At 73.9% G+C, this 50,089-nt stretch carries 45 protein-coding genes and 1 pseudogene; 23 read left to right on the top strand and 23 right to left on the bottom strand.

Translation table 11 applies throughout. From position 1 onward, the window contains the following. Nucleotides 1-351 precede the first annotated feature (351 nt). The gene (gene leuS / locus ACFOW4_RS16480) at nt 352-3,192 is read right to left on the bottom strand and encodes a leucine--tRNA ligase (RefSeq protein WP_377528575.1); all 2,841 of its coding nucleotides are present in this window, start codon (nt 3,190-3,192) and stop codon (nt 352-354) included. Between the two features lie 391 nt (nt 3,193-3,583). Between leuS and ACFOW4_RS16475 the strand changes: the two genes are divergently transcribed. The 3 genes from ACFOW4_RS16475 to ACFOW4_RS16465 are packed head-to-tail and all read left to right on the top strand — an operon-like array spanning nt 3,584 to nt 8,430. Further along, a complete protein-coding gene (locus tag ACFOW4_RS16475; RefSeq protein ID WP_377528573.1) occupies nt 3,584-4,636 on the top strand; it encodes an AAA family ATPase in 1,053 nt (350 codons plus the stop codon). A 1-nt stretch (nt 4,637) separates the two neighbouring features. After that, entirely contained in the window at nt 4,638-5,936 is a 1,299-nt protein-coding gene (locus tag ACFOW4_RS16470) for a DUF58 domain-containing protein (RefSeq protein WP_377528571.1), read from the top strand. Between the two features lie 16 nt (nt 5,937-5,952). Beyond that, complete coding sequence (locus ACFOW4_RS16465) at nt 5,953-8,430, top strand: DUF3488 and DUF4129 domain-containing transglutaminase family protein (protein ID WP_377528570.1); 2,478 nt, start codon at nt 5,953-5,955, stop codon at nt 8,428-8,430. A gap of 467 nt (nt 8,431-8,897) precedes the next feature. Here the strand turns inward: ACFOW4_RS16465 and ACFOW4_RS16460 are convergent, their stop codons facing one another. From ACFOW4_RS16460 to ACFOW4_RS16425, 8 genes are all read right to left on the bottom strand, one after another. Continuing rightward, nucleotides 8,898-9,293 carry a DUF3040 domain-containing protein gene (locus tag ACFOW4_RS16460; protein WP_377528568.1) on the bottom strand — a complete coding sequence of 132 codons (396 nt, stop codon included), beginning with the start codon at nt 9,291-9,293 and terminating at the stop codon, nt 8,898-8,900. A 116-nt stretch (nt 9,294-9,409) separates the two neighbouring features. Then, nucleotides 9,410-10,669: a DNA polymerase IV gene (locus tag ACFOW4_RS16455; protein WP_377528566.1), complete on the bottom strand. Its 1,260-nt coding sequence runs from the start codon at nt 10,667-10,669 to the stop codon at nt 9,410-9,412. Between the two features lie 184 nt (nt 10,670-10,853). After that, nucleotides 10,854-12,026, bottom strand: a complete 1,173-nt coding sequence (locus ACFOW4_RS16450) for an alkaline phosphatase family protein (RefSeq protein WP_377528564.1) — start codon at nt 12,024-12,026, stop codon at nt 10,854-10,856. Beyond that, nucleotides 12,023-12,772 carry a methyltransferase domain-containing protein gene (locus ACFOW4_RS16445; protein WP_377528562.1) on the bottom strand — a complete coding sequence of 250 codons (750 nt, stop codon included), beginning with the start codon at nt 12,770-12,772 and terminating at the stop codon, nt 12,023-12,025. Before ACFOW4_RS16445 ends, ACFOW4_RS16450 begins: the two co-directional genes overlap by 4 nt. Before the next feature lie 27 nt (nt 12,773-12,799). Further along, on the bottom strand, nt 12,800-13,729 hold the full coding sequence (locus ACFOW4_RS16440) for a carbohydrate ABC transporter permease (RefSeq protein WP_377528560.1): 930 nt from the start codon (nt 13,727-13,729) through the stop codon (nt 12,800-12,802). Continuing rightward, nucleotides 13,726-13,902: a hypothetical protein gene (locus ACFOW4_RS16435; RefSeq protein ID WP_377528558.1), complete on the bottom strand. Its 177-nt coding sequence runs from the start codon at nt 13,900-13,902 to the stop codon at nt 13,726-13,728. Before ACFOW4_RS16435 ends, ACFOW4_RS16440 begins: the two co-directional genes overlap by 4 nt. Further along, nucleotides 13,899-14,846: a carbohydrate ABC transporter permease gene (locus ACFOW4_RS16430; RefSeq protein WP_377528556.1), complete on the bottom strand. Its 948-nt coding sequence runs from the start codon at nt 14,844-14,846 to the stop codon at nt 13,899-13,901. The genes ACFOW4_RS16435 and ACFOW4_RS16430 overlap by 4 nt, the downstream gene beginning before the upstream one ends. Nucleotides 14,847-14,852: 6 nt before the next feature. Then, complete coding sequence (locus ACFOW4_RS16425) at nt 14,853-16,202, bottom strand: extracellular solute-binding protein (RefSeq protein WP_377528554.1); 1,350 nt, start codon at nt 16,200-16,202, stop codon at nt 14,853-14,855. A gap of 187 nt (nt 16,203-16,389) precedes the next feature. On the opposite strand from ACFOW4_RS16425, the gene ACFOW4_RS16420 reads away from it, so the two are divergent. Beyond that, nucleotides 16,390-17,109 (top strand): sulfite exporter TauE/SafE family protein, encoded by a 720-nt coding sequence (locus tag ACFOW4_RS16420; protein ID WP_377528552.1) that lies wholly within the window; start codon nt 16,390-16,392, stop codon nt 17,107-17,109. A 19-nt stretch (nt 17,110-17,128) separates the two neighbouring features. Here the strand turns inward: ACFOW4_RS16420 and ACFOW4_RS16415 are convergent, their stop codons facing one another. The 5 genes from ACFOW4_RS16415 to ACFOW4_RS16395 form a co-directional block, all read right to left on the bottom strand. After that, nucleotides 17,129-20,512, bottom strand: a complete 3,384-nt coding sequence (locus ACFOW4_RS16415) for an error-prone DNA polymerase (RefSeq protein WP_377528550.1) — start codon at nt 20,510-20,512, stop codon at nt 17,129-17,131. 228 nt (nt 20,513-20,740) lie between these two features. After that, a complete protein-coding gene (locus ACFOW4_RS16410; RefSeq protein WP_377528548.1) occupies nt 20,741-22,303 on the bottom strand; it encodes a DNA polymerase Y family protein in 1,563 nt (520 codons plus the stop codon). Next, a complete protein-coding gene (locus ACFOW4_RS16405; protein ID WP_377528546.1) occupies nt 22,300-23,085 on the bottom strand; it encodes a hypothetical protein in 786 nt (261 codons plus the stop codon). The genes ACFOW4_RS16410 and ACFOW4_RS16405 overlap by 4 nt, the downstream gene beginning before the upstream one ends. A 98-nt stretch (nt 23,086-23,183) precedes the next feature. Then, complete coding sequence (locus tag ACFOW4_RS16400; RefSeq protein ID WP_377528544.1) at nt 23,184-23,633, bottom strand: SAV_6107 family HEPN domain-containing protein; 450 nt, start codon at nt 23,631-23,633, stop codon at nt 23,184-23,186. A 396-nt stretch (nt 23,634-24,029) separates the two neighbouring features. Then, nucleotides 24,030-25,229, bottom strand: a complete 1,200-nt coding sequence (locus tag ACFOW4_RS16395; RefSeq protein WP_377528542.1) for an FAD-dependent monooxygenase — start codon at nt 25,227-25,229, stop codon at nt 24,030-24,032. A 92-nt stretch (nt 25,230-25,321) separates the two neighbouring features. Here ACFOW4_RS16395 and ACFOW4_RS16390 point away from each other — a divergent pair, with 92 nt between their 5' ends. The 7 genes from ACFOW4_RS16390 to ACFOW4_RS16360 all read left to right on the top strand — a co-directional run bounded on the left by ACFOW4_RS16390 (nt 25,322) and on the right by ACFOW4_RS16360 (nt 31,400). Continuing rightward, nucleotides 25,322-26,056: a TetR/AcrR family transcriptional regulator gene (locus tag ACFOW4_RS16390; RefSeq protein WP_377528540.1), complete on the top strand. Its 735-nt coding sequence runs from the start codon at nt 25,322-25,324 to the stop codon at nt 26,054-26,056. Between the two features lie 84 nt (nt 26,057-26,140). Then, entirely contained in the window at nt 26,141-26,629 is a 489-nt protein-coding gene (locus ACFOW4_RS16385; RefSeq protein WP_377528538.1) for a YbaK/EbsC family protein, read from the top strand. Continuing rightward, nucleotides 26,626-27,357, top strand: a complete 732-nt coding sequence (locus tag ACFOW4_RS16380) for a monooxygenase (protein WP_377528536.1) — start codon at nt 26,626-26,628, stop codon at nt 27,355-27,357. The genes ACFOW4_RS16385 and ACFOW4_RS16380 overlap by 4 nt, the downstream gene beginning before the upstream one ends. Then, a complete protein-coding gene (locus ACFOW4_RS16375) occupies nt 27,354-27,905 on the top strand; it encodes a GNAT family N-acetyltransferase (RefSeq protein ID WP_377528534.1) in 552 nt (183 codons plus the stop codon). The genes ACFOW4_RS16380 and ACFOW4_RS16375 overlap by 4 nt, the downstream gene beginning before the upstream one ends. Further along, nucleotides 27,902-28,780, top strand: a complete 879-nt coding sequence (locus ACFOW4_RS16370; protein ID WP_377528532.1) for a carotenoid biosynthesis protein — start codon at nt 27,902-27,904, stop codon at nt 28,778-28,780. The genes ACFOW4_RS16375 and ACFOW4_RS16370 overlap by 4 nt, the downstream gene beginning before the upstream one ends. Next, a complete protein-coding gene (locus ACFOW4_RS16365) occupies nt 28,777-29,904 on the top strand; it encodes a glycosyltransferase (RefSeq protein ID WP_377528530.1) in 1,128 nt (375 codons plus the stop codon). The genes ACFOW4_RS16370 and ACFOW4_RS16365 overlap by 4 nt, the downstream gene beginning before the upstream one ends. An 11-nt stretch (nt 29,905-29,915) precedes the next feature. Then, the gene (locus ACFOW4_RS16360) at nt 29,916-31,400 is read left to right on the top strand and encodes a phytoene desaturase family protein (protein WP_377528528.1); all 1,485 of its coding nucleotides are present in this window, start codon (nt 29,916-29,918) and stop codon (nt 31,398-31,400) included. Between the two features lie 104 nt (nt 31,401-31,504). Here the strand turns inward: ACFOW4_RS16360 and ACFOW4_RS16355 are convergent, their stop codons facing one another. Continuing rightward, on the bottom strand, nt 31,505-32,194 hold the full coding sequence (locus ACFOW4_RS16355) for a CDP-alcohol phosphatidyltransferase family protein (protein WP_377528526.1): 690 nt from the start codon (nt 32,192-32,194) through the stop codon (nt 31,505-31,507). Nucleotides 32,195-32,238: 44 nt separating this feature from the next. Further along, a complete protein-coding gene (metF, locus tag ACFOW4_RS16350) occupies nt 32,239-33,156 on the bottom strand; it encodes a methylenetetrahydrofolate reductase [NAD(P)H] (RefSeq protein WP_377528524.1) in 918 nt (305 codons plus the stop codon). Nucleotides 33,157-33,380: 224 nt separating this feature from the next. On the opposite strand from metF, the gene ACFOW4_RS16345 reads away from it, so the two are divergent. Both ACFOW4_RS16345 and ACFOW4_RS16340 read left to right on the top strand, forming a co-directional pair. Continuing rightward, the gene (locus ACFOW4_RS16345) at nt 33,381-33,782 is read left to right on the top strand and encodes a multiprotein-bridging factor 1 family protein (RefSeq protein WP_377528522.1); all 402 of its coding nucleotides are present in this window, start codon (nt 33,381-33,383) and stop codon (nt 33,780-33,782) included. 9 nt (nt 33,783-33,791) lie between these two features. Next, nucleotides 33,792-34,874 (top strand): polyprenyl synthetase family protein, encoded by a 1,083-nt coding sequence (locus ACFOW4_RS16340; protein ID WP_377528520.1) that lies wholly within the window; start codon nt 33,792-33,794, stop codon nt 34,872-34,874. A 127-nt stretch (nt 34,875-35,001) separates the two neighbouring features. Here the strand turns inward: ACFOW4_RS16340 and ACFOW4_RS16335 are convergent, their stop codons facing one another. Continuing rightward, the gene (locus tag ACFOW4_RS16335; RefSeq protein WP_377528518.1) at nt 35,002-35,394 is read right to left on the bottom strand and encodes an Rv2175c family DNA-binding protein; all 393 of its coding nucleotides are present in this window, start codon (nt 35,392-35,394) and stop codon (nt 35,002-35,004) included. A 266-nt stretch (nt 35,395-35,660) separates the two neighbouring features. Here ACFOW4_RS16335 and pknB point away from each other — a divergent pair, with 266 nt between their 5' ends. Together pknB and ACFOW4_RS16325 are read left to right on the top strand one after the other, a co-directional pair. Beyond that, a complete protein-coding gene (gene pknB, locus ACFOW4_RS16330; RefSeq protein WP_377528516.1) occupies nt 35,661-37,640 on the top strand; it encodes a Stk1 family PASTA domain-containing Ser/Thr kinase in 1,980 nt (659 codons plus the stop codon). 1 nt (nt 37,641) lies between these two features. Beyond that, nucleotides 37,642-38,508 carry a deoxyribonuclease IV gene (locus tag ACFOW4_RS16325; protein ID WP_377528514.1) on the top strand — a complete coding sequence of 289 codons (867 nt, stop codon included), beginning with the start codon at nt 37,642-37,644 and terminating at the stop codon, nt 38,506-38,508. A gap of 53 nt (nt 38,509-38,561) precedes the next feature. Here the strand turns inward: ACFOW4_RS16325 and ACFOW4_RS16320 are convergent, their stop codons facing one another. From ACFOW4_RS16320 to ACFOW4_RS16305, 4 genes and pseudogenes are all read right to left on the bottom strand, one after another. Continuing rightward, nucleotides 38,562-39,593: a threonine aldolase family protein gene (locus ACFOW4_RS16320; protein ID WP_377528512.1), complete on the bottom strand. Its 1,032-nt coding sequence runs from the start codon at nt 39,591-39,593 to the stop codon at nt 38,562-38,564. 38 nt (nt 39,594-39,631) lie between these two features. Then, nucleotides 39,632-41,038, bottom strand: coding sequence for a class II 3-deoxy-7-phosphoheptulonate synthase (locus ACFOW4_RS16315; protein ID WP_377528510.1), 1,407 nt, complete (start codon nt 41,036-41,038; stop codon nt 39,632-39,634). Nucleotides 41,039-41,155: 117 nt separating this feature from the next. Continuing rightward, the gene (locus ACFOW4_RS16310; RefSeq protein ID WP_377528508.1) at nt 41,156-41,683 is read right to left on the bottom strand and encodes a hypothetical protein; all 528 of its coding nucleotides are present in this window, start codon (nt 41,681-41,683) and stop codon (nt 41,156-41,158) included. A 182-nt stretch (nt 41,684-41,865) separates the two neighbouring features. Then, nucleotides 41,866-43,485: pseudogene (locus ACFOW4_RS16305) on the bottom strand (glycosyl hydrolase family 18 protein). A 155-nt stretch (nt 43,486-43,640) separates the two neighbouring features. Between ACFOW4_RS16305 and ACFOW4_RS16300 the strand changes: the two are divergent. Beyond that, nucleotides 43,641-44,135: a glutathione peroxidase gene (locus ACFOW4_RS16300; protein WP_377528506.1), complete on the top strand. Its 495-nt coding sequence runs from the start codon at nt 43,641-43,643 to the stop codon at nt 44,133-44,135. 104 nt (nt 44,136-44,239) lie between these two features. Then, nucleotides 44,240-44,641: a hypothetical protein gene (locus tag ACFOW4_RS16295; protein WP_377528504.1), complete on the top strand. Its 402-nt coding sequence runs from the start codon at nt 44,240-44,242 to the stop codon at nt 44,639-44,641. A 17-nt stretch (nt 44,642-44,658) separates the two neighbouring features. On the opposite strand, the gene ACFOW4_RS16290 is transcribed toward ACFOW4_RS16295, so the two are convergent. After that, nucleotides 44,659-45,504 (bottom strand): GNAT family N-acetyltransferase, encoded by an 846-nt coding sequence (locus ACFOW4_RS16290; protein WP_377528502.1) that lies wholly within the window; start codon nt 45,502-45,504, stop codon nt 44,659-44,661. Between the two features lie 97 nt (nt 45,505-45,601). Here ACFOW4_RS16290 and ACFOW4_RS16285 point away from each other — a divergent pair, with 97 nt between their 5' ends. Together ACFOW4_RS16285 and ACFOW4_RS16280 are read left to right on the top strand one after the other, a co-directional pair. Then, a complete protein-coding gene (locus tag ACFOW4_RS16285) occupies nt 45,602-46,276 on the top strand; it encodes an NADPH-dependent F420 reductase (protein ID WP_377528500.1) in 675 nt (224 codons plus the stop codon). Between the two features lie 86 nt (nt 46,277-46,362). After that, nucleotides 46,363-46,797: a hypothetical protein gene (locus tag ACFOW4_RS16280; RefSeq protein WP_377528498.1), complete on the top strand. Its 435-nt coding sequence runs from the start codon at nt 46,363-46,365 to the stop codon at nt 46,795-46,797. A gap of 23 nt (nt 46,798-46,820) precedes the next feature. On the opposite strand, the gene ACFOW4_RS16275 is transcribed toward ACFOW4_RS16280, so the two are convergent. Continuing rightward, nucleotides 46,821-47,069, bottom strand: coding sequence for a hypothetical protein (locus tag ACFOW4_RS16275; RefSeq protein WP_377528496.1), 249 nt, complete (start codon nt 47,067-47,069; stop codon nt 46,821-46,823). Between the two features lie 22 nt (nt 47,070-47,091). On the opposite strand from ACFOW4_RS16275, the gene ACFOW4_RS16270 reads away from it, so the two are divergent. From ACFOW4_RS16270 to ACFOW4_RS16255, 4 genes are all read left to right on the top strand, one after another. Next, nucleotides 47,092-47,478, top strand: a complete 387-nt coding sequence (locus ACFOW4_RS16270; protein WP_377528494.1) for a VOC family protein — start codon at nt 47,092-47,094, stop codon at nt 47,476-47,478. A gap of 161 nt (nt 47,479-47,639) precedes the next feature. After that, nucleotides 47,640-48,224: a class I SAM-dependent methyltransferase gene (locus ACFOW4_RS16265; protein ID WP_377528492.1), complete on the top strand. Its 585-nt coding sequence runs from the start codon at nt 47,640-47,642 to the stop codon at nt 48,222-48,224. 108 nt (nt 48,225-48,332) lie between these two features. Then, the gene (locus ACFOW4_RS16260) at nt 48,333-49,205 is read left to right on the top strand and encodes a DUF4397 domain-containing protein (protein WP_377528490.1); all 873 of its coding nucleotides are present in this window, start codon (nt 48,333-48,335) and stop codon (nt 49,203-49,205) included. Further along, nucleotides 49,175-49,903, top strand: a complete 729-nt coding sequence (locus tag ACFOW4_RS16255) for a class F sortase (protein WP_377528488.1) — start codon at nt 49,175-49,177, stop codon at nt 49,901-49,903. Before ACFOW4_RS16260 ends, ACFOW4_RS16255 begins: the two co-directional genes overlap by 31 nt. The last annotated feature ends 186 nt before the right edge of the window (nt 49,904-50,089 follow it).

Raw genomic sequence — 50,089 nt, 5'->3', positions numbered from 1 at the left:
CCCAACTCCCCGGAAGATGACCACCAGAGACCCACACATACGACACAAGACCCATAAATATGCCTCTGAGTCATAAGGCTCGTTCCAGGCTCCGCCGCCACAGGCGTCAAGGTGCGTAGCGCCCAGAAGGGCTACCCGGACCGCGCGATGCTGCCCAGACGCCCCTGTCCGGGATGCCTGCCCGCGAGGCCAGCACCGCGAAGCCGCACCGCGAGGCCCTCACCGCTAGGCCCGCACCGCGAGCCCGCACCGCGAAGCCGCACCGCGAGCCCGCACCGCGCGGCCCGCACCCCGAAGCCGCACCGCGAAGCCCAGCACCGCGATGCCCGGACCGCGCGGCGCGGGCGGGCGTCAGACGACGACCGAGACCATCCGGCCCTTCACCACGATGACCTTGCGCGGCTCTTTGCCGGCCAGTGACGCGGCCACCGCTTCCAGGGCGGCGGTCCGCACCGACTCCTCGTCGGCGCCCGCGGCGACCTCGATGCGGCCGCGGACCTTGCCGTTGATCTGCACCGGGTAGGTCACCGTGTCGGCCACCAGCAGCGCCGGGTCGGCGGTCGGGAAGTCCGCGTACGTCAGCGAGGAATCGTGTCCCAGCCGCCGCCACAGCTCCTCGGCCAGGTGCGGGGCGAACGGCGCCACCATCAGCACCAGCGGCTCGGCCACCTCGCGGGGCGTCGCCGACAGCCCGGTCAGCCCGTTGGTCAGCTGGATCAGCTTGGCGATCGCGGTGTTGAACCGGATCCCATCCATGTCGCCGCGGACCCCGTCGATGACCTTGTGCAGCAGCCGAAGGGTCGCCTCGTCGGCCGGGTCCTCGGTGATCCGCAGCGCCCCGGTCTGCTCGTCGACGACCGCCCGCCAGACCCGCTGCAGGAACCGGTACGACCCGACCACCGCGCGGGTCTCCCAGGGGCGGGACACCTCCAGCGGGCCCATCGACATCTCGTACACCCGGAAGGTGTCGGCGCCGTACGCGGCGCACATGTCGTCGGGGGTCACCACGTTCTTCAGCGACTTGCCCATCTTGCCGTACTCGCGGTTGACCGTCTCGTCGCCCAGGTAGTAGCCGCCGTCGCGCTCGATGACCTCCTCGGCCTGCACGTAGCTACCCCGGGCGTCGGTGTACGCGTACGCCTGGATCATGCCCTGGTTGAACAGCTTGCGGAACGGCTCGAACGACGAGACGTGCCCCAGGTCGTACAGCACCTTGTGCCAGAAGCGCGCGTACAGCAGGTGCAGCACGGCGTGCTCGGCGCCGCCCACGTACAGGTCGGTGCCGCCGGGGTCGCCCTCGCCGCGCGGGCCCATCCAGTACCGCTCGTTCTCCGCGTCGACGAACCGCTCGGAGTTGGTCGGGTCCAGGTAGCGCAGCTCGTACCAGCAGGAGCCGGCCCACTGCGGCATCACGTTGGTCTCGCGGGTGTAGCGCTTCGGCCCGTCACCCAGGTCCAGCTCCACCTCCACCCAGTCGCGCCGCCGTGACAGCGGGGTTTCCGGGTTGCTGTCGGCGTCGTCGGCCGCGAACGTCTTCGGCGAGAAGTCGTCCACCTCGGGCAGCTCGACCGGCAGCATCTCCTCCGGCAGCGCGATGGCCGCGCCGGTCTCGTCGTAGACGATCGGGAACGGCTCACCCCAGTAGCGCTGGCGGGAGAACAGCCAGTCGCGCAGCCGGTAGGTCACCGCGCCGGCGCCGTGCCCGTTCGCCTCCAGCCACTCGATGATCCGCGCCTTGGCGTCGGCCACCCCCAGGCCGTTCAGGTCCAGGCCGCGCTCGGGCGCGGCGCTGTTGATGGCCGGGCCGTCCCCGGTGTACGCCTTGCCGGCGAAGCCCTCGCTGGGCTGCACGGTCCGCACGATGGGCAGCTCGAAGACCTCGGCGAACGCGTAGTCCCGCTCGTCCTGGGCGGGCACCGCCATGATCGCGCCGGTGCCGTAGCCGGCCAGCACGTAGTCCGCGATGAAGATCGGGATCTGCGCGTCGGTGACCGGGTTGGTGGCGTACGCGCCGATGAAGACGCCGGTCTTCTCCCTGGTGTCGGCCTGCCGCTCGACGTCGGTCTTGGCCGCCGCGGCCTTGCGGTACGCCTCGATGGCCGCGCGCGGGCTGGCGTGCCCACCGGTCCACGCGTCGCGGGTGCCGTCCGGCCAGGCCGCCGGCACCAGCGCGTCGACCAGCTCGTGCTCCGGCGCCAGCACCATGTAGGTGGCCCCGAAGATGGTGTCCGGACGGGTGGTGAACACCCGGATCGGCTCCTGGGTGGTGGGGAAGTCGATGTGCGCGCCGGTGGACCGACCGATCCAGTTGCGCTGCTGCAGCTTGATCGGCTCGGGCCAGTCCAGTGCGTCCAGGTCGTCCAGCAGCCGGTCACCGTACGCGGTGATCCGCATCATCCACTGCTTCAGGTTGCGCTTGAAGACGGGGAAGTTGCCCCGCTCGGAGCGGCCGTCGGCGGTGACCTCCTCGTTGGCCAGCACGGTGCCCAGCCCCGGGCACCAGTTCACCGGCGCCTGCGAGACGTACGCCAGCCGGTGGTCGTCGACCACCTGGCGCCGCTCGGTGACGCTCAGCTCGGCCCACGCCCGACCGTCCGGGGTGGGTCGGTTGCCCCCCTCGAACTCGGCGATCAGCTCAGCGATCGGCCGGGCCCGCCGCGCGTCCCGGTCGTACCAGGAGTTGAAGATCTGCAGGAAGATCCACTGGGTCCAGCGGTAGAAGTCGGTGTCGATGGTCGCGACCGAACGGCGCTCGTCGTGCGCCAGCCCCAGCCGGCGCAGCTGCGCCTTGTACCGCTCGATGTTCGCGACCGTCGTCGTCCGGGGATGGGTGCCGGTCTGCACCGCGTACTGCTCGGCGGGCAGGCCGAAGGCGTCGAAGCCCATCGCGTGCAGCACGTTGCGCCCGGCCATCCGCTGGTAGCGGGCGAAGCAGTCGGTGCCGATGTAGCCCAGCGGGTGGCCGACGTGCAGGCCGGCGCCGGACGGGTAGGGGAACATGTCCAGCACGTACAGCTTCTCCGCGCCGGCACGGGGGTGCTCCGGGTCGGCCAGCGGGCCGCTCGGGTTCGGTGCGTGGAAGGTCCCCTCCCGGGCCCAGATGTCCTGCCAACGGTGTTCGATCTCGTCGGCCAGGGCCGCGGTGTACCGGAACGGGGGGATGTCGCCCGCCGGTGCGGCTGCCTCACTCATCGCCTTCTCCTCGCTTCGCTTCGCTTCGTTTCGGCGCCGTCGGGCCGGGCCGGCGGCGGGCACAAAAAAGCCCCTCGCGCAGGAGGGGCCGCCGTGCTGTCGCGCGTTCAACGCATCAGCACGGCCCGGTAAGAAGCAGGAAGACTCCGGCCATGTCCGGCAGTGTACCTCGCCGCCGGTTGACGCCGCCCCGGGCCGCCGCGTCCCTCGACCCGGCGAATATCGGGGCGTAACCGACCGTCTACCTGCGGGGGTCGGCGAGAACGACAAACATGGTTAGCCTGAGAGGCCAGTGAGGTTTCTGCGGCAAACGAGGCTCGACGTCGCGAACCCAACGGCGGGTCCAGGTGCTCTATACAGAGCTGCCGACACGGCGACGAGGAGGAGGCCCGTGACACAACAGACCTGGGACGAGGTGGGCGGCCTTTTGCCGCACGACGAGTTCCGCGCCGCCAGCGAGGCCATCGTGGCCAACATCGAGCAGGTCATCGAGGGCAAGACCGCCACCGTGCGGCTGGCCCTGGCCGTCCTGCTCGCCGAGGGTCACCTCCTGATCGAAGACGTGCCGGGCGTCGGCAAGACCAAGCTCGCCAAGGCGCTGGCCCGATCGATCGACTGCTCGGTGCGCCGGATCCAGTTCACCCCGGACCTGCTGCCCAGCGACGTGACCGGGGTCAGCGTCTACAACCAGGAGACGCACGACTTCGAGTTCCGCCCGGGTGCGGTCTTCGCCAACCTGGTGGTCGGCGACGAGATCAACCGCGCCTCACCGAAGACCCAGTCGGCGCTGCTGGAGTGCATGGAGGAGCGGCAGGTCACCGTCGACGGCGTCACCTACCAGCTGCAGACGCCGTTCATGGTGATCGCCACCCAGAACCCGATCGAGATGGAGGGCACCTACCCGCTACCCGAGGCGCAGCGCGACCGGTTCACCGCCCGGATCGCGATGGGTTACCCGGACGCCGGCGCCGAGCTGGCCATGCTGGACGGGCACGGCGCCTCCGACCCGCTGAACGAGCTGCACGCGGTCTCCGACGCGGACATCGTCCGGCAGCTGATCGCCACCGTCCGCAAGGTGCACGTCGCCGACGCCGTGAAGCAGTACGCCATCGACCTGGTCACGGCCACCCGCGAGGCGCCCGACCTGCGCCTGGGCGCCTCGCCCCGGGCGACCCTGCAACTGCTGCGCACCGCCCGGGCGGTCGCCGCCCTGGAGGGCCGCGACTACGTCCTCCCCGACGACCTGCAGGCGCTCGCGGTGCCGGTGCTGGCGCACCGGATCATCCCGACCGCCGACGCGCAGCTCGCCCGGCGCACCACCGACGCGATCGTGTCCGAGCTGGTGCACCGGCTGCCGTTGCCGCACGACCGGCAGCGCTCGCCGTACGACACCCGGCCCGCCACCGGCAACGGTCGCGCGCCGTACGAGCCGCGGAGGCCGTGAGGTGCGGGCCGGGCTGCGCGGACTGACCACCCGCGGCCGCTCGTTCCTCGCGGCGGCGGTCGCGGCGGCGATCTCGGCCGGCATCCTCGGCGAGAAGGACCTGCTGCGGGTTGCCGTACTGCTGGCGGTCCTGCCGCTGCTGGCCGCCGCCTACGTCGGGCGCAGCCGCTACAAGCTGGCCTGCAACCGGTCGCTGGACCCGCACCGGGTGCCGGTCGGGGCCAACTCCCGCGTCGTGCTGCGCCTGCAGAACCTGTCCCGGCTGCCCACCGGCACGCTGCTGCTGGAGGACCGGCTGCCCTACGCGCTGGGCAGCCGTCCCCGGGTGGTCCTGGAGCGCCTGGGCGCGCACCAGGCCAGCTCCGTGGCTTACACCGTGCGGGCCGACGTGCGGGGCCGCTACGACGTGGGCCCGCTGGTGGTCCGGATGACCGACCCGTTCGGTCTCTGCGAGCTCAGCCGGGCCTTTCCCACCACCGACCACCTCACGGTGATCCCGCAGGTCACCCCGCTGCCCTCGGTCCGGCTCCCCGGCGAGTACGCGGGCAGCGGCGACAGCCGGGCCCGCTCGGTGGCGGTGCACGGCGAGGACGACGCGGCGACCCGGGAGTACCGGCGCGGTGACGACCTGCGCCGGGTGCACTGGAAGTCCACCGCACGCACCGGCGAGCTGATGGTGCGCCGCGAGGAGCAGCCCTGGGAGAGCCGGGCGACGGTGGTGCTGGACACCCGGGCGTACGGCCACCGCGGCGACGGGCCGACGGCCAGCTTCGAGTGGGCCGTCTCGGCCGCCGCGAGCGTCGCGGTGCACCTGCGGCAGGCCGGCTACAAGCTGCGCCTCGTCACCGGCTCCGGTGCGGACGTGGACGCCTCGGAGGCCGGCGGCGACGGGTTGCTGCTCGACCATCTCGCCGAGGTCCGGCTGGACCAGCGGGCCGAGGTGACGAGCCTGGTGCAGCGGGTCCGGCAGCGCGCCGACGGCGGCCTGATCATCGGGCTGTTCGGTTCGCTGACCCTCGCCGAGGCCGAGGTGCTGGCCGGGCTGCGCGGCAACGGCGCCACCTGCGTCGGTTTCCTGTTGGACAGCTCCACCTGGCTCAGCCTGCCCGAGAAGGCCCGCGCCGAGGCGGAGCGCTCGCACGGCGCCGCGGTGCTGGCCCTGCTGCAGAGCGGCTGGCGGGTGGTCGGCGTCGACCACGGCAGCCGACTGCCGGCGATCTGGCCGCAGGCGGGCCGTGGTTCCCAGGGTTTCGCACTGCGCGCCGCGCTGGCCGAGACCGTCGCCGGAGCCGTGCGATGAGTGGAAGGGTCCCTTCATGATCGCCAGCAGGAACATCGGCGCGGTGGCGGCCGCCGCAACGGTGCTCGCCGCCGCGCCGCTGTCGGCCATCTTCGAGAGCTGGACGTGGCTCATCGAGTCGGTGATCGCGGTCGCCGTGGTGGCCGGGGTGGCCGCGCTGACCCGGCTGGTGCGGGCACCGCTGTGGGGTCAGGTGCTCGGCATGCTGGCCGGCCTCCTGCTGGCGCTGACCTGGCTGTTCCCCAGCGGCTCCGAGCTGCTCACCTTCCTGCCCGCGCCCGGCACCTTCGCGCACTTCGCGGACCTGCTCACCGGCTCGGTGCAGGACATGCGCTCCTACGGCGTGGAGGTTCCGGACACCGACCCGCTGCTGTTCATCGCCGTGCTCGGGGTGGGCGCGGTGGCCGTCCTGGTCGACGTGCTGTCCGTGGGGCTGCGCCGGCCCGCGCTGGCCGGCCTGCCGATGCTCGCCATCTACTCGGTGCCGGTCGCCGTCTACGTCGACAGCGTCCCCGCCACGCCGTTCGTCGTGGGCGCCGCCGGGTACCTCTGGCTGCTGGTCACCGACAACGTCGACCGGGTACGCCGGTTCGGGCGCCGGTTCACCGGTGAGGGCCGCGACGTCGACGTATGGGAGGCGTCACCGCTGGCCTCCGCCGGCCGCCGGCTCGCGGTGGTCGGGGTGGCCATCGCCGTGGCGCTGCCACTGGCCCTGCCGGCCATGACCGGCGGGCTGCTCGATCCGCTCACCGGAAACGCGGGCACCGGCACGGGCACCGGCCGCGCCGGCCAGGGCGGCTCACCCGGCCGGATCGACCTGTTCGCGTCGCTCGCCGGCCAGCTCAACCAGTCCGAGGTGGCCGAACTGGTCAAGGTGACCACGTCCGAGCCGAACCCGTTCTACCTGCGCTTCGGGGTCGCCGACGAGCTTCGTTCGGACGGCTTCCGGGTCCGCAGCCCGAGTGGCCGGCCGGTCAACCGGGATCTGCCGGACCCGACCGAGCGGGCCGGCCAGGGGGTCGAGCAGGCCCGCTACCGGGCGACCGTCGAGGTAACCAAGACGCTCTCCATGTCACTGCTGCCGGTCTACGCGGAACCGGTGCGCACCGAGGACCTCAGCGGCAACTGGCTCTACGACCCCAACCTCCAGGTCGTCTTCTCCAACCGGGACAACTCCCGGGGCAAGAAGTACGCCTTCGACTACGTCCGCTCGACGTACACCCCGGCGGCCCTGCGGGCCGCGCGGTCGCTGCCGGCCGACCACCCGGTACGCCGGCAGATGACCGCAGCCCCGGCGGTGCCCGAGGTGGAGGAACTGGTCAAGGGGCTGGTCCAGGGCAAGAACACCGACTACGACAAGGTGCTGGCCATCTACCAGCACTTCTCCGCGGACAACGGGTTCAGCTACCGGCTCAGCACCGCGAGCGGCAGCAGCGGTCAGGACATCGTCAACTTCCTGACCAACAAGGTCGGCTACTGCCAGCAGTACGCCGCCGCGATGGCCTGGCTGGTTCGGGCGGCCGGCATCCCGGCCCGGGTGGCGTTCGGCTTCACCAACGGCAGCCAGCAGGACGGCAACACCTACACGTTGACCAACCTCAACCTGCACGCCTGGACCGAGGTCTACTTCGACGGCATGGGCTGGGTCCCGTTCGACGCCACCCCGGCGTACGGAGTGGTCGGCTCCACCCGGTCGGCGTGGGCACCGAACACCGACGCCCCGGCACCGTCCAGCCCGGACGCCGGCTCAGCGGGCACCCCGGGCAGCACCGACGCGTCGGCCGACCCGGCCGGGCCGGACAACGCCGACCGGGACACCGACACCGGCCTCTCCCTCGGCGGCGACACGCCGGCCGAGCAACCGCCGGTCTGGCCCTGGTGGACCGTCGGCGTACTGGCACTGCTGGCCCTGCTGGCGGTGCCGGCACTGCGGCGGCTGGCACTACGCCGGCGGCGGGGTGGCCGGGCGGCGGACGCCCCGGCGACCGCCACGGCGGCCGCAGCGGACGAGCCGAGCGCCGGCACCCGGATGGTGGTCCTGGAAGCGGACACCACCCGGGCCCGCGCCGACGCGCACGCCGCCTGGGACGAGCTGATGGACACGTTGGTGGACTTCCGGGTCCCGGTGGACCGCAGCGAGACCCCGCGGGCCACGGCGGACCGGCTGGTGCGGGAGTCGCTCGCCGATGACAGTGCCGCGGTCGGCGCGGCGCGCCTGCTCGGCCGGGCGGAGGAGCGGGCCCGCTACGCGCGGGACCCGCTGACCGGCGAGCGGCTGGTGCCGGCGCTGCGCGCGGTACGCGGAGCGCTCTCCGCCCGGGCGGACCGCCGGACCCGGCTGCTCGCCGCCATACTGCCGCCGTCGGTGCTGCTGCGGTGGCGCCTCGCCGTGGCGGACGCCTCCGGCCGGCTGGTGGCGCTGACCGGGCGCGCCCGCTTCCAGTTGCTGCGGTGGAATCCCCGACGGCTGCTGGCCGACCGCGCCGCCCGCTGAACGACGGCCGGACGCGGCCGGTGCGCGGCGGGCCAGCGCCGCCCCGGCGGGTATCTCGCCTCCGAGACGATCCCCGATCACCCCACCGGCGGCGGCGCCTCGTTGATCGACTCGACTTCAATGATGCCGGGGCATCCCGATATGCCGGACACCCCGATATCAATGATCCCGAGTGGATCATGGAACGCCGCACACGAAGACAAGGCCGCAGACACGACCAAGGCGCGCGCGGCCTCTGGCAGGGCGCGGACGGACACCACCGATGCGCGCGCGGCCTCGGACAGGGCGCGGGCGGACCCGACAACGCCTGCGGACACGAGCGAGGCGCATGCGGAGAAGCAACGGTCCGCGGACACGAGCAGGCGGCGCGGAGACGAACAGGGCGCGCGAATACGACAGTGGTCGCCGGGGCGATCCCAGCGACTCGCTCGTCGCGGCGTACGGCCCGCCTCAGCGGCGGGGCAGGCTCAGCGGTGCCCCTCCGGGCGCTGCCGCCACCTGTCTTCCATGCGGTCCAGGATCGACGGCCGGCGACCGGAACGGCCGCGTGGACGGCGACGACTGGTCGTGCCGCCCACCACGTGCAGGTCGGGTGACTGCGCCTTGCGCTGCGACTGCACCGCGTACGCGGCCGAGGCCAGCATGACGATGAAACCCGCCACCGCCAGCGGTGGAAGATTGATCACCGCACCATAGACCAGCAGGGCCAAGCCAGCGATGATCACACCGGCGGCGACGAGCAGGCGACGCCGCGCATGGAAACGCGGATCACTGGCGCGCACGGCCGAGGCGAATTTGGGGTCCTCGGCAAGCGACCGCTCGATCTGCTCGAACAGCCGCTGCTCGTGCTCCGAGAGCGGCACGGCACTCCTCCCCGGTCACGTTGGTCAGGCCCACTCGGGCCGACAGACCGTGACAGCCAACCGGCTGCTTACCCGCCAGTCTACGAGGGGGGTCGCGCGTCGGAAAGCGGGACGACCTATGGGCGGGGCGGATTTTCATTTCGACGGGGGTCATGCCTGCCGAGCAGACTGGCCGGACCTATGACGGACCGCCCGAAACGGGCAGCCGCGGCGTCGGCGGCAGCTTCCGCCTCCCGCCAGCCGTGCTCCGGAGCGCCGAGGGTGAGCTGCCGTGGTGTCTCCTGGGCTGAGGCGAGCCCCTCCACCCGCACGCCGAGCAGTCGGATCCGCTCGCTCGGGTCCAAGGCGGTGTAGAGCGCCCAGACCGTGTCGAACATCTCACGTGCGGTGTCGGTGGGTACGCCGAGCGTGCGGGAGCGGTTGACGGTGCGGAAGTCGGCCAGCCGCACCTTGAGCGACACCGTGCGCCCCACCTGCTCGGAACGGCGCAACCGGACGCCCACCTTCTCGCTGAGCGCCAGCAGGGTGCGGCGAATCTCCAGCGGGTCGCCCACGTCGGCGTCGAAGGTCACCTCGGCCCCGATGGACTTGTCGACGTGCTCCGGGCTGACCCGGCGCGGGTCGCGCCCCCAGGCCAGCTCGTGCAGGTGCTCCGCGGATGCCTCGCCGACCGCCCGACGCACCATGCCCAGCGGGGCCTCGGCGAGGTCACCCACGGTGGCCAGGCCGAGCCGGCGCAACGACTCTGCGGCCTTCTCCCCCACCCCCCACAGCGCGTCGACCGGCAGCGGGTGCAGGAAGTCGAGCACCTGGCCGGCCGGGACGACGAGCAGGCCGTCCGGTTTGGCGCGGGTGGAGCCCAACTTGGCCACGAACTTGCTCGGCGCGACCCCGACCGAGCAGGTGATGCCCTGCTCCTCGGCGACCCGGCGACGGATCAGCCGGGCGATGGCGGCCGGGCTGCCGAAGAGCCGCCGGGCACCGGTCACGTCGAGGAACGCCTCGTCGAGCGAGAGCGGCTCGACCAGCGGAGTGACGTCCCGGAAGATCTGCATGACCGCCCTGGACGCGGCCGTGTAGGCGGCGAAGTCCGGTGGGAGGTAGACGGCGTGCGGGCACAGCGCCCGGGCCCGGCTGGTCGGCATGGCGCTGCGCACGCCGTAACGGCGAGCCTCGTAGCTGGCCGAGCTGACCACACCGCGCGGCCCGACGCCCCCCACCACGACCGGCCGCCCGCGCAGCTCCGGCCGGTGGCGCACCTCCACGGAGGCGAAGAAGGCATCCATGTCGACGTGCAGGATCCCGCTGGCGGAGTCGTCGGCGTCGGGCCCGAAGCGCGGATCGCCACCCCGGGGCAACGACTGACTGCGGCCCATCCCCGCAGGCTATCCCCCCGGTACGACACCACCAGCGACCAACCGGCCGCACCACCACGCGGCCGACGCACCGACCGACCAACCCACGCACGCCCACCGCGCAGGCCGACCCACCAACCGACCACACGAACCCACGCACGCCGACCAGGCACCCGCTTGCTGGTCAGCCGCGGACGGCCCCGGGTCAGCCGCGGACGACCAGCAGCGGGATGGTCAGCTCGGCGGCGGTGTCCGCGCCGTGGTACGCCACCAGCCGCGACGCCATCGGCCGCTCGGTGCGGGTGGCCATGACGGCGTACGTGTCGTTGCAGATCACCACCACGTCGCCGATGCGCGCCAGGTGCTCCTCCGCGACCGGCCCGAACCAGCCCGAGGCGACCACCTCGTCGCGGGTACGCACCCGCGCAGCGTCGCCGAGGACCGCCGACCAGGCAGCCACCACGTCGTCGGTCGCGCCGGGCACGGCGTGCAGGTAGCGCACCCGGGCCTCGCCGGCCACCAGGTGCACACCGGTCCGTAGGCGCGGGTCGGTGTCCAGGTCGAAGCGGTGCCCGGCGGGCACGTTGAGCTGGCCGTGGTCGGCGGTGACCAGCAGCGCCGCATCCGACGGCAGGCCGTCGACCAGCCGGGCCAGCAGCTCGTCGACCTCGGCGGCGGCGACCCGCCAGGGCACCGAGTCGACTCCGCTGACGTGGCCGTGCCGGTCCAGGTCCGGGTGGTAGCCGGAGACCAGGGTGGGTCCGGTGCCGGCGGTCAACGCGGCGCGCATGGTCGCGGCCAGCGCGTCGACGCCGGCGGCACCCCGGAAGTCGCCGCCCCGGTTGGCGGCCACGGTCAGACCGCTGCCACCGAACTCCGGCCGGCTGACCACGGTCACCGCGACCCCGGCGGCGCGGGCACGTTCGAACTGGGTGGGTACCGGCTGCCAACGCAGCGGCGACGGGTCGGCGGCCCAGTCGGTGTGGGTGAGCACCCGGTCGGTCCCGGGCACCCGCACGGTGAAGCCGAGCACCCCGTGGGCGCCCGGCGCGACGCCGGTGCCCAGGGTCACCAGGCTGGTCGGGGTGGTGGACGGGAAGCCCGCGACGATCGGCCGGGCCGCCGTCACGGCCAGCCCGGTCAGGACCGGCGCGTACGGCGCGGCGGTCGACAGCTGGTACCAGCCGAGCCCGTCGACCAGCAGCACGGCGACGCGGCGCACCCCGACCAGTCGGGGTGCCAGCCCGAGCGGGTCGGCCGCCCCGTGCACGCCGAGCACGGCCAGGGCGCTGGGCAGCACGTCGGCGAGGCGGCCGCCGTCGTGGTCCGGCCCGAGGACGGCCAGCGGCGCGGGGGTGCCACCCGACGGGGCGGTCATGCCGGCCGGCGGGCGAACAGGTGCAGTTGGGCGGCGAGGTCCCGGTACGGCGGCTGGGCGGCGAGCGCCCGTTCCAGCTCCACCAGGGCGGCCGGCTGCCCGTCGGCCACCGCGGCGGGCAGCAGGTCGGCCAGCACGCGTACCCCGTGGATCTCCTCGACCACGAGGCCGGCGGCGGCGAGCAGCGCGGCGGCGCCGGGGGCGTCGTAGCGCCGCCGCAGGGTGTCCCGCGGCCCGGCGGTGCCGGCCGGGTCGGCGGCCAGCGCGACCGCGACGTCCAGGTGGCCGTTCATGGCCCGGCCCAGCACGGCGGCGGCCCGGCCGGCGACCAGCACGCTTGCCGCTCCCCCGGGGCGCAGTGCGGTGGCCAGCGCCGCCACCACCGGCGCCGGGTCGTCGACCACCTCCAGCACGGCGTGGCAGAGCACCAGGTCGACCCCGGCCGGCTCGACCAGCCCGGCCAGGGCGTCGCCGTCGCCCTGCACCCCGGTGATCCTGTCGCCCACCCCGGCCTCGGCGGCCCGGCGGGTGAGCGCGGCCAGCGCGTCGGGGCTGGCGTCGACCACCGTCACCCGGTGCCCGGCGCGGGCCAGCGGGACGGCGAACCCACCGGTGCCGCCGCCGACGTCGAGCACGGTCAGCTCGGCGTCGCCGCGCCGGTCCAGCTCGGCGCGCAGCACCGACCAGATCACGGCGGTACGGGGGGTCAGTGGCGGCCCGGCGAACCGGCCTCGGGTCTGCTCCACCCGGTCGAGCCTAGTCGCCCGCTCCGGTCAGCCCTTGCGGCCGGTGGTGGCGATGCCCTCGACGAAGTGCCGCTGGGCCAGGAAGAACAGGATGATCATCGGGACGGTGGCGAGCACACTGCCGGCGAGCACGATCTCCCACTGCTGTTCACCGCCGTAGCCGAACCGGTCCAGCACCACCTTCAGCCCGCGCGGCAGGGTGTAGAGCTGCTCGTTGCGCAGGTAGATCAACGGCTTGAGCAGGTCCGTCCAGCTGGCCTTGAACTCGAAGACGAAGGCGACCAGCAGCGCCGGCCGGATCAGCGGGAAGGCGAGCTTCCAGAACAGTTGCGGATAGCTGGCCCCGTCCATCCGGGCCGCCTCGAAGTACTCGCGAGGCAGCGAGAGCAGGAACTGTCGCAGCAGGAAGATGTAGAACGCCGAGCCGAACAGGTTGCCGGCCCAGAGCGGCACCTGGGTGTCGGTCAGGCCCAGGTTCGACCAGATCAGGTACGTGGGGATCATGGTGACCGCGAAGGGCAGCATCATGGTCGCCAGCACCACCCCGAAGAGCAGGTTGCGGCCGGGGAAGCGGAAGTAGGCGAAGCCGAAGGCCACCCAGGCGCTGGAGAGGGTCACCGCCGCGGCGGCGGCGACGCCGACCACCACACTGTTGAGAAACCAGGTGAACAACGGTACGGCTCGCCACGCCTCGGCGTAGTTCTCCGGCGCGAACGGGGTGGGCAGGAACCCGGGGGCGAAGACGTACTCGCGGGGGCGCAGCGATGCGCTCACCAGCCAGACGAACGGCAGCATGAAGATCACCGCGGCGCCGACCAGCCCCGCCACGAAGAGCACCCGGTGCCAGAGCGGCCGACGGGCCTCGTCCGGCGCGGTCGCCGGGCGGCGCGCCGCCGCCCGGGCCGGCTCGAGGCCGGGTACCGGTGCGGCGGCGCTGCGTTCGACGGCGGTGGTCACGACTGCTCCCCCGCCGCTGGATCGTCCTCCGCCCGGGACCGCCGGGCGTTTGCCACCGGACCGTCGGTGATCTCGTACTCGCGCGGCTCGAGGTGCGGCTCGGGCACCCAGCCCGCGGTGAGCCGGGTCCGTCGCGCGTTGGCCACGCCGTTGTGGCCGATCATGCCCGTCACTGGTCTTCTCCCTCGTAGTACACGAACCGGTTGCTGAGTTTGACCTGCACCAGGGTGATCACCAAAATGATCACGAAGAGCAACCAGGCCATCGCCGAGGCGAAGCCCATGTGCAGGAACTGGAACGCCTCCTGGAACAGGTGGATGACGTAGAAGCTGGCCGCGTCGCTGTTGAAGGAGTTCTGGGTCTCGCGGTTGCCGAAGTACATGGTGTAGACCTCGGTGAACATCTGCAGCGACGCGATCGTGTTGACGATCAGCGTGAAGAACAGCGCGCCCGAGATCATCGGCAGGGTCACCGCCCGGAACCGGGCCCACGCGCCGGCGCCGTCGATGGCCGCCGCCTCGTACAGGTCCCGGGGCACGTTCTGCAACGCGGCCAGGTAGATGATCACCGTCGAGCCGAGGCTCCACAGGCTCATCAGGACGATGCCGGGCATCACCCAGTGCGGGTCGGTGGTCCAGCTCGGACCGTCGACCCCGAACAGGCCGAGCGCCCGGTTGATCAGGCCGTCCTGGGTGTTGAGCAGCAGCAGGAACAGGATGCCGACCGCCACCGCCGGGGTCATCACCGGCAGGTAGAAGACGGTCCGGAAGAAGCCCTGCAACCGGCCGACCCGCTTGAGCAGCAGCGCCAGGCCGAGCGAGATGAGCATCACCAGCGGCACGTGCAGCGCCGTGTAATAGACGGTGTTGCCCAGGCTGCGGGCCACCGCCGGGTCGCTCATCAACTCCCGGTAGTTGTCCAGCCCGGTGTACTCCGGCGGGTTGATCACGTCGTACTCGGTGAAGCTCAACCAGAGGCTGGCGACCATCGGCCCGGCGTAGAAGATCAGGAAGCCGATGATCCACGGCGCCAGGAAGAGGTACGCCCAGCGGGCCTCCCGCCGGTCCAGCGGCGTACGGCGGCGCCGGCCCGGGGCGGGAGCGGTGACGGTGGCCATCGCGGGCTACTTCGCGGCCTTGTCCAGCGCGGCGGTGGCCTCCTGCTGTGCGCGCTGCAACGCCTGCGCGGGCTGCGCCTGGCCGGCGAGCACCCGGTTGACCGCGTCGTAGTACGCCTTGTCGAACTCGGCACCCGCCGGCGAGGCGGGCATCGCGAACGCGACGTCCTGCACCGAGCGGATGGTGGCCACCGCGTCGTCGAAGCGCTTGTTGCCGGTCGGCTGGTACAGCTCGTCGAAGATCTTCTTGTCGGCTTCGGCGTTGGCGGTGTAGACGCCGGTGAACGGCTGGCCGGCGGCCTTACGGGCGTCGGCCCGGGCCTTCGCGGCGGCCATCCAGGTGTCGGTGGCGGTCATCTGCTTGACGAACGCGCACGCCGCGTCCGGGTTCTTCGCGCCCTTGGTGATCACCCAGGCCTGCCCGGCGGACTGGGTCAGCGGCTTGCCCTGCCGGTCCACGAACGGCTTGACCACCAACTCGACGTTGGGGCTGTTCTTGGCGGCCTGGTTGAGGAACCACTCCTCCATCGGCCAGGCGACGATCTGGTTCTTCGACAGCGGGTTCTGGGCGCCGAAGAAGTCGAAGGTGTCGCGGAACGACTTGAACTTGCCCCAGCCACCCTGCTGCTGGATCAGGTTGACCCCGGTGGTCAGCGCCTCGATCACCTTGGGGTCGTCCAGCTTGGCGGTGCGGCCGTCGGCGGAGAGCATGTCGACACCGTTGGCCTTGGCCCACATCGGCAGGAACTCGGGGATCTTCGGGTCGATGCCGATCCGGGAGAGCCGGCCGCCGGAGACCGACGCCAGCTTGGCGTTGAGCCCGGGCAGCGCGGCCCAGTCGTCCAGGTTCACCTGGTCGGCGGTCAGGCCGGCCTTCTTGAGCAACCCCTCGTTGAGGTAGACCACCCGGACCGTGGAAAACTCCGGGATGCCGTAGACCGTGTCGTCCAGGGTGACCTGGGCACGGGCGGCCGGCCGGTACTGGTCCAGGTTGATGTCCTGCTTCTTGACGCAGTCGGTGAGCGGCTGGATCGAGCCGCGCTTGGCGTACGTGCCGATCAGCTTGCGGTCCATGTAGACCAGGTCCGGCGGGTTGCCCGAGGCGACCGCGGAGAGGAACTGCTGCTCGTCGAAGGCACCCTCGGTGACCTTCAGGTCCACGTCGGGGTGGTCCCGCTTGAACGCGTCCACCCGGGTCTTGGCGATCTCGTCGGAGAAGCCGAAACCCATCGTGCTCAACGCGCCCTTGGTGGCGGTGCCGCCCCCCGCGTCGTCGCCGCCGCCTACTCCCCCGCAGCCGCTGAGCGCCAGGGTGAGCGCCCCGGCGAACGCGGTCGCCCGCAGTATCCGTGACATGAGACCTCCCGAACTCGCGTGGGCCGCTCTGCCCGCGCGGACCAGCACTTCTCCGGTTCTCCGGAACTTCAAACCCCGATGAGGGAAATCCAGCGAAGAGCGTCATCAGCGGAAACGTCCTGTGTCGCGGGTCTCCGGCGGACGGGGCGGCGTCGGGCCCGCCGGTGGCCCCGGCCAGGCTGGCGGGGTGGTCCTGCTGCTCACCGTTTTCGGCATCGTGCTGCTCGGTGCCTTAGCCCAGGCGGTCAGCGGCTTCGGTTACGCGCTGGTGACCGTACCGCTGCTGGCCGCGACGCTTGATCCCCGCGGCGCGGTCGTCGTCTCCGCGCTGACCGGCATCGGGCTCACCCTGGTCGCGGCCGTCCGGGAACGCGCGTACGCCCGGTGGTCCGTCGCGGCGGCACTGGCCGGCGCCGCCCTGCTCGGCCTGCCGCTCGGCCTGCTGGTGCTCGCGCGGGCGCCGGAGCGGGTGCTCAGCGTGGTGATCGCGGTGGTGGTGCTCGGCTGCGCCGCCCTGGTCTGGTCCAACGCCCGGATCCGCACCGGCCGGGTCGGGCTGGGTGTCATCGGTGTGCTCGTCGGGGTGCTCACCGCCGCCACCGGCACCAACGGACCGCCGCTGGTCGCGGCGTTCCACTCACTCGGCTACGACCCGCGCACCTTCCGGGCCAGCCTGGCCGCGACGTTCTCCGGCACCGGCCTGATGGGGCTGGCCGGATTCGCGGTGACCGGCCAGGTGCACCTCGACCTGGTACGGACCGCCCTGGTGGCGCTGCCCGCCGTGCCCCTGGGCTGGTGGCTGGGCAACCGGCTGTTCCACCGGATCGACCCGGTGCGGTTCCGGCGGATCGTGCTGCTCGGGCTGCTCGGCAGCGCCGGCGCGGCGCTCGCCGGACTGGCCGGCTGAACCGCCGGGCCGGGTCGGGTCACCGGAAATCACGGGAGGCCGGGCTGACCGGCGGCTCGATCGCGTCCAGCCGGTCGGCGACGAGATTGGTCACCCCCTCGTGCCGCTGCAGACGCCCCCGGACCACCAGCGCGGCGCTGTTGCGGGCCACCCGCCGGTAACGCTGCCACAGCCCCGGCGAGCAGGTGACGTTGAGCATCCCGGTCTCGTCCTCCAGGTTGAGGAAGGTGACCCCGCCGGCGGTCGCCGGGCGCTGCCGGTGGGTGACGATGCCGCCGACCCGGATCCGCTGCCCGGGCTCCACCCGGCCGAGCCGGGCGATCGGCACCGCGCCGAGCACGTCGAGCTGCCCCCGGATGAACCGGGCGGGATGGCTCTCCGGCGACAGCCCGGTCGCCCACACGTCGGCGACCAGCCGGTCCACCGCCTCCATGCCGGGCAGCGTGGGCGCCGCCGCGCCGGTGACCGTGCCGGGCAACCGACCCGGTCGGTCCTGCGCCGCCGCGCCCGCGGCCCAGAGCGCCTGCCGCCGGGTCAGCCCGAAACCGGCGAAGGCGTCCGCGGTGGCCAGCGCCTCCAGCTGCGCGGCGGTGAGACCCACCCGCCGGGCCAGGTCCGGCATGTCCCGGTACGGCCCGCGGGCCGCCCGTTCGGCCTCGATCCGCTCGGCCACGTCGTCGCCGAGGGTACGCACGCTGGACAGCCCGAGCCGGACGGCCGGCCCGCCCAGCCCCCAGGCGTGCGGCGGCTCCCCCGGCGCGCTGCCCCACCGGGTGTCCGGCGTGGACTCCAGCACCGCCTTGGCCCCGCTGGCGTTGATGTCCGGCCGGCGCACCTCCACGCCGTGCCGGTGGGCGTCGTCGACCAGGGTCTGCGGCGAGTAGAAGCCCATCGGCTGGGCGTTGAGCAGCGCGGCCAGGAACGGCGCCGGGTGGTACCGCTTGAGCCAGGAGCTGGCGTAGACCAGGTAGGCGAAGCTCATCGCGTGGCTCTCCGGAAAGCCGTAGCTGGCGAACGCGGTGAGCTTGCGGTAGACGTCGTCGGCCAGCTCACCGGTGATGCCCCGCTCGGCCATGCCGGCGTAGAGCCGGTCGGCGATGCGGGCCATCCGCTCCACCGAGCGCTTGGCGCCCATCGCCCGGCGCAGCTGGTCGGCCTCGGCGGCGTCGAAGCCGGCCAGGTCGATGGCGAGCTGCATCAGCTGCTCCTGGAACAGTGGCACACCCAGGGTCTTCTCCAGCGCGTTGCGCATCAGCGGGTGCGCGAAGGTCACCGGCTCCTGGCCGTTCTTGCGCCGGATGAACGGATGCACCGAGCCACCCTGGATCGGGCCGGGTCGGATCAGCGCCACCTCGACCACCAGGTCGTAGAACTCGCGGGGCTTGAGCCGGGGCAGGGTGGCCATCTGCGCACGGCTCTCCACCTGGAACACCCCGACCGAGTCGGCCCGGCAGAGCATGTCGTAGACCTCCGGGTCGTCCAACGTCATGTCGCCCAGGTCGAGGGTCATCCCGATCATGTCGTAGCCGTAGTGCAGCGCGGAGAGCATGCCGAGGCCGAGCAGGTCGAACTTGACCAGCCCGACGGCGGCGCAGTCGTCCTTGTCCCACTGGAGCACGCTGCGCCCGGGCATCCGCCCCCACTCCACCGGGCAGACCTCGATCACCGGCCGGTCGCAGATCACCATGCCGCCGGAGTGGATGCCCAGGTGCCGGGGGAAGGTCTGCAGCTCGTTGGCGTACTCCACCACCTGCTCCGGGATGTCCTCGACGTCGACCGCGGCGACCGAGCCCCAGCGGTCGATCTGCTTGCTCCAGGCGTCCTGCTGGCCGGGTGAGAACCCGAACGCCTTGGCCACGTCCCGCACGGCCGACCGGGGCCGGTAGGAGATGACGTTGGCGACCTGGGCGGCGTGCTCCCGGCCGTAGCGGGTGTAGACGTGCTGGATGACCTCCTCCCGGCGGTCGGACTCGATGTCCACGTCGATGTCCGGCGGACCGTCCCGCTCCGGCGCGAGGAAGCGCTCGAAGAGCAGCCGGTGCCGGACCGCGTCGACGTTGGTGATCCGCAACGCGTAGCAGACCGCCGAGTTCGCCGCCGAGCCCCGACCCTGGCAGTAGATGTCCTGCTCACGGCAGAACGAGACGATGTCGTAGACCACCAGGAAGTAGCCGGGGAAGCCCAGCTCCTCGATCATCCGCAGCTCGTGGTCGAGCTGCTCGTACGCCCTCGGGTGCGCCTCGCGCGGCCCGTAGCGCTCCCGTGCCCCGTCGAAGGTCAGCTGCCGCAGCCAGCTCATCTCGGTGTGCCCGGGTGGCACCGGGTACGCCGGCAGCTGCGGCGCGACCAGTTGGAGGTCGAAGGCCAGCTCGGCGCCGAACTCGGCGGCCCGGGCCACCGCACCCGGGTACGCGGCGAACCGGGCCGCCATCTCGGCGCCGCTGCGCAGGTGGGCGGTGGCCGCCGCGGGCAGCCAGCCGTCGATCTCGTCGAGGCTGCGTCGGGCCCGGACGGCGGCGACGGTGGTGGCCAGCCGGCGCCGGCCGGGGCTGGCGTAGTGCACGTTGTTGCTGGCCACCGTCGGCAGCCCGGCGGCGGCGGCCAGCTCGGCGAGCGCGTCGTTGCGGTCGGCGTCGACCGGGTGGCCGTGGTCGGTCAGCTCCACCGCCACCGTCTCCGCCCCGAACAGCGCGGTCAGCCGGTCCAGCTCGCGGGCCGCCGCGTCGACGCCCTCGGTGAGCAGCGCCCCCGGCACGTGCCCCTTGCGGCAGCCGGTGAGCACCAGCACGTGGTCGCGCAGCTCGGCGGCGACCTCCTCCAGCTCCCCGTAGACCGGGCGGCCCTTCTCTCCACCGCGCAGCTGGGCCCGGGCGATGGTGGTGGCCAGTCGGGCGTACCCCTCGTGGCCGTGCGCCAGCACCAGCAGGTGCGCGCCGTGCGGATCGGGCTCACCGTTCTGCGGACCGGGCAGCCCGAGGGAGAGCTCCGCGCCGAAGATGGTGGGCAGGGCCAGCGCACGGGCCGCCTCGGCGAAGCGGACCACCCCGTAGAAGCCGTCGTGGTCGGTGACGGCCAGCGCGATGAGCCCCAACCGGGCCGCCTCCTCGGCCAGCTCCTCGGGGTGGCTGGCGCCGTCGAGGAAGCTGAAGTTGGTGTGCGCGTGCAGCTCCGCGTAGGGCACCACGCCGTCGGGGCGGGCCAGCTCGGGCGCCTCGTAGTGCTGGCGCTTGCGGCTCCAGGCCGGGGAGTCCCCGCCGTCGGCGTCGACGGCGAGCGGGTCCACCACGTGCAGGTGCCGCTCGCCCCGGCTCCCCCGGCCGTCGCCGGCCCGGTTGTCGCCGGCCCGTCCGGAGAGCACCCGCTCCAGCTCCGACCAGGGCAGCTTCGGGTTGTGGAAGCTCATCCGGCCACTCCGGCCGTAACGGTGGTGGTGACACCGACCAGCCACCGGGCGGTGACCGACCCCGGTGGAAGAGGGTGCGGTGAGCGATATGACTGTGCGGCATATCTATGACTCAGAGTCATATCGCTCACCGGGACACCTGCCTCCCGGCCAGCGTCGGCGCCACACCGAACCCAGCCACACCGAACCGGGCCACATCCACCGGAACCGGCCACGGGCCTGTCTGGTTCAGTCATAGATCGCCTCCACCAGCCACTGCCCGGCCTCGACGGCGAGCAGCAGGGCGGTGCCGTCGGCCAGGCCGACCTGGAACCGGGCCCGGCGCCGGGCCTCGGCCGGGGCCCACCAGCGCTCGTCCACCGGCCACGGCCCGGCCCAGCCGACGATCTCCGCCGGCGGGCCGGTGCCGACCACCAGCCGCGCGGGCGGGGCGCTCACCGCCAGCCGCGCGCTGATCACCACCGGCTCGCCGGCGGCGTCGTGCACGGTCGCCGCGAGCGGGCTGGGCAGCACCACGGCCGGCGCGGGCGGCGGCAGCCGACCGGGCCACGGAGGCGCGTCGGGTCGGGTGGGGAGCCGTTCGTCGCCCCACGGCACCAGGCGCACCTGGTCGGCCGGGGAGCGCCCGCCGCCGAGCACCGCGGTCACCACCGCCTCCGGGCCGAGGATGCCCTGCACCCGGCTCAACGCCCGGTGCGCCCGCTCCCGCTCCTCGCCGGTCTCTCCCCACAGGCCGGGTTGCAGGCCAGCCTGGGCGAGCACCCCGTCGGGGACCAGCCGCAGCCGGATGATGCCGGCCGTCGGCCGGGCCGGTCGGGCCCCGGCCCGGCCGTTGCTGCCGGAGAGCCAGCCGTCGAGCTGCCAGCGCACCCGGTCGGCGATGGCCGCCGCGGTGAGCAGCCCGTCGTGCCGCCAGACCCGGTGCAGCTCCTGCCCGTGCGCGGTGACCGCCTCGATGCCGAGCCGGGTGCAGGCCAGCCCGTGCCCGGCGAGCCGGTCGTGCAACTGCTCGGCCAGCGCCCGGGCGGCGAACGCGGCCGCGTCGACCCGGTCGACCGGCTCGTCGTACTCGGCCGTCACCGTCAGGTCGGCCGGGGGCTGCCGCACGGCGAGCGGGCGGTGGTCCCGGCCGCCGGCGAGCCGGTGGGCCAGCGCGCCGTCGAACCCGAACCGGGCCAGCACGTCACCGGCCGGCAGCGCGGCGAAGCCACCGAGCGTGCGAACCCCCAGCCGGCGCAGCAGGTCGGCCAGGGCCGGGCGGCCGAGCGCCTCCACCGGCAGGCCGGCGAGGAACTCCGGCGTGCCGCCGGGTGCTACGACCCGCCCCGCGCGGGCGGCCAGCGTCGCGGCGAACACCCCGTCGGCGATGCCGACCTGACTCTCCACCGCGCACGCCTGGGCGACCTGCTCGATGATCCGCTCGGCGGCGGCCTCCTCGCCGCCGAGGTAGCGGCTCGGCCCCCGGGCGGCCACCGCGCAGGCTCCAGGGCGGACCACCTCGACCCCGGCGACCAGTTCCTCCACCGCGGAGACCACCGGTTCGAACGCCCGGGCGTCCCGGCCGGGGTCGTACTCCACGACGGTGAGCTGGGGGCAGCGCCCCTGCGCCTCCCGCTTGCGCAGCCCCCGGCGCACCCCGTCGGCGCGGGCCCGCTCGGAGCAGGCCACCACCCGGTTGGCGTGCAGCACGGCGACCGGGCCGGTGGCCGGCACCCCGTCGGCGATCTCGGCGGCGAGCACCGGCCAGTCCGGGCACCAGAGCAGCAGGGTCCGCACCGGCGCGTCGGTCACGCCGGACCGACCAGGGTGAGCGTGCCGCGGCGGTCGGCGTCGGCGGGGGCAGCCGCACCGGCCGGTGCTGCCGGGCGGGGTCGGGCGGTGACGGCCGGGGCCGGGCGGCCCACGGTACGGGGGATGACCCGGGTCAGCTCGTCACCGGGAAGCCAGACCTTGATCTCCTTGGGGCGGGCGGCCGCCCCGCGCCCGCGCGCCGAGACGGTGATCTCCCGCCGGCGCAGCCGGCCCCGGCCGGGGCCGAGGCCCTCCCAGACCCCGCGGACCACCTGCAACGTCACGTCCGCGCCGTCCCACCGGCCGTACGGGACGAGGACGCTGCCGCGCTGCCGGGCCCGGGCCGCCAGCCGGGTGGCCACCGAGGCGGAGACCGCGGCCGGCACGGCGGTGACCACCACGTCCACCCCGTCGATCAGCGCGGCGACGACGGTGGCCCACTCGGGGCCGGGGTTGGGCACCAGGGCCAGCCGGTCCAGGGCGATGCCCAGCTCGGCGGCCGCGCCGGCACCGAACGTCGGCACCCCGACCACGGCGCACCACGAGCCGGCCCGGGACGCCTCGGCGAGCAGCGCCAGCACCAGGGAGGTGCCGCCGCTGCGCCGGGGTTGGCCGGTGGCGACCGCGATGGTGCTGCCGCGCCGCAGCCCCCGGTTGGGCAGGAGGCCGGTCAGCTCGGGCGTCACCGGCAGCACCCGGTGGCCGCCGGCCGGATCGGGTGCACTCGCGGGACGCACCAGATCGGCCAGTGCGGCGGAACCGACCACCATGCGGCCCGCCATCGGACCAACCCCCCGTCGTTGCTGTGGATCAGATCAGGACCGCGCCGTGGCGCCGGCCGCCCGGCTCCCCCCGCCGGGCGGCCGGCGTCACGGCGGGGTCACGCGGCGAGGCCGTCGAGGGCCGGCTGGTGGACCACGCCGAGCGCGGTCTCCACCACCGAGACGAACTGTTCGGCCGCGCGGAGCAGGTCGTCGGCCTCCCGGGCGCTGACTACCCGGGGGATGCCGGCCTCGGCGGCGGCCCGTTTGCCGGCGCCGGCGGCGAAGAACCGGGACCACTCGTCCAGCTCGGGGGCGACGACGGAGAGCAGGACCCAGACGCTGGTGACCCGGTTGCGCCGGCCGGGGGCGGGCCGGGCGCGGGCGGCGAGCAGGGCGGCCGCCGCGCGCAACGCCGACAGGTGGGCGGCCGCGTAGCGCAGACCGTCGGGGCGGGTCTGGCCGGCCTCGGCCAGCCCGAGCCGGGCCAACGCGAGAAGCTGGGCGGGGGTGCGGTGCGGCAGCACGTGCGCCGGCACCATCGGTGCCTGAGCCGGATTGGTCGGCATGGGCTGTCTCCTCCACGTGGCCGGGGCACCGGTCGGCGGAACGGGTCCGCCGGCGTGACGCCGGGGTCGGTTGGTGCGGAGGAAGACGCACCGGTGTGGGGCCGGCCGGGTGTGGATGCTTCCCCACACCACACCCGGCCGGCGAACCGGCGGGTTCGTCGCCCGCCGCCCGGGGGTCGTGGGCGGCGAGCGACGATCCTGCCTGACGGGGCCGGGCTCGCGACTGCCCAGCGCCCGGTGCGGTCCGCGCGAAACCGCACCTCCCGGGGCTGGTGCCGCGAAACACCTGCCTCCGGATGTTGGAACGGGCGTACGACTCAATCGAACACTCGTTCTAACTGCCCTGACAGTACACCCTGCCTCTGACGAAAATGCAACGCGTGGCACTCCGGGATCTCATCGATCGATCGCCGGATAGTCGGGCAGGTCGAGATCGGTGGCCAGCGACCGGGTGCCGCGCACCAGCATGGCCTGGACCGGCCGGGTTGCCAGCAGCCGGTTGCGCAGCCACAGCCCCCGGGCGGTGGCCGGCGCGAGGAAGGGGCCGGGGCTGGCTCCGCGCTGCCAGCGCATCGCGTAGCGGCGCAACCGGTCGGAGTACGCGGGGAAGGCGACCCGGTGGTCACCACCGGCCGCGGCCAACTCGCCGGCGAGCACGTACGCGCCGACGATGCCGGTGCCGACCCCCATCCCGCCGAGGGTGACCCCCCAGGCCGCGTCGCCGAGCAGGGCGGTGCGGCCGGTGTGCCAGCGCGGCACCCGCACCTTGCTGATCGAGTCGAAGTACAGCTCCGGGGCGTCGCGCAGGCCGGCCAGCAGGTGTGGCACGTGCCAGCGCAGGCCGGTGAACGCGGCTTCGATGATCTTCTTCTGCTGGTCGAGGTCGTACCAGTCGCCCTCCGGGTCGGGCGCGGTGAAGACGACGAAGGCGCCGGCCCGGCCCGGGTCACGCTGGTCGGCGGCGACGCTGGCCATCCGTCCGGGGACGTTGTACTGCTGCGGTACGGCGCCCACCCCCAGTTCGTTGGGCAGGTCCCAGCCGGCCAACTGGTAACCGAGGTGCCGCAGGTAGCTCGACTCCGGGCCGAAGGCCAGCCGGCGGACGCCGGAGTGCAGCCCGTCGGCGCCGATCACCAGGTCGACGGTGCGGGAACCGGCGCGGGCGAGGTCGACGTGTACGCCGTCGGCGGTGTCGTCGAGCGCGGTGACCGAGTCGCCGAACAGGTACTCGGCGCGCTCGGCGCCGTGCCGGTACAGGATCCGGGACAGGTCGCGGCGGTAGACCTCCAGCTCACCCCCGGCGAACTCGGCCGGCAACCGGAAGATCTCCCGCCCGTGCTCGTCCACGCAGCTCATCGCGCCGCCGTGGGTCTGCACCGCGCGCAACTCGTCGAGCACCCCCATCGCGGCCAGCATCCGCAGGTGGGTGGGGCCGCGGAAGTCGACGGCGAAGCCGCTGGTGCGCAGCGCGGGGGCCAACTCGACCACGGTGACCTCGGCGCCGTAGTGGGTGAGCCACCAGGCCAGCGCCGGCCCGGCGACCCCGGCGCCGGAGACGAGGACGCGCAGGCCGCGCAGGGGAAGGGCGTTCGACATGGGCGTGTGCCTCCGAGCCGGGAGAAACTGTGTCCGTTGGATACAGATTACTGTAGACACAGTTGAGCGACGGGAACAAGACAGGGAGTTCCATGGATCCGGCGGACCCCGGCGGCGCGGCCGAGCGCCGGCGCCTCGTCGACCTGCTCTGGGCGGCGCCGTACGCACCCCGGCGCGGACCACGGCCCACCCTCACCCTCCCGGCGATCGCCCGGGCCGGCATCGTCATCGCCGATGCCGACGGGCTCGGCGCGGTGACCATGCAGCGGGTCGCCGAGTCGCTCGACGTGACCAAGATGGCGCTCTACCGGTACGTGCCGGGCAAGGCCGAACTGGTCGCCCTCATGATCGAGATGGGGGTCGGCGCGCCACCCGCGCAACCCGCGAACGGCGGCTGGCGTGACCAGTTGGACGACTGGGCGCGGCGGATGTTCGACCGGTTCCGCCGGCACCCGTGGGCGCTGGCGGCCACCGTCGGTGTCCGGATGATGGGGCCGAACGAGCTGGGCTGGCTGGAACGGGCCATCGCCGCCCTCGACGGCACCGGCCTGGACGGCGGGGAGAAGCTCGACGTCGCGGTGCTGCTGCTCGGGCACGTCCGCAACCTGGCCCAGCAGGTGGCGGCCATCCCCACCGACACCCCGGAGCAGGCCATGGCACCCGGGCTGGCCGACCTGCTGCGGGGACGCGAGGACCGGTTTCCGGCCCTGCTCGCGGCGGCGGCCTCGGCGGCCAGCCACGACAGCCGGGACCAGGCGCTCGACTTCGGACTGTCCCGGATCCTCGACGGGGTGCAGCTGCTGATCACCCAGCGGTCCCGGTCCTGACGGCTGCCGGCCCGTCGCACAGAGGCCGTGGGTCACGGCGTGGCCGGCTGAACCGAGCGCCGGCGTACCGGGAAGAATGGGGGCATGCAGCCACACCCGAACGTACGGGCGGTGCAGGACGCGCTCGCCGACGCCGGAGCGCTCGACGGCGCCGGCCGGCCCAGCGCCGTCCGCCTCCTGCCCGACACCGTGCACACCGCGGCGGCGGCCGCCGAGGCGCTGGGCGTCCAGGTCGGCCAGATCGCCAACTCGCTCATCTTCGAGGCGGACGACGCGCCGCTGCTCGTACTCACCTCCGGTGCGCACCGGGTGGACACCGCCGGCCTCGCCGCGTCCATCGGGGTCACCCGGCTGCGCCGGGCCACCCCGGAGTTCGTCCGGGAGCACACCGGGCAACCCATCGGCGGTGTCGCCCCGCTCGGGCACCCGGCACCGCTGCGCACCCTGGTGGACACCGCACTGGAGGGGTACCCGGAGATCTGGGCGGCCGGCGGCGTACCGCAGGCGGTCTTCCCGACCACCTACGCCGAGCTGCTGCGGGTCACCGCCGGCACCCCCACCGAGGTGGCGTGACCACCACCGGTGAGCTGGTCACCCTGCACGTGTGGCGGACCTCCCGCGGCGCGCTGCCCCGGGCCCTGACCCGGATGGCGCTGGACCCACGCCGGCTGCGGGCCCTGCCCGGGGTCCGGTTCGGCAAGCTGCTGGGCACCGGGACCGGCACCGGCTTCGGGCCGGGTGACGCCGACCTGACCCGGTGGGCGGCGCTGACCGTCTGGGACTCCCCCGCCGCCGCGGCCGGTTTCGACGACTCGCCGGTCGGGCGGGCCTGGGCACGTACCGCCCGCGCCGCCGTCCGGGTCGACCTGCGCCCGCTGAGCAGCCGCGGCGAGTGGTCCGGCCGGCGGCCGTTCGGCGAGCCGGCCGGCGGCCGGGGCACCGGCCCGGTGCTGGCGCTGACCCGCGCCCGACTGCGGGCCCGCCGGGCGGCCACCTTCTGGCGGGCCATCCCCCCGGTGGCCGCCGCCCTGCGCGACGCGCCCGGGCTGCTGGCCCGCTTCGGCGTCGGTGAGGCGCCGCTGGGCTGGCAGGGCACGGTGAGCGTGTGGCGCGACACCGCGGACCTGGTGGCGTTCGCGTACCGTCACCCGGAGCATCGGGCGGCGATCATGCGAACCCCCGCCGAGGGGTGGTACGCCGAGGAGCTCTTCGCGCGGTTCGAGGTACGCGACGTGGTCGGCGACCGGGCGGTGCTCGGTTGGGTCGACGATCCGGGAACGGGAAAGGGTGTACGGGCATGAGGTTGGTGCGCTGGACGCCGGACGACCTCGTCCGGCGGCTGGACGACGTGGTGGCCGTCTACGGCGAGGCGATGGGGTACCGCACCGACCTGCTGGAGGCCCGACGCGGCTACATCGCCACCCACGTACGCCGGCCCGGGTTCCGGGCGGTGGCCAGCCTGACCAACGATGGTCGCCTCGCCGGCTTCGGCTACGGCTACCAGGGCGGGCCCGGCCAGTGGTGGCACGACCAGGTGCACCGGGCACTGGACGCCCCGGCCCGGCAGCGCTGGCTGACGGACTGCTTCGAGGTGGTCGAGCTGCACGTCCGGCCGCCGGCGCAGGGGCACGGCCTGGGCGCCGGTCAACTGCGCGCGCTGCTCACCATGGCCGAGGGCGGCACCACGCTGCTGTCCACCCCCGAGGCCGACGAGCAGACCTCGCGCGCCTGGCGGCTGTACCGGCGGTTCGGCTTCGTAGACGTACTGCGCGACTTCCACTTCCCGGGCGATGAACGGCCGTTCGGCGTGCTCGGCCGGGACCTGCCGCTCGAGCCCCCGGCGTCATGACCCGGCGGCGGATCTCCTGGGCGCTGCTGGCCGTCCTGGTGCTGGCGCAGATCTGCTACCCACTCACCAGCGGTGCCACCCGGGCCGGGCTCACCGTGGCCACCGTCGTGCTCGGCTGGCTGCTCTCGGTCGGCCACGCCCTGCTCAGCCGGGGCCCGCGGGCCGCCGCGGCGCTGGTCGCGGTGGCCACCGGCGGCGGGTTCGCCATCGAGGCGATCGGAGTGGCCACCGGCATCCCGTTCGGCAGCTACGACTACTCCGGGGAGCTCGGCCCCAAGCTGGCCGGGGTGCCGCTGATCATCCCGCTGGCCTGGACCTGGATGGCCTGGCCGGCGTGGCTGGCGGCGGTCCGGCTCACCGGCGGCACCGCCGCAACCGCCGGCGGCACCTCGCCGCACGGCAGCACCGCCGCAACCGCCGGCCGGTGGGCCCGCCGGGTCGCGCTCGCCGCGCTGGGCCTGGCCACCTGGGACCTCTTCCTCGACCCGCAGATGGTGGCCGAGGGCTACTGGGTCTGGCGGGACGCCACTCCGGCCCTGCCGGGCCTGCCCGGCATCCCGGTCAGCAACTACCTGGGCTGGTTGCTCTTCGCGGTGCTGCTGATGAGCGCGCTACGCCCGCTGGCCGGCCCGGCCGTCGACCGCAGCGACGAGCGCGACGACCCGATGGTCGCGCTCTACCTGTGGACGTACGCCTCCAGCATCCTGGCCCACGCGGTCTTCCTGCACCTGCCCGCGTCGGCGCTCTGGGGCGCGGCCGGCATGTCGGTGGCCGCCGTGCCGCTCGCGGTGAGCGTGCTGCGCGCCCGCCGGCACGACGCCGTCCGGCCGGAGGCCCACCGGCCGCATCCTGCCGGCGTCGACGCGACCCGATGAGCGTCCTGCTCGCCCTGCTGCTCGCCGTCGCCGCGCTCACCGGGCACACCTGGGTCAACGCCACCCGCTGGCTGCGCCGGCCCACCGCGCACCCGGTGGAGCTGACCGAGCCGGTCGCCGTGCTGCTGCCGCTGCGCGACGAGGCCAACCGGGTCACCCCGTGCCTGCGCGCCCTGCTCGCCCAGCGCGGCGTGCCGGGGCTGCGCATCGTGGTGCTCGACGACGGGTCCACCGACGGCACGGCCGAGGTGGTCCGCGCCGTGGCCGGCGACGACTCACGGGTCACCCTGCTCACCGGTGTGGCACCACCACCGGGCTGGCTGGGCAAGCCGCACGCCTGCTGGCAGTTGGCCACCCGGGCCGACCCGGCGGCCACCGCGCTGGTCTTCGTCGACGCCGACGTGGTGCTCGCCCCGCACGCCGTGGCGGCGGCGGTCACCGAGCTGCGCGTCGCCGGCGCGACACTGCTCTCGCCGTACCCCCGGATCCTCGTGGCGACGGCGGCCGACCGGCTGGTGCAGCCGCTGTTGCAGTGGCTCTGGCTGACCTTCCTGCCGCTGCGCGCGATGGAACGCTCGCCGTGGCCGTCACTGGCCGCCGCCGGCGGGCAGTTCCTGGTGCTGGACCGGGCCGGCTACACCGCCGCCGGCGGGCACGCCGCGGTGGCCGAGAAGATCCTGGAGGACGTCGAGCTGGCCCGGGCGGTCAAGCGTGCCGGCGGCCGGATCGCCCTCGCGGACGGCTCGCGGCTGGCGGGCTGCCGGATGTACGACGACTGGCCGCAGCTGCGCGACGGGTACACCAAGTCGCTCTGGGCTTCGTTCGGGCACCCGGGGGCGGCGGCCGTGGTGGTGACGCTGCTGCTGCTGCTCTACACCGCCCCGCCGCTGGTCGCGGTCGGTGCCCTGCTCGCCGGCGCGCCGGGGGTGGCCGCCGTGGCGCTGGCCGGCTACCTGCTGGGGGTGGCCGGGCGGGTGCTGACCGCCCGGGCGACCGGCGGTCGGTGGTGGCCCGACGCGCTGGCACACCCCGTGTCGGTCGTGGTCCTCGGTTGGCTGACCCTGCGGTCGTACCATCTGCGGAAGCGGCGCCGTCTGACCTGGCGGGGCCGCCCGGTCAGCTAGGAGGACGCGGCATGGCGCGGATCGTGGTCGTCGGCGCTGGGGTTGGTGGCCTGGCCACCGCTGCCCGGTTGGCCGCCACCGGGCACGAGGTGACCGTCTTCGAGGCCGCCGACACGGTCGGTGGCAAGCTCGGCCGGTACGCACACGAAACCCCGGCCGGGTCGTTCCACTTCGACACCGGGCCGAGCCTGCTCACCCTGCCCGCGGTCTTCCACGACCTGTTCGAGGCGACCGGGGCCAAGCTCGACGAGTACCTGGACCTGGCGCCGCTGGACCCGATCGTCCGGCACGTCTTCCCCGACGGCACGGCACTGGACTCCTGCGCCGACCCGGTCGAGTTCACCGCCCGGATCGGCGCGGCCCTCGGCGACCGGGCGGCGGCCGACTGGCAGCGCCTGTGGCGCCGCGCCGAGCGGGTGTGGAACGCCTCCTCGCGGGACATCCTGCGCCGCGCCGTCGGTTCCCCCCGCGACCTCGCCTCGCTGGCCTGGCGGGTGCGCGACCTGGCCGCCATCGCGCCCGGTGCGAGCCTGCGCGGGCTGGGCCGCCGGCACCTGTCCGACCCTCGGCTGCGGATGCTGCTGGACCGCTACGCCACGTACACCGGCGCCGACCCGCGCCGGGCGCCGGCCGCGCTGGTCGCGGTCCCCTACGCGGAGCTGGCCTTCGGCGGCTGGTACCTGCGCGGCGGGCTGGGCACCCTCGCCGACGCGCTGCTGTCGCGCTGCCTGGAACTCGGGGTGGTGGTGCGGACCGGCGCCACCGTGACCCGGATCGACGCCGCCGGCGGCCGGGTGCACGGGGTACGCCTGGCCGGCGTCGCCGCGCCGGTGCCCGCCGACGTGGTGGTGGCCAACGTGGACGCGCTGACCGTCTACCGGGACCTGCTGCCGCACCCGCGCCGCCTGGCCGGGCTGACCGACCGCAGCCTGGCCGGTTTCGTGCTGCTGCTGGGCGTCACCGGCAGCACCGGGCTGGCCCACCACAACGTCTTCTTCCCCCGCGACTACAACGCCGAGTTCGACGCGGTCTTCGGCGACCCGGGTCGCGGGGTACGGGCCCGGCCGGCCGCCGACCCCACCGTCTTCGTCACCGTGGCCGACGACCCGATGGCCCGCCCGGCCGGGCACGAGGCGTGGTTCGTGCTGGTCAACGCCGCCCGGCAGGGCACCGCCGCGGGCGCGGTGGACTGGCGCCGCCCGGGGCTGGCCGACGCGTACGCCGACCGGATCCTGGAGGTGCTGGCGCAGCGCGGCGTCGACGTACGGGACCGGCTGCTGTTCCGCGAGGTCCGCACCCCCGCCGACCTGGACGCGGCGACCGGCGCTCCGGGCGGCTCGATCTACGGCACCGCCGGCGGGCTGCTCCGCCCGGCCAACCGGGGCCCGGCGCACGGGCTGTGGCTGGTGGGTGGCTCCAGCCACCCGGGCGGCGGGCTGCCGATGGTGACCCTCTCCGCGCAGATCGTCGCCGACGAGATCGGCCCGGCCTGGTAGGTGTAAGGAAGGGCCCCTTGTTAACGCCTGCGGTAGAGAAGGGTCCCCTTCTCACGGCGCCGCAGCGCAGCGGGGCAGCGGGGCAGCGGCGCAGCGACTCGTGGTCAGCCGGCGTCGAGCAGGGCGCGGCGGACGGTGGAGAGCAACTGCCCCAGGCCGAAGGCGGCCAGCAGCACCCACACCGCCGTCGCCATCGTGATGGTGCCCGCCGCCAGGTCCGGCTCGATCAGCCCGGCCAGCCCCGCGACCAGCAGCCCCACCAGCGCCACCGAGACCCGGGTGGGACGTTCGCCGACGGTCACCGCGCCGATCTCCCGCATGCCGGCGGAGACCGCCCGGGCCCGCACGTACTCGTGCAGCCAGGACAGCGCGCCGGCCGCGACGACCAGCGCGCCCGGCGCGCCGACCAGCCAGAAGGCCAGCAGCCAGGCCACCTCACCCAGCCGGTCGGCGAGCGAGTCGTAGACGTAGCCGAGCCGGGTGGTGCGGCGGGTCGCCACCGCCACCGCACCGTCCACGCTGTCCGCCACGGAGGCCAGCAGCACGAACAGCGCGCCGAGGAAGGGCCCGTCCGACTCGCGGATGGCCAGCAGCGGTACGCAGAAGCAGAGCAGCACGCCGGCCGCCGTCACCGCGGTGGGGGTCACCCGCAGCCGACCCAGCACGTACCCCACGTGGTACGCGAACCGCAGCCAGGCGCGTACCACCGGGGCGGCGGTGCGGGGGTCGAAACCGCCGTGCAGCCGCGCCCACGCCGTGGCGTACTCGTCCCAGTTCAGCTGTGTGCCCACCACGGCTCAACCGTCGTGTCGGGGATCAGGTGTCGCGTGGCGTGCGTTCACACCTGCGCGCCGGCCTTGAGGTTCTGCCAGACCTCGCGGGTCGCGGTGGACCGGTTGAGGGTAATGAAGTGGATCCCCGGCACGCCCTCGTCCAGCAGCCGCCGGCACATCTCGCTGGCCTGCTCGATGCCGAGCCGGCGCACCGCCTCTGGGTCGTCGGCGACCCGGTCGAAGCGCTCCGCCAGGGCGGGCGGGAAGGGCGCGCCGGAGAGCTGCACGGACCGCTCGATGGTGCCGATCTGGGTCACCGGCATCACCCCGGCAAGGATCGGGGTGTCGCAGCCGGCGGCGGCCACCCGGTCGCGCAGCCGCAGGTAGTCGTCGGCGTCGAAGAACATCTGGGTGATCGCGAACTCGGCGCCGGCCCGGCACTTGCGCACGAAGTGCGCGGTGTCGCTGGCGACGTCGGGCGAACGGGGATGCTTGTACGGGAACGCCGCCACGCCCACGCTGAAGTCACCGGCGTCGCGGACCAGCCGGACCAGGTCCTCGGCGTACCCGACGCCCTCGGGGTGGCGGACCCACTCCCCGCCCGGGTTGCCCGGCGGGTCGCCCCGCACCGCCAGCACGTTGCGCACGCCCACTCCGGCGAGCCGGCCGATCACGTGCCGCAGCTCGGCGATGGAGTGGTTGACCGCGGTGAGGTGGGCCATCGGCAGCAGGGTGGTGTCGGTGGCGATCCGCTCGGTCACCGCCACCGTGGTGTCGCGGGTCGACCCGCCGGCGCCGTAGGTGATCGACACGAACGACGGGCGCAGCGACTCCAGCTCACGGATCGCCTGCCAGAGCAGCCGCTCCCCCGCCTCGGTCTTGGGCGGGAAGAACTCGAACGAGAACGTCGGCTGCCGGTCACGGATCAGCTCCCCGATCGCCGGCTGCGGATTGGGAAGGACGGAGGGAAGACCGAGCGCCACGTCCCGACTCTAGCGGGCGGCGTCCGCCCCACCCAGACGCTTCCCACGCCCATCGCCGGGCCGGGAGGAGCGTCGTACCCCCGAGGTAGGAATGGTTGGTGCGGGAGGGGCGGCGGGGTCGGCTCCAGGGGTGCCCGCGGGGGTCAGCAACCGACCGGTGGCGATCGGTTCCGCCCAGCCGGCGGGCAGGTCGCCGCCCCACCGACGCCCCGTTCGGAGGACCGATGACCCCGCCCGCACCGTCACACCCGCAATCGCTCGGGGCGCTGCTCGCCCAGCATCGGCTCGCCCTCGGCTGGAGCCAGCAGCGCACCGCCGCCGAGTTGTGCGTCGCCTCCGGCGTACCGACGCTGAGCAGGCACGAGGTGTCGCGGTGGGAACGGCAACGACGCGTACCGGGTGGCTTCTGGCTGGGCTGGCTCTCCGTGGTGCTGGACGTGCCGCTGGTGGTGCTCGCCGAGGCCGCCGCGCGTACCCGGCGGGCCGGCTCGGCGACGCTCGGCGGCCCGGGCCGGGCCACGGTCGCCGCGACGCGGCCGGCCGGGCGCCCGGGTGCGGGCCGCGGCGGGGCGCGTGCCGGCTCGACTGTGCGTGGCGGTGGAGCGCGGGGCGCGGCGACCGGCTAGCGTCGTGGCGTGACCCACGCTGCTCCCGTGTCTCCCGTCGACCGCGCCGGCCTGCGGCAGCGGGTCGACAAGGCCCTCACCGAGTTCCTGGCCAACCAGCGGGCCCGACTGACCGCCGTGGACGACGCCCTGGTCCCGGTGGCGGAGGCGATCGAGGCGTTCGTGCTGGGCGGCGGCAAGCGGCTGCGACCGGCGTTCGCGTACTGGGGTTTCCGGGGGGCCGGCGGGGTCGACGGCGACCAGGTGCTCACCGCCCTGGCGGCGCTGGAGTTCGTCCAGGCCAGCGCCTTGATCCACGACGACCTGATGGACCGCTCCGACACCCGGCGCGGCGAGCCGGCGGTGCACCGGCGGTTCGCGGCCCGGCACCGGGAGGCCGGCTGGGGCGGCGACCCGGACGGGTTCGGTGACGCCGCGGCGATCCTGCTCGGCGACCTGTGCCTGGTCTGGTCCGACGAGCTGCTGCACTCCGCCGGTCTGGACCCGCGGGCGGTGGCCCGGGCCCGGCCGGTCTTCGACGAGATGCGCACCGAGGTCACCGTCGGGCAGTACCTCGACGTGCTGACCCAGGTGACCAGGGACACCTCGGTGGAACGGGCCAGCAAGGTGGCCCGGTACAAGTCGGCGAAGTACACGGTCGAGCGGCCGCTGCTGCTCGGCGCCGCACTGGCCGACGCGTCGGCCGACGTGCGGACGGCCTACTCGGCGTACGGGCTGCCGCTGGGCGAGGCGTTCCAGCTCCGCGACGACGTGCTGGGCGTCTTCGGCGACCCGGCGCAGACCGGCAAGCCGGCCGGCGACGACCTGCGCGAGGGCAAGCGCACCTACCTGGTGGCGGCGGCCGTGGAGACGACCGACGACGCCGGTCGGGAGCTGCTGCTCGGCCGGCTCGGCGACCCCGAGCTGGACGAGGCCGGGGTGGCGCGGCTGCGCGAGCTGATCACCGCGAGCGGGGCGCTGGCCCGTACCGAGCAGCGGATCGTGACGCTGACCGACACGGCGCTCGCCGCGCTGACCACCGTCGACCTGGACACCGAGGCCCGCCAGGCCCTGGTCGACCTGGCCATAGCCGCCACCCGCCGCGCCGACTGACTCCCGACCCGCCCGTCGACCATGAAGTTGTCCGTCACGACACCGCCGGCGCGGGGCGCAACAACTCCATGATCAACGGTGCGGTGGCCCGTGCGGGAGTACCCCGCTGGCGGGCAGCCGAGGTTGGTCAGAAGCCGAGGGCCTGGGCGCGGCGTTTGACCTCGCGGGCATGGTCGCCGGAGAGGGCGGCGGCCGGGGTGCCGCCGAGCAGGGTGTCGTCCGGCTCGTAGAGCCAGCGCAGCGCCGCCTCGTCGTCGTAGCCGGCGTCGGCCAGCAGGTTGAGCACGCCGGGCAGGTGCTTCTGCACGACCTCGTTGGCGACCAGGTCCGCGGGCACCCGGCGGACGCCGTCGCGGCGGACCGCCAGCAGCTCCCGGTCGCGGATCATCTGGTGCACCTTGCTGATCGACACGTCGAGACGTTCGGCGACGTCGGGCAGGCTGAGCCAGCCGGCCGGGTCGGCGGGGCCGGCGAGCTCGGGGCCGGGCACGGCCTGGTCGGAGGGTACGGAATCGGTCACCCGATCACCCTGCCACGCCGCCACCGGGACGGGCCAACGGCACCCCGGACATGGGCCCGGCGACAGCGCCGCGAGAGCGGTCCACCGCCCGGTCGGGCACCCCGACCGGGCGGACGGCCTTCGGCGAACGTGCTGGTGGAGAGCCGTTCGGAGCAGCGTGGGAGCCCCGTCGGGGTGGCCGCTCACGCCGCGGGACGGACGGTGTCCGACCCCGGCTGTAGCATCCTGTTCCACCTTCACCTCTTGGACACATAGACTCCCTGCCGATGGACACACAGGTCGCCGACACGTTGCTGGGCTCGCTGATCGACGGGCGCTACCGCATTCGCGGTCGCGTGGCCCGTGGCGGCATGGCGACCGTGTACACCGCCACCGACGAACGCCTCGAGCGCACCGTCGCTGTCAAAATCATTCACCCGACCCAGGCGCCCGAGGCCCGTGCCCGGATCGCCAACTTCGTAGCGCGGTTCACCGATGAGGCGAAGACCATCGCCCGGCTCACCCACCCGAACGTGGTGGCGGTCTACGACCAGGGCACCCACGCCGGTCTGCCCTACCTGGTGATGGAGTACGTCCGCGGCCGCACGCTGCGCGACGTGCTGGCCGAGCGGCGCCGGCTCAACCCGGACGAGGCGCTGGCCATCGCCGAGCAGATGCTCGCCGCGATCGCCGCGGCCCACCGGGCCGGCCTGGTGCACCGCGACGTCAAGCCGGAGAACGTGCTGGTCGCCGAGGCGCCCACCGGTGGTGTCGCCAATCTGGTCGACAGCGTCGTCAAGGTCGCCGACTTCGGGCTGGCCCGGGCGGTCGAGGCGAGCGCCGACGAGGAGCAGGGCAACCAGCTGATGGCGACCGTGGCGTACGTCGCCCCGGAGCTGGTCACCGAGGGCCGGTCCGACCCGCGCACCGACGTCTACTCGGCCGGCATCGTGCTGTTCGAGATGCTGACCGGCCGCGTGCCCTACGACGGGGACCGGCCGGTCGACGTCGCGTGGCAGCACGTGGACCGCGACGTACCGGCGCCCTCGACGCTGGTCCCCGGCCTGCCGTCGGTCCTGGACGAGGTGGTCGGCCGGGCCACCCGGCGCGATCCCGGCGCCCGCCCGGCCGACGCCGGCGCGCTGCTGGCCGAGGTGCAGGCGGCCCGGGACGACATCGGCGACGTCAACAGCCGCACGGCGGTGCTGCGCCGGGTCACCGACGAGCCGATGTCCCAGCCGACGATGATGGTGGCCGCGGTGCAGCCGGCCCATCGTCCCGCCTGGGCCCGACTGCCCGAGGGTGGTCAGGGGCCGGGCCGGCGGCGGGCGGCGCCGGAGCCGACCGAGGACCTGTGGTCCCGGCTCGGCGCGCTGCGGACCCGGGTGCTGGGCGACCCGCGGGGGCGGCGGGCCATCGCCGCCGCGGTGGTGGTGCTCGGCCTGCTGGCCGCCGTCGGCGGCTGGTGGCTCGGGGTGGGCCGCTACACGGTCGCCCCGCAGCTGGTCAGCCTGACCAAGGCCGACGCGCAGGCGCAGGCCGACCGCGCCGGGCTGACCCTGAAGTTCGCCGAGCCGCGCTTCGACGAGAAGGCCCCGAAGGACAGCGTGCTGGGCCAGGACCCGGCGTCGGCCACCCGCATCGCCAAAGGCGGCACGATCACCCTGACCCTCTCCCTCGGCCCGGAGCGCTTCCCGGTGCCGGACGTGGTCGGCAAGGAGTACGAACTGGCGGAGGCCGACCTGGTCAACGCGGAGCTCGTGGTGGTCAAGGGCGCCGCCCGGTACGACGACAGCCTGCCCGCCGGGGTCGTGCTGGACACCAACCCCAAGGTGGGCGCCGAGGTCAAACCGGGCACGAAGGTCACCCTGACCATGAGCAAGGGCAGGGCGCCGGTGTCCGTGCCGAACCTGGTGGGCAAGAACCTCGGCGAGGCCCGCACCGCCCTGGCCCAGCTGGGTCTCGTGCCGGTGGAGACGTACAAGGACTCCGACAAGCCCAAGGACGAGATCCTCGGGCAGAGCCCGGCCGACGGCACCGGCGTGGAGAAGGGCGCCCAGGTCAAGCTGGAGGTCAGCAAGGGCCCGCCGCTGGTGGTCGTACCCCGGGTGGTCGACCTGCCCTGCCCGCAGGCCAAGCAGGTACTGGAGAGCCAGGGCTTCCCGGTGGCGATCCAGTTCAACCCGAACGCCATCGTCCGGTTCCAGAACCCGGGCGAGAACTCCCAGGTGCCTCCGGGCACCCAGGTCACCATCGGGTGTCTCTGACATGGCGGTGACCCGGTCCCGCCCGGTCGGCTCGCACACCCCCACCTCCGGAGGGCTGGCGAAGGCCGCGCTGCCCTACCTCGACGCGGCCGGCGCCGAGGTGGTGCAGGTCTACGTCTCCAACTCCCGGGGCTGGGCGCTGCCCGCCGGCGACCCGGCGCAGGACGTGCTGTTCCGCGACGGCTGCGCCGAACGGGGAATCCCGGCCTTCATCCACGCCTCGCTGCTGGTCAACCTGGGCTCACCGACCCAGGCCACGGTCGAGCGGTCGGCCGAGACCCTCGCGCACGCGCTGCGTCGGGGCGTCGCGATCGGTGCCCGCGGGGTGGTCTTCCACGCCGGCAGTTCGGTCGACGCCGGGCACGCCGAGGCGGCGATGCGGCAGGTCCGCGCGAAGCTGCTGCCGCTGCTCGACTGGACGGCGGAGGTCGGCGGGCCGATGCTGCTGGTGGAGCCGAGCGCGGGCGGCGGGCGGTCGCTGGCCTCCCGGGTGGAGCAGCTCGGGCCCTACCTGGACGCGGTGGACCGGCACCCGATGCTCGGGGTCTGCTTCGACACCTGCCACGCCTGGGCGGCGGGACACGACCTGGCCGCAGAGGGCGGCATGACCGCGACGCTTGACACCCTGGTCGCCACCGTGGGGGCGGACCGGCTGCGCCTGGTGCACGCCAACGACTCGAAGGACCTGTGCGGTTCGACCCGGGACCGGCACGAGAACATCGGCAAGGGCACGATCGGTGAGCCCGCCTTCGCGGAGCTGATGGCCCACCCGGCCACCGCCGGCGTTCCGATCGTGGTGGAGACCCCCACGGAGAAGCACGAGGGCCACGCCGCCGACATCGCCACCCTCACCCGCCTGCGCCCCTGACCCGTCCCACCCGGCCCCCGCGCCTGGTTGATCAAGGGCGGGGGCCGGGTGGGTCAGGCGGCAAGGATGCGGGGCAGGACGGTGACGGCGTGGTCGATGGCCGCGTCGTCGAGGTCCATGTGGGTGACCAGGCGGGCGGTACGCGGGCCGAGCACCGAGACCAGCACACCCTCGGCGCGCGCGGCGGCGGCCAGGGCGTGCGCGTCCAGCGCGTGCTTGGTCAGGTCCAGTGGGACCAGGTTGGTGCGCACCGCCGAGGCCAGCACCCCGAACGGGGCGACCGCCTCGGCGAGCCGGGCCGCCCTGGCGTGGTCCTCGGCCAGCCGGTCGACGTGGTGGGCGAGGGCGTACCGCCCGGCGGCGGCGAGGATGCCGGCCTGACGCATGCCGCCACCCATCCGCTTGCGGATCATCCGCGCCCGGCCGATCTGCTCGGCGCTGCCGATCACCAGCGAGCCGACCGGCGCGCCGAGGCCCTTGGAGAGGCAGACCGACAGGGTGTCGAAGAGCCGGCCGTACTCGATCAGCGGCACCCGGTCGGCGACGTGGGCGTGCCAGATCCGCGCGCCGTCGCAGTGCAGGGCCACGCCGGCGTCGTCGGCGACCCGACGCAGCTCACGCAGGGTGGCCAGCGGGATCACCCCGCCGCCACCGCGGTTGTGGGTCTGCTCGACGGCGATGGCCCGGGTCGGGACGGCGAAGTAGCCGTCCGGACGGACCATCCGGGCGACCGTCTCCGGGTCGATGTCCGCCCCCACCGCCGGCCACGTCCGCGAGGAGATCCCGCCGTACGCGGCGGCGGCGCCGATCTCGTACGTGACCACGTGGGCGTCGGCGTCGCAGAGCAGCTCGTTGCCGGGCGGCACGAGCAGTTGCAGGGCGATCTGGTTGGCCATCGACCCGCTCGGGGCGAACAGCGCCGCCTCGTGCCCGAACAGCGCGGCGACCTCGGCCTCCAGCGCGTTGACGGTCGGGTCCTCGCCGTAGACGTCGTCGCCGACCTCGGCTGTGGCCATCGCCTCCCGCATCCCGGCGGTGGGCCGGGTCACCGTGTCGGACCGGAGGTCAACAAGAAAATCAGCCACGGTAATCCTTTCGGCTGCCGACCGCGGGGCTCGCAAGCTCAGCCACGGAGCATTTCCGCTACCAGGAAGGCCAGCTCCAACGACTGCTGGGTGTTCAGCCGTGGGTCGCAGGCGGTTTCGTACCGGTCGGGCAGGTCGAGGTCCTCGATGCCCTGGGCGCCGCCGAGGCACTCGGTGACGTCCTCGCCGGTCAACTCGACGTGCAGGCCACCGGGGTGGGTATCCAGCCCCCGGTGCACCTCGAAGTAGCCGAGCACCTCGTCGACGATGCGGTCGAAGTGCCGGGTCTTGTAGCCGTTGGACGACTCGTGGGTGTTGCCGTGCATCGGGTCGCACTGCCAGACCACCTTGGCGCCGGCGGCGGTGACCTTGGCCACGATCGGCGGCAGGGCGTCGCGGACCCGGTGGTTGCCCATCCGGCTGATCAGCGTGAGCCGGCCGGGGATGTTGTCCGGGTTGAGCTTCTCGCAGAGCTCGATCGCCTCGTCCGGGGTGGTGGTCGGGCCGAGCTTGACGCCGATCGGGTTGGCGATGCGGGAGATGAAGTCGATGTGCGCGCCGTCGATCTGCCGGGTGCGCTCGCCGACCCAGAGGAAGTGCCCGGAGAGGCCGTACGCCCGGCTGTCGGAGACCCGGGTCAGCGCCCGGTCGTACTCCAGGGCGAGCGCCTCGTGGGAGCAGTAGAGGGTGACGGTGCGCAGCGCCTCGTCGTCGGTCATCCCGCAGGCCCGGATGAAGGCCAGCGCCCGGTCGATCTCCCGGGCGATCGCCTCGTAGCGCTCGCCGGCCGGGGAGTTCTTGACGAAGCCCTTGTTCCAGTCGTGCACGGCGTGCAGGTCGGCCAGACCCCCGGCGAGGTACGCGCGGAGCATGTTCATGGCCGCCGCCGAGTTGGCGTACGCGCGGATCATGCGCTGGGGGTCGGCGACCCGGGCCGCCGGCGTTGCCTCCAGCGAGTTGATCATGTCGCCGCGGTACGCCTGGAGACCCCGGGCGTCGGTCGGCAGGGAGCGTGGCTTGGTGTACTGCCCGGCGACCCGGGCGACCTTGACCACCGGCAGCGACGCGCCGTAGGTGAGCACGATGGCCATCTGGAGCAGGGTGCGGGCGTTGGCCAGCAGGTGGCTCTCGGTGTTGTCGGCGAAGGTCTCGGCGCAGTCACCGCCCTGCAGCAGGAACGCCTTGCCCTCGCAGACCAGCGCGAGCTTCTGCCGCAGTTGGTCGACCTCGTAGGGCGCGACGACCGACGGGACGGTGTCGAGGACCTTGCACACCTCGGCGACGGTGGCCGGGTCGGGCCACGGCGGGGTCTGCGCCCGGGGCAGGTCCCGCCACCGGTCCAGACCGAGGGCGGCGTCCTCGGCGGAGTCGACGGTCGGTCGGCTGGTCTGCAGGCCCGGGCTGCCCACCGCGGGATGGCTCAGCTGATGCCACTCATGGCGCATGACAGAAAGCGTACGGCGACCGCCGCGGTGGCCGGGCGCCGAGGGGGACGGTTCCGGCAGATGGGAGGCCACGGTCACCGGTCCGCTCCCCGACCGGGTGAGGGCGCGTCGGCCCGGTCAGGAGCGGGGTGAGGGCGAGACGTCGCCGGGCCCGCCGCCCGCGTCGGCGCCGCCGCTCGGCGGGGCGGTGGTCGGTGCCTCGCCGGAGATGCACCAGTCGCCGCCGTCCCGGGTGACGGTGAACACCAGCGCCCGGGTGGCCTTGCGCTTGCCGGCGGTGACCGAGACCGTGGCGCTGACCTCCTGGCCACGCGGGCCGGAGCGGACGTCGGTGATGGTCGCCTGGGGTACCTCGAAGTGGTCGGCGAAGTCGCCGTTCGGGCCGGTCGCGGCGACGTCGAAGCCGTCCTGCAGCACTGCGCAGAGCTGGCTGCGACCGGCGGCGGCGTCCTTGGCGGTCATTGCGTCGAGGTACGCCTGCACGCGCTCGCGGGACCGGGTCGCGGCCTCCTCGGCGGGGGCCCGCTCGGGCGCGGCCTGGTCGTCGTCGTCGGAGCCGCCGCCGATCCCGCACCCGAACAGGGCGACGGGCAGCACGGCCAGCCCGGCGGCGGTCGCCGCCAGCCTGCGGTGCGTCGGGCGCATGGCCACCTCCGTGGACGACATCGAGACATGCCGAGCCGCGAGTCTGCCACATCGACCCCACCCGTTCGGCGCGAGGAGGGGCCCGGCCGACGTCGGACGTCGACCGGGCCCCGGAGGCGTACGGGCGGGGAGGGGCGGTGCGTGCCCCTCCCCGCCGTGTGGGTGGTGCGTCGGCCCTCGGCTCAGCCGAGACCGCCCTTGATGGCGCCGATGAGCTCGCCGTTGCCGGTGTCACCGGAGAGCTCCCAGAAGAAGGCGCCACCGAGGCCCTGGTTCTTCGCGTACGTCATCTTGCCGTTGATGGTCGACGGGGTGTCGTAGCTCCACCAGTTGCTGCCGCACTTGGCGTACGCGGTGCCGGCGACCGTGCCGGTGGCCGGGCAGGTGTTCTTGAGGACCTTGTAGTCCTCGATACCCGGCTCGTAGGTGCCCGGCGCCGCGCCGGTGGCGCTGCCGCCCGGGGCGGCCTGGGTGACCCCGGTCCAGCCCCGGCCGTAGAAGCCGATGCCGAGCAGGAGCTTGTTGGCCGGGATGCCCTTGCTCTTGAGCTTCTGGATCGCCGCGTCGGAGTTGAAGCCCTGCTGGGGGATGCCGGTGTACGAGGTGAGCGGCGAGTGCGGGGCGGTGGGGCCCTGCGCGTTGAAGGCGCCGAAGTAGTCGTACGTCATCGGCATGATCCAGTTCAGCGACGGCGCGGCGCCGGCGTAGTCGGTAGCGTCGATCTTGCCGCCGTTGCTGCCGTCCGCGGTGATCGCGGCGGTGACCAGCGCGGAGGAGCCGAACTTCGACCGCAGGGCGCCGACCACGTTCTTGAAGGCGTTGGGGCCGCTGGCGTCGCAGCTCAGCCCGCAGGCGTTGGGGTACTCCCAGTCGACGTCGATGCCGTCGAACACGTCGGCCCAGCGCGGGTCCTCGACCAGGTTGTAGCAGCTCTCGGCGAAGGCGGCCGGGTTCTGCGCGGCCTGGGTGAAGCCGCCGGACCAGGTCCAGCCACCGAAGGACCAGATCACCTTCAGGTGCGGGTACATCTTCTTGAGCTTGCGCAGTTGGTTGAAGCTGCCGCGCAGCGGCTGGTCCCAGGTGTCGGCCACGCCGTCCACGCTGTCCGCGGCGGTGTACGCCTTGTCGTAGTCGGCGTAGCTGTCACCGATGGCGCAGCGGCCGCCGGTGGTGTTGCCGAAGGCGTACAGGATGTGGGTCAGCTTCGCGGCCGAGCCGCTGGTGTGGATGTTCTTGACGTGGTAGTTGCGGCCGTAGACGCCCCACTCGGCGAAGTAGCCGACGACCTTCTTGCCGCCCGGGTCCGGCGGGGTGGTGGTCGGCGGCGGCGTGGTGGGCGGGGTGGTGGTGGGCGGCGTCGTGGTCGGCGTCGTGGTCGTGGTCGGCGGGGTGGTCGGGGTGCCGCCGCCGCAGGGCGCGCCGTTGACGGTGCAGTTCAGCGGGGCCTTGTACGCCCCGGTGCCGTTGTAGCCTCAGCTGAACGAGGCGCCCGGGGCGATCCCGCCGGCCCAGCTCTTCTTGACCGCGACGTAGTGGTTGCCGCTGCTGGTGACGTCGGCGTCCCAGGAGCTGCTGATGGTGGTGCCCGACGGCAGGTCGAACTCGATGCGCCAGGTGGCGACCGTGGCGCTGGTGCCGTTGGTGACGGTCACCTTCGTCTCGTGACCGGTCCCCCAGTCCTGCGCCTTGGTGAACGTGGTGGTCACACTGCCGGCGCCGAACGCGGTGGCCATCGGCACCGCGGCGACGGTCATGGCGACCACGGCACCGGCCCAGAGGGCCCGGCGGAGCGATCTTGTCATGAGGCGTCTCCCCAAATTGTTAGGAAACTTTCCAAAAGGATGGTGAGACGGTACTCACGGCGTCATCACTTCGTCAAGATGTGCATGTATCGATTTTTCCTGGTGGGTGGACGGGGCACCGGCGGCCACCACGTGCCGCCGCGTAACCTCGGCTCATGACCGTCTTCGACACCCCGATCGACGCCCTCAACGGCGGCCCCGCCGACCTCGCCCGCTACCGCGGCAAGGCGCTGCTGGTGGTCAACGTCGCCTCCCGCTGCGGACTCACCCCGCAGTACGCCGGGCTGCAGGCCCTCGCCGACGAGTACGCCGACCGCGGCCTGGTGGTGCTCGGCGTGCCGTGCAACCAGTTCGCCGGGCAGGAGCCGGGCAGCGCCGCCGAGATCAGCGACTTCTGCCAGGTCAACTACGGCGTCACCTTCCCGCTGACCGAGAAGGTCGACGTCAACGGCCCGGACCGGCACCCGCTCTACGCGGCCCTGGTGGACACCCCGGACGCCGACGGGCACACCGGGGACGTCCGGTGGAACTTTGAGAAGTTCCTCGTCGCGCCGGACGGCACGGTCGCCGCGCGTTTCGCCCCCACGGTCGAGCCCGGCGCCGACGAGCTGCGCGCCGCCATCGAGAAGGTGCTGCCCGCCACCGCCTGACCGCCCCGCGGCCGGCCACGGCGCCCGACCAGCCGCGGTCCGGGCGGTCACGATGGGACTACCATCAGCGACGGGGCCGGCCGACGCGCGGCCGAGGGGGCGCGATGTTCTTCGCGGTGCAGGGCATGCTGTCGCCCACGCTCGTCCCGACCGCCCAGCACGTCAGCATCCAGCGAGCACTCGAACGGGGCCGCGTGGTGCTCGACGCCGCCGTCCCGGACGAGGTGGCCCGCGAGCACGGCCGGCTCCGCCCGGTGCCGCCGATCCCGCCCGGGCTGAGTCCCGCCGAGCAGCGCCGCTTCGTGCTGGAGCACCTGCTCGGGCAGGTCGCCGCCGCGACCGGCTACATCTCGATGCCCGCCGACGACCTGCCGCCGTTCGTCTGGGAGCTGTTCGCCGCCGCCCGACCGGTGGTGTTCACCTGGTCCGACCCGACGACCGGCGAACCCGTCGCCCGAGTGGTGGTCGCGGTGTGGCGCGGGGTGCCCGGCCCACGGCAGCCCTGAGCCGGCGGGCTGCTGCCTCAGCGCGCGGCGAACCGCCACTGCGCGACGTCGGCGACCGGACGGTAGCCGAGCGCCTGGTAGATCCGGTTGCTGATCGGATCGGCCCGGTCGGTGTAGAGCGTGCACCGGGTGGCGCCGGCGTCCAGCGCGTACCGGCTGGCCCGCGCCACGCAGCCACTGGCGTAGCCGCGACCGCGCCGCGCCGGCGGGGTGTAGACCCCGCTGACCCGGGCCACCCCGGCGACCCGCCGGCTCAGCCAGGCCGTGGCGACCGGCTCGCCCGCGTCCGCCCAGAGCCAGAGCAGGTCGCCGTGCTGCAGCCGGGCGTCGATCTGCGCGGCGGGATCCACCGCCGGTCCGCCGGGCGCCGTCTCGGCCAGGAACGCGCCGGCCCAGGCGACCAGCAGGTCCCGGTCCGCGACCGTGGCCGGCCGGGCCCGCCCGCGCACGCCGACCGGCGGCCGGACCGCGTCCAGTTGGAAGATCCGCTGCGCCGTCCCGGGTACGGCGACCAGGCCGGCGCGCTCGGCGTACCGCTCGGCGAACGCCTCCACGGCCGGCACCGGGCCGTGCACCTCGGCCAACGGCGGCGCCGCCCCGAGCAGGTGTTCCGCGAGGGCCCGCGCGGCGGCCGGCGGCATGGCCGCCAGCAGCGGCCCGCGCGGCGGGGTGTGCACCGCCGCGCCCACCGTCACGCCGCCGTCGACCACCCGCACGAACCGCTCCGCACCGGAGAGTGCAACGTCGCCGGAGAGCCGGTCCGCGACCAGCGTGAGCAGTACGTTGTGCAGGACGGGCTCGCGGCGCAGCCAGGCGCCCGCCGTGGCGGCGAAGGCCGCGAGGTCCTCGACATGGCAGTGCACGCACGGGAGTCTGCGCGCCGGCCGGCGCCCCCGGCAACGGAATAACCCAGCACTCTGGTCGGGAATGTGTCGTGGAGGGACGGAGTTGGGACAGAGCATGACGACTGTGGGACTGATCGGCAGTGGCAACATCGGCGGCACGGTGGCCCGACTGGCGGTGGCCGCCGGCTACGACGTGGTGCTCAGCAACTCGCGCGGACCCGAGACCCTCACCGACCTGGTCGACGAGCTGGGCGAGCGGGCCAGCGCCGGCACCGTCCAGGACGCGGCTCAGGTCGGCGACCTGGTGGTGGTCAGCGTGCCGCTGAAGGCCTACCGGGCGGTGCCGGCGCAGCCCCTCGCGGGCAAGGTGGTCATCGACACCAACAACTACTACCCCGAGCGCGACGGCAACTTCCCCGAACTGGACTCCGGCGAGACCACCAGCAGCGAGCTGCTCCAGCGGCACCTGCCCGAGGCCCGGGTGGTCAAGGTCTTCAACAACATCTTCTTCAAGCACCTGCACGACCTGGCCCGGCCGGCGGGTGCGGCCGACCGCAGCGCGCTGCCCATCGCCGGCGACGACGCCGCCGCGAAGGCCGAGGTGACCGACTTCCTCAACCGGATCGGCTACGACGCGGTGGACGTCGGATCGCTGGCCGACGGCTGGCGTTACCAGCCGGACACCCCGGCGTACGGCACGATCTACTCCGCCGACCCGAACAACTGGGAGCAGTCGGGGCAGGGCGATGCCGGGAAGCTGCGCGCCGCCCTGGCCGCCGCGACCCGCTGACCCGTCGCCGCTGGGGGCAGCCCTCAACGCCCCCAGCGGCGATGATGGCAGACGGCATCATTCGTGAGCCGGCTTCGGAGGTAGCCATGGTCCGTGACGTCACCGTCCACGTTGCCTACCGGCCGGACCGGTCGATGCGGGTAGTGGTGCTCGGCCCCGAGGAACCGGTCGAGGCAGGCACGACACACCTCACCGCGGAGGTTGGGCCAATTGCCGCCGCGGGCGTACGAGCTGTGTACGGGGCCGAGCCGGTGAGTGTCCACCTACGGCTCGACCGGCCGCCATGGCTGGAGAGGGGCATGATCGTACGTCTTACGCCCGAGGACACCGACGGCATGACCCACCCATACGGGCAGGTCATGGGTTTCCTGCCGGTCGGAGGTGTCATAGTCGTCCATCCCGAGGCCAGCGCCGGCATCTATCCGCCCGAACTGCTGACCCCGATGGACCCGACGCACGTACCGCCCGACACGCTGGCGGACATCGTGCGAAAGACGGACTGCCCTGCGAGGCAGCCGTAGAGCCGGCTCGTGCGGTTCGACCATCAGTTGGACGGCGTATCGCCGACCGATCGGCCGCACCGCCGCGCCAGTTCCGCGCGCAGCCGTCGCCCGCTCGGCGTGACGCCGACCAGGGACACGTGGATCTCGTGTGGCCACTGGACCTGGCCCTTGTCCCACAGCCCCATCCGGCCCCACTCCCAACGGTCCAGCACCGGCCGGGTCCGGTCCGGACCGGCGGGCTCGACCACCAGGATCGGGACGAGCCGACCCCGGACGTCGGCCACGACCATGTCCCACTGATAGCGTCGGTCGATGTCCGTCTTTCGCACTCCGCAGGTCATCCTGTTCAGCCCGGACGTGCCGCGCGCCGCTCGGTTCTACCAGGGGTTGGGGTTCACCGAGACGTTCCGGGTGCCCACCGACGACGAGCCCATCCACGTCGATCTGGTCCTGGACGGGTACAAGATTGGCATTGCCTCGGTCGCCTCCACCCGTGACGACCATGGGCTCGACCCGGTCGCCGAGGGCCAGCGGGCGGCCATCGTGTTGTGGACGGACGACGTCACCGCGGCCCTCGCCCACCTCGTCGCGGGTGGAGCAACGCAACTGGTGGCGCCGCACGAGTGGCTCGGTCGACTGCTGATCGCCTGGACCGCCGACCCGGACGGCCATCCGATCCAACTCGTTCAGCACCTCTGACGGGGCATCCCTCCGCTGCGTCTGCCGTGGCGAGAACTGGGGACGCGCGGCAGATGCCCCTCCGTAGCATCGGTGGATGGGAGCGACGAGCACGCCGGCGTACGACGCCCACGCGGACTGGTACGGACTTCATCTCGGCCGGGGGTGAATACCTTCGGCGGGTGCACACGACCGTGGCGGACCTGCTGGGCCCGGGTGGCGGCCCCTGCCTGGACGTCTGCTGCGGAACCGGCGCGCACGCGGGCGTGCCGGCGGGTCTGGGGTGGACGCCTATCGGCGTGGACCTGTCCGGCGGGCAGTTGCGGCACGCCGCCGAACGGCTGCCGGTGAGCCGGGCCCACGCGGCGGCGCTGCCGATCGCCGACGCGTCGCTGCCCGCCGCGATGTGCGTGTTGTCCAGCACCGACGTGCCCGACTACCCGGCTGTGCTGCGCGAGGTCGCCCGGGTGCTGCGCCCCGGCGGACGGTTCGTGCACGTGGGCGTGCACCCCTGCTTCGTCGGCGCGTTCGCGGACTGGAGCCAGCGGCCGCGGATCGTCGTCGACGAGCGGTACGCGGACCGGTCGCGCAGCTTCGACAGTTGGTACACCGGCGGTGTACGGGTCCGGGCGGGCGCGTGGCACGTACCGCTCGCCGACCTGCTGAACGCGACCGTGACCGCCGGCCTGCGGCTGGTCCGGGTCACCGAGGCGGGGCCGGATGGCATTCCGGACCTGCTCGGATTCCTCGCCGTACGAGAGCCCTGACGCCCAAATGACCGCGACATGCCGGCGGCGACTTGCGCGCCCGTCCCATAGACGGGACTCTGTTCGGTGAGTTGCACCCCGCTCACCGAATGTGTTCTCGGAGGCGACATGCACCTGCTCCGTACCGCGCCCCGCCGGCTGCTCGCCGGCACCGGCGCGTTCCTGCTCGGCACCGCGCTCGCCGCCACCGCGTCGGCCCCGGCCGGGGCCACCACGCGGGCGGGCGCGGACAGCGTCGGCTACGTCCGACTCGCCCACCTCTCCCCCGACACCCCCGCCGTGGACGTCTACCTCGCCGCCCCGGACGCCGCGCAACCGCGCGTCTTCCCCGGCGTGGGCTACGGCGTGGTCTCCGAGTACCTGCCGCTGAGCCCGGGCCGCTACGCGGTGGCGATGCGCGAGGCCGGCGCCCCGGCCAGCGACCCGCCCGTGCTCACCACCGAGGTGGCGGTCGTCAGCGGGGGCGCGTACACGGTGGCGGGGGTGGGCCGGCACGCCGACCTGGGCCTGCGGGTGCTCAACGACGACCTCAGCGCGCCGGCGCAGGGCCGGGCCAAGGTCCGCGTCGTGCAGGCGTCGGTACGCGCCCCGGTGCTCGACGTGGCCGCCGTCAACGGCCCACGGATCGCCGACGGCGTCCAGTTCGCCACCACCACCGACTATCAGCAGGTCGAGCCGGGTCGCTGGCGGTTGCGGCTGAGCAGCAGCGGTGGGCCGACGACCGACACCGAGGTCCGGCTCACCGACGGCGCGGTCTACTCACTGCTCGTGTTGGACGCCAAGCAGGGCGGTCTCACCACCCAGCTGCGGCGCGACGCCGAGGGCGGCACGGTGGTACCGGCCGGCGGGGTCGACACCGGCGCCGGCGGCACGGCCGCGCGCGGGCTTTCCGCGTACCCCCTGGTGGCCGGCGGGTTGGCTGCCGTGGCGGGCGCGGTGAGCCTGCTGTTGTGGCGGCGCCGGCGGCGCACCACCTGGTGAGCGCCGGGCGCGGCCCCGCGATCCGACGGCACCGCGACCGCCGGGTGCCGCTGGCCGCGCTGGTCGCGGCCGGCGCGGCGGTCTGCCTGGCCGCGGGCACCGGGGTCGCGCTGGCCGCGGGCACCGGGGTCGGCGTGGTCACCACCGGTGCGGTGCCGCCGGCGGCGAGGTGGCAACCCGGCTGCGCCGACGACTGCCCGTCCACCACCGCCGCGCCGCCCGCGCCGCAAGGCCCACCCACGCGGGTACGCGTACCCGCGATCGGGGTTGACTCCGGGCTCACCGTGCTCGGGCTGGACGCCGCCGGCGCCCTGGTGCCGCCGGCCGACTTCGCGCAGGTCGGCTGGTACGGCGGCGGTCCGCCCCCCGGCGACACCGGCCCGGCCGTGCTCGCCGGGCACCTGGACTCGCGACGCGGCCCGGCGGTCTTCGCCCGGCTCGGCGAGCTGCGGCCCGGCGACCGCGTCGAGGTGTGGCGCGGCGGGCACCGGCTGCTGTTCCGGGTGACCGGGTCGCTGCGTACCCGCAAGGACCGCTTCCCCACCGCCGTGGTCTACGGCCCCACGCCCGGCCCGGAGCTGCGCCTGGTCACCTGCGGCGGCGACTTCGACCGGCGCAGCGGGCACTACCGGGACAACGTGGTGGTGTTCGCGGTGGCCGAGCAGGCTGATCTGGTGCCGGAGTCGGCAGCGGGCTGAGCAGCTCGACGGCGCGCCCGGACGACGCCCGACCCGGACGACGGGCCTGGTCGACGACGGGCCCGGGCGACGGGGCCCGGGTGCGTGATCGACTCGGTTTCCTGGAAATCGGGGTGTCCGGCCCGCTTGGCCTCAAGTGGTTGTTGCAACGGGGTGGGCTCTCATGAGATGAGGGGTCGTGCCAGG

Origin of the sequence: Micromonospora sp. GCM10011542 (assembly GCF_042650685.1) — a bacterium.
In the GTDB taxonomy this organism is placed as follows: Bacteria; Actinomycetota; Actinomycetes; order Mycobacteriales; family Micromonosporaceae; genus Micromonospora.
The sequence above is the reverse complement of the archived record's forward strand: the minus strand, read 5'-3'. Positions and strand labels throughout refer to the sequence as shown.

Coding starts and splice junctions, on each gene's coding strand:
- leuS (WP_377528575.1), bottom strand. CDS start 3,192: ATGAGTGAGGCAGCCGCACCGGCGGGCGACATCCCCCCGTTCCGGTAC.
- ACFOW4_RS16465 (WP_377528570.1), top strand. CDS start 5,953: ATGATCGCCAGCAGGAACATCGGCGCGGTGGCGGCCGCCGCAACGGTG.
- ACFOW4_RS16455 (WP_377528566.1), bottom strand. CDS start 10,669: ATGGGCCGCAGTCAGTCGTTGCCCCGGGGTGGCGATCCGCGCTTCGGG.
- ACFOW4_RS16450 (WP_377528564.1), bottom strand. CDS start 12,026: ATGACCGCCCCGTCGGGTGGCACCCCCGCGCCGCTGGCCGTCCTCGGG.
- ACFOW4_RS16430 (WP_377528556.1), bottom strand. CDS start 14,846: ATGGCCACCGTCACCGCTCCCGCCCCGGGCCGGCGCCGCCGTACGCCG.
- ACFOW4_RS16425 (WP_377528554.1), bottom strand. CDS start 16,202: ATGTCACGGATACTGCGGGCGACCGCGTTCGCCGGGGCGCTCACCCTG.
- ACFOW4_RS16415 (WP_377528550.1), bottom strand. CDS start 20,512: ATGAGCTTCCACAACCCGAAGCTGCCCTGGTCGGAGCTGGAGCGGGTG.
- ACFOW4_RS16405 (WP_377528546.1), bottom strand. CDS start 23,085: ATGGCGGGCCGCATGGTGGTCGGTTCCGCCGCACTGGCCGATCTGGTG.
- ACFOW4_RS16400 (WP_377528544.1), bottom strand. CDS start 23,633: ATGCCGACCAATCCGGCTCAGGCACCGATGGTGCCGGCGCACGTGCTG.
- ACFOW4_RS16395 (WP_377528542.1), bottom strand. CDS start 25,229: ATGTCGAACGCCCTTCCCCTGCGCGGCCTGCGCGTCCTCGTCTCCGGC.
- ACFOW4_RS16390 (WP_377528540.1), top strand. CDS start 25,322: ATGGATCCGGCGGACCCCGGCGGCGCGGCCGAGCGCCGGCGCCTCGTC.
- ACFOW4_RS16385 (WP_377528538.1), top strand. CDS start 26,141: ATGCAGCCACACCCGAACGTACGGGCGGTGCAGGACGCGCTCGCCGAC.
- ACFOW4_RS16375 (WP_377528534.1), top strand. CDS start 27,354: ATGAGGTTGGTGCGCTGGACGCCGGACGACCTCGTCCGGCGGCTGGAC.
- ACFOW4_RS16370 (WP_377528532.1), top strand. CDS start 27,902: ATGACCCGGCGGCGGATCTCCTGGGCGCTGCTGGCCGTCCTGGTGCTG.
- ACFOW4_RS16365 (WP_377528530.1), top strand. CDS start 28,777: ATGAGCGTCCTGCTCGCCCTGCTGCTCGCCGTCGCCGCGCTCACCGGG.
- ACFOW4_RS16360 (WP_377528528.1), top strand. CDS start 29,916: ATGGCGCGGATCGTGGTCGTCGGCGCTGGGGTTGGTGGCCTGGCCACC.
- ACFOW4_RS16345 (WP_377528522.1), top strand. CDS start 33,381: ATGACCCCGCCCGCACCGTCACACCCGCAATCGCTCGGGGCGCTGCTC.
- pknB (WP_377528516.1), top strand. CDS start 35,661: ATGGACACACAGGTCGCCGACACGTTGCTGGGCTCGCTGATCGACGGG.
- ACFOW4_RS16325 (WP_377528514.1), top strand. CDS start 37,642: ATGGCGGTGACCCGGTCCCGCCCGGTCGGCTCGCACACCCCCACCTCC.
- ACFOW4_RS16315 (WP_377528510.1), bottom strand. CDS start 41,038: ATGCGCCATGAGTGGCATCAGCTGAGCCATCCCGCGGTGGGCAGCCCG.
- ACFOW4_RS16310 (WP_377528508.1), bottom strand. CDS start 41,683: ATGCGCCCGACGCACCGCAGGCTGGCGGCGACCGCCGCCGGGCTGGCC.
- ACFOW4_RS16300 (WP_377528506.1), top strand. CDS start 43,641: ATGACCGTCTTCGACACCCCGATCGACGCCCTCAACGGCGGCCCCGCC.
- ACFOW4_RS16295 (WP_377528504.1), top strand. CDS start 44,240: ATGTTCTTCGCGGTGCAGGGCATGCTGTCGCCCACGCTCGTCCCGACC.
- ACFOW4_RS16285 (WP_377528500.1), top strand. CDS start 45,602: ATGACGACTGTGGGACTGATCGGCAGTGGCAACATCGGCGGCACGGTG.
- ACFOW4_RS16280 (WP_377528498.1), top strand. CDS start 46,363: ATGGTCCGTGACGTCACCGTCCACGTTGCCTACCGGCCGGACCGGTCG.
- ACFOW4_RS16275 (WP_377528496.1), bottom strand. CDS start 47,069: ATGGTCGTGGCCGACGTCCGGGGTCGGCTCGTCCCGATCCTGGTGGTC.
- ACFOW4_RS16270 (WP_377528494.1), top strand. CDS start 47,092: ATGTCCGTCTTTCGCACTCCGCAGGTCATCCTGTTCAGCCCGGACGTG.
- ACFOW4_RS16260 (WP_377528490.1), top strand. CDS start 48,333: ATGCACCTGCTCCGTACCGCGCCCCGCCGGCTGCTCGCCGGCACCGGC.